This window comes from Variovorax sp. 278MFTsu5.1 (genome assembly GCF_048305045.1).
GTDB classification, from domain to species: Bacteria; Pseudomonadota; Gammaproteobacteria; order Burkholderiales; family Burkholderiaceae_C; genus Variovorax; species Variovorax guangxiensis.
In genome coordinates this window covers 902,745-959,611 of record NZ_CP157622.1, presented here as the reverse complement: position 1 = coordinate 959,611, position 56,867 = coordinate 902,745, and the positions used below count along the sequence as shown (strand labels likewise).

Below are 56,867 nucleotides of genomic sequence, written 5' to 3'. Positions count from 1 at the left end.
GGCCGGAAAGAGATCTTTGGCGAAGTCACATGGCGCAGGAAAGTCGCGCCAAGCCAGAAGCGCCTTCTTTTCAATAATGTAGAAGGCGGCATTGACGAGGTTGCGCAACTCGGCGCCCTCCGGATGCGGGTAACCATGAAACGCCTGCACCCGGCCGGATGCGTCGATCTCCACGAGGTCCGAATCCGCCGGATGATCATTCGGATGCAGCAGGAGGGTGGCATCCGCACCTGATGCTTCGTGTGCGGCCAGCATGTGCCCGATATCGATGTCGAACAGCGTGTCGCCATAGACGACGATGAATTGATCGTCCAGCTCGTCCAGGCATGCTAAAAGGGCGCCCGCCGTTCCGCGCGGCTCGCCATCATCGAAAAGACGCACCCGACTGGGAAACTGTCGCTGCTCGAAGAAGGCCTGAATCTGGTCTGCCGCGTGGTTGACCAGAACAGCGACGTCATCGATCCCGTGATACGCAAGCGTGCGGACCTGAAGCTCCAGCAATGGTGTGCCATTGACATCCACGAGAGGCTTGGGCCGCCCATTCAGGCGCTCTGCCAGCCGGGTGCCCTTGCCGCCCGCAAGAATGACCGCTTGTGTCACTCCGCCAGCTCCTCGCGCGCGATCTCGTCGACCGCGCGCACCATGGCTTGCGTGGAGTCAAGCCGAGGGCTCCAGCCACTGGCGGCCAGACGCTGTGTCGAATAGCGGAAGCGCGGCACATCGCCCACCCAACCGCGGTTGCCCTCGCCAAAGATGATGTCGGCTCTCGGAGAGACTCTGTCGCGCACCGTCTTCGCAATCATGCGCACCGTGACCCCATCGTCCTTTGGCCCGATGTTGAACACGTTGTAGCGCCCCTCGATCCGGCTTATGTGCAGCATTGCGTCGATCAGGTCGTCGACGTGCAGATAAGCCTTCTGCTGGGTACCGTCCCCGAGAACCTGCAGTTGGCCAGGGGTAGCCTTCAGCTTGCGGATGAAATCGAAGATCACACCATGAGTCGCCGGCACACCGATGACGTTCGGAAATCGGAAGATGTCTGCGCGCGGGAGGAAAGCTTCAACCGCTGCCCGGATCTGCGCTTCAGATGCCAGCTTCATGGCTCCGTAATTGGAGATCGGCTGCAACGGGCCGATGTCCTCATGAATTTCACGCTCGCCGAGATCGCCGTAGATGGCCGAACTCGATGCGAAGTGCATTTCCGGAATTTCATGCCGGCGCATCGCTTCGAGCACGGCAAAAGTGGTCTGAAACGTGCGATCGCGGTCAATGCGTGGATCGGCCACCCCTGCCGGGATATCCGAATTGGCGGCCAGATGCCAGACATGAGCAACAGGCGCACCGGCCTCTTCGATCGCCGCGGACAAGGCATCCAGATCGGAACAGTCCACTTGCCGAAAGCTGAAACAAGTATGGTTGTCGAATTCCGCCACTAACTCACGCCGTCCACGTGACAGATCATCCAGAGCCAAAACAGCGCCACCTTCTCCAAGCAGACGGCGTGTCAGGTTGACAGCGACAAAACCAGCGCCACCGGTGATCAGGTGCAATTTCATTGGAATCTCAAAATAGAAAGGCCTTTGAAGACAGCAGACCTTGAGCTAGAAGTTGCCTGCCCAGGTCGGCATGTCAGATGCTAGAACTTGAGCGTTCCCAGCAGGGAGGGATCTGTCAGATGGCTCTGGCGAAGGTATTGCGCAAGGATGTGCATCAGCGACTGATGCACATCCTCAATGACACCGTAATTCTCCGCATCAACGTGAAGACTGACATCGGCGAGACGAGCAGAATCGCCACCAGAAAATCCTGTCATGGCAATCGTTGCCATCTTCATCTCGCGCGCTGTGTTGAGAGCCTTGACGATGTTGGGCGAAGCCCCGGATGAACTGATTGCGATGAGGACGTCTCCCTCGGAGGCCATCGACGTCAGCTGGAACGAGAACATCTCATCGGGGCCAATATCGTTGACGATCGCGGTAATCAGTTCGACAGCGGACGAGAGGCTATTCACCTTTGGCTTCAACCAGCTATTGCTGCGAACACCTTTCATGCAGTCGCAGACTAGGTGATTGGAGATGGCTGCCGACCCTCCATTCCCGCATGAAAAGATCATCCGTCCCTGGGCAGCGCGTTCTGCAAGAAGACGCCCGGCGGCCGCAAGCGCGCCACGATCCACGGTCTTGGCTGCAGCCGCGATTCTTTCGAAATACGCGTCTGCGTACAGTCCAGCATCTTTTATCTGGTGTTCTGGAAAGAATGAAGGCATAAAAATCCGGGTACAAGTTATGAAAATATTGAGTAGCAGGCAGATCCGAAGGCCTTGACTACCCCTTTGGCCGCAGCGGAAAAACCAATCCGCGACGCGCGTCTTCTATTCGAAAAATTCCGCCTGCTTCATCGGCAACCCGGCGCTATCCTTGGCCGAAAGAGCAGGGACCTGTCCAATATTCGGCCACTCGATATCAAGAGAGGTGTCGCTCCACAAGATGCATCGCTCATGCGCAGGCGCGTAGTAGTCGGTAGTCTTATACAGAAAGTCAGCCGTGTCGCTCACGACCATGAATCCGTGCGCGAACCCTGCGGGCACCCACAATTGCCGGTGATTGCTTTCCGTCAATTCGACACCGACCCATTGCCCGAAGGTGGGAGAGGATCGACGGATATCCACGGCCACATCGAACACCGCACCACGAACCACTCGCACCAGCTTGCCCTGGGGCTGTTGGATCTGATAGTGCAACCCCCGCAAGACGCCCTTGCCGGAGCGCGAATGATTGTCCTGCACGAAATCGACGTGATAACCCACGGCCTCATCGAAGGCTCGCTGGTTGAAGCTCTCCATGAAAAATCCCCGCTCATCACCGAACACCTTCGGCTCGAGGATCAGAACGTTGGGAATGGCCGTTGGCGTAACCTTCATCGCACCGCCCCTTCCTTGAGCATTCGTTGCAGATACTGGCCATAGCCGTTCTTGCGCAGCGGTTCCGCCAGCTTTTCGACCTGGGCAGCATCGATCCAGCCGGCTCGCCACGCGATCTCTTCCGGGCACGCGATCTTCAAACCCTGCCGATGCTCCAGCGTGGCGATGAACTGCCCCGCTTCGAGCAGACTCTCGTGCGTGCCGGTGTCGAGCCAGGCGTAGCCACGCTGCATGATCTGCACGCTGAGCGCGTTCCTGTGAAGGTACGTTTCATTCACAGCCGTAATCTCCAGCTCTCCGCGCGCGCTTGGCTTCACGGCTTTGGCGATATCGACGACCTGGTTGTCGTAGAAGTACAAGCCGGTGACGGCGTAGCTGCTCTTGGGCTCCGCCGGTTTCTCCTCAATGCTGCTGGCCTTGCCTTGCGCATCGAAAGCGACAACCCCATAGCGCTCCGGGTCATGCACATGGTAGGCAAAGACCGTGGCACCTTCGGCCTTGTTGTCCGCGTTATGCAGCAGTGTGGCCAGATCGTGACCATAGAAGATGTTGTCACCCAACACGAGCGCACTAGGCGAGTCACCCAGGAAAGTTTCGCCGATGATGAACGCCTGCGCCAAACCGTCGGGACTCGGCTGCACCGCATACTGCAGATTGATGCCCCACTGGCTGCCATCCCCCAGCAGTTGCTGGAAGCGCGGCGTGTCCTGCGGGGTGCTGATGATCAGGATGTCTCGCATGCCACCCAGCATGAGCGTGCTGAGCGGGTAATAGATCATCGGCTTGTCGTACACGGGCAAGAGTTGCTTGCTCATCGCCAGCGTGGCCGGATGCAGGCGCGTGCCCGAACCGCCGGCCAGGATGATGCCCTTGCGTTGCGTCGTCTTGGTCATGCTCTTTCTTCTCGTGGGATTCTTCAAAGGATCTCGCGCAGCATGCGCGCGACGCCTTCCTGCCATGGGGGCAGGCGCAGGCCGAACGTGGTCTGCAGCTTGCTGGTGTCGAGGCGCGAGTTGTGCGGGCGCTTCGCGGGCGTCGGGAATGCGCTGGTCGGCACGGCCTCGACGGCGTCGGGCCCGGCCTTGAGTTCGACGCCGGCCTGCTGCGCCATTTCGAGCACGAAACGCGCGTAGCCGTACCACGTCGTTTCGCCGCCGGCGATCGCGTGATAGAGGCCGACCTTGGAGGGATCCTGCAGCGTCGCGCGGATGGCGTGCGCCGTGACGTCGGCCAATAGCTCCGCGCCGGTGGGCGCACCGAACTGGTCGTCGATGACAGTCAGCTTCTCGCGCTCCTTCGCCAAGCGCAGCATGGTCTTGGCGAAGTTGCCGCCGCGCGCGGCGTACACCCAGCTGGTGCGGAAGATCAGGTGCCTGGCGCAGTGCCGGGCCACCAGTTGTTCGCCTTCGAGCTTGGTGCTGCCGTAGACGCTGAGCGGGCCGGTCGCATCGCCTTCCTTCCACGGCGTGGTGCCGCTGCCGTCGAAGACGTAGTCGGTCGAGTAGTGCACCATCAGCGCGCCGATATTCTGGGCCGCCTCGGCCACGACGCCGGGCGACGTGGCGTTGAGCCTGCGCACTAACTCAGGTTCGCTCTCGGCCTTGTCGACGGCGGTGTGTGCCGCTGCATTGACGATCACGTCGGGGCGCACCTTGAGCACCGTGTCGGCGAGTTCCTCGGGCCGGCTGAAGTCGGCGTGGAAATCGGTGCTGTCGAAGTCGAGCGCGACCAGTTCACCGAGCGGCGCCAGGCTGCGCTGCAATTCCCAGCCGACCTGTCCGCCCTTGCCCAGCAGCAGCAGCTTCATGCCGCGGCCTTCGCGTTGTTGTCGTACTGCTTCTCGACCCATTCGCGGTACGCGCCGCTTTGCACGTTGCGCACCCATTCGCTGTTCGCGAGATACCACTCGACGGTCTTGCGGATGCCGGTGTCGAAGGTTTCGGCGGGCTTCCAGCCGAGTTCGCGCTCGAGCTTGCGCGCGTCGATGGCGTAGCGGCGGTCGTGACCGGGACGGTCGGTGACGTAGGTGATCTGTTCCTTGTACGGCTTGCCGTCGGCGCGGGGGCGCAGTTCGTCGAGCAGGGCGCACACGGTGTTGACGATCTCGATGTTCGGCTTCTCGTTCCAGCCGCCCACGTTGTAGGTCTCGCCGAGCTTGCCGGCTTCGAGCACGCGGCGGATGGCGCTGCAGTGGTCCTTCACGTAGAGCCAGTCGCGCACCTGCATGCCGTCGCCGTACACGGGCAGGTTCTTGCCGGCCAGCGCGTTGACGATCATCAGCGGGATCAGCTTCTCGGGGAAATGGAACGGGCCGTAGTTGTTCGAGCAGTTGGTGGTGAGCACCGGCAGGCCGTACGTGTGGTGCCAGGCGCGCACGAGGTGGTCGCTGGCGGCCTTGCTGGCCGAATAGGGGCTGTTGGGCTCGTACTTGTTTTCTTCGGTGAAGGCTGGGTCGGTCTTGGAGAGCGAGCCGTAGACCTCGTCGGTTGAGACGTGCAGGAAGCGGAAGGCCGACTTCTGCTCGGCCGGCAGCGCGCCCCAGAAACCGCGCACCGATTCGAGCAGCCGGAAGGTGCCGAGCACGTTGGTCTGCACGAAGTCCTCGGGGCCGTGGATCGAGCGGTCCACGTGCGACTCGGCGGCGAAGTTGACCACGGCGCGGGGCTTGTGCTCGGCGAGCAGGCGGTCGATCAGGGCGCTGTCGCCGATGTCGCCCTGCACGAAGATGTGCTTGGGGTTGCCTTTGAGAGACGCGAGGGTCTCGAGGTTGCCGGCGTAGGTCAGCTTGTCGAGATTAACGACGGGCTCGTCGCTGTTCGCGATCCAGTCGAGTACGAAGTTGGCGCCAATGAAGCCGGCACCGCCGGTAACCAAGATCATGGGGTCCCCTGAGTGTTGAAGGTGATCGCCTGACGCGATCGACGTTAACTAGGGATTATCCCATCGGGTCAAAACGCTGAAACAAAGGGCATGGTCACGCTTTCGTGCATCGTGTTTACAATTGCACCCGATTGCAGGAGAGTGGGTCACTCGTCAGGGTGCCCTTACCGAAGGCGCAAACTCCCATAAACGCTCAGGTCAGCCCAGCGGAATCCTGAAGATTTCTGCAAGGGCTCAGTACTGCATCACATCGAAACGCCGTCTGGAGAGTCGTCACCATGCGTGGCGCACCGAAGGAGCAAATTCGTTGCAAGGGCGCAACGGATGAATCTCTCAGGTACCGAGGACAGGGGGAGCGGCAACTTGGACGGCGGGCGTCCAGTTGCTTACTATTTAATGAAATAGTACACACCCCCGCCATTCAAGCGCTGCGACCTCAAGGTACTTGAAATGCGCGTGATCGTCCTCGGCGCCGGCCTGCTCGGCGTGACTTCGGCTTACTACCTTCAGCAACTCGGCCACGAAGTGACCGTGATCGACCGGCAGGCCACCCCGGCCGCCGAAACCAGCTTCGCCAACGGCGGGCAGATCTCCGTCAGCCACGCCGAGCCCTGGGCCAATCCCAGCGCGCCGCTGAAGGTGCTGCAATGGCTGGGCAAGGAAGACGCCCCGCTGCTCTTCCGCATGCGCGCCGACATGCGCCAGTGGCTCTGGGGCCTGCAGTTCCTGCGCGAATGCACGCCGGCGCGCACCCGCCACAACATCGAACAGATCGTTCGTCTGGGCACATACAGCCGTTCGATGTTGCAACAGTTGCGCCGCGACACCGGCCTCAACTACGACCAGCGCACCCAGGGCATCCTGCACTTCTATACGACGCAGAAGGAGTTCGACGGTGCTCTCGAGCCCGCCGAGCAGATGCGCACCCTGGGCTGCGAGCGCCGCGTCATTTCCGCCGACGAGGCCGTGAAGATCGAGCCTGCCCTCGCCCACATCCGCCCCAAGCTTGCCGGCGCCACCTACACGGCCGAGGACGAGTCCGGCGACGCCAACCGCTTCGCGCGCGAACTCGTGGGGCTGGCCGCCGCCGCGGGCGTGAAGTTCCTGATGAGCCACACCGTCACCGCGCTGCGCGAGGCCGGCGGCAGCATCGACCACGTCGAGGCCACCGACAGCGAAGGCCGCTTCCAGCGCATCCGCGGCGACGCCTTCGTGCTGGCGATGGGTTCGCTGAGCCCGCTGTACGCAGCGCCGCTGGGCATCCGGCTGCCGATCTACCCTGCGAAGGGCTACTCGGTGACGCTGCCCGTCAAGGACGCCTCCAAGGCCCACCAGGTCTCGCTGACCGACGACGAATTCAAGCTCGTGTTCTCGCGCTACACCTCGGCCTCGGGCGACCGCCTGCGCATCGCCGGCACCGCCGAGCTCAACGGCTACGACCGCGACCTGAACCGCGTGCGCTGCGAAGCCATTGTGCGCCGCGTCGAGGAGCTCTTCCCTGGCGCCGGCGACACCACCCAGGCCCAGTTCTGGACCGGCCTGCGCCCAGCCACGCCGAGCAACGTGCCGCTGATCGGCAAGACGAAGCTGCCGAACCTGTTCCTCAACACCGGCCACGGCACCCTGGGCTGGACGCACGCCTGCGGCTCGGGCAAGTCGATCGCGCGGATCGTGAGCGGGCTGGAGCCGGAGGTGGATTTCGCGTTCACGGGGATGCCTGCGCCCAAGCTGCGCGTTCCGCAGCCCGCCCTGGGCTGACGAGCCGGCAGGCCCCGGATCACGCCTTGAAGGTGATCCAGGGCCTGAGCCGCACCGCGCATCGAATCAGCCCGGCGCGCTCCTGTGCGTCGATCACCTCGCCGATCGGCTTGTAGGCCTGCGGAGCCTCCTCGATCCGGCGCTCCTCGCGCAAGGTCACGCATTGCCAGCTGGCCTGGGGGTCGGCGGGCGCTGGCCGCATCGCGCGCACCTGTTGCCGGCGCATCCGTCGGCCGGCACCGTGGCTGCACGACCAGAGCCAGTCCTCGTGCCCGAGCCCGGAAGCCAGATAAGAGTAGTCGCCCATCGAGCCCGGAATGAGCGCCAAGTCGCCCGCGTTCGCCGGCGTCGCTCCCTTGCGGTGGATGTTCATGCCGTGTTCCCGCAGCACGGCGTTGTGCGGCACGTCCACCACCAGCTTCGACGACGCGGCGCCGAGCAGTTCGGCGAAATCCTTCCGCACCAGCTCGGCCAGCACGACCCGGTTGGCCCACGCGTAGCGCGCCGCCACGCCCATGGCCTCCAGGTATTCGTCGGCCAGCGGCCCCGCCAGGCCATAGAGACCGCTCTTCGGATGGCGCAGGCCCTTGGGCCATTCGTCGCGGGCACGGTCCATCCAGCGGCCACCCACATGGAACCCGATGTCGCGCGAGCCGCTGTGGATCATCACGACCACATCTCCCGTCTTCAGGCCCGCACGGTAGGCCTCGTGGCGGTCCAGGACATGGTCGACCACCTGCAGCTCCACGAAATGGTTGCCGCTGCCCGGTGTGCCGAGGCAGGGGTCGCGGAACACCTCGTGGCGGCCGCCGGTGTAGGCCTCGGGTGCGTGCCGCGCACTGCCGCCGAAGCTTGCGAGGCCGATGCAGGCATCGAGCTCGGCCTGCATCCGGTCGCGGTCGCACGACGACCACAGCCCGCCGCTGCGCACCGCCTCCAGGAAGGCCGAGGGGCCCACGTCGAACAGCGCCCTGAACGCCGCCGTGTGCACCGGCACGTCGCGGCCGTTGTCGAGCAGGCTGCGCGTGAGCCGCTCGACCAGCCGCGTCTTGTGCGGAGCCACCTGGTCGAGCGTGAGCCCGGTGGTCAGCAGCCGCATGCCGCAGTTGATGTCTGTGCCCACCGCCGCCGGAATGACGAAGTCGGAATCGGTCGCGACGACGCTGCCGACGGGCGCGACGGAGCCCGGGTGGAAGTCGGGCGTCGCGCAGGCCTTGCACACTCCCTTCCCACCGTTGGGCGAGCGCACGCTGGCGAATGCCAGCAACTGGTTCACCGCCTTCTCTTCCAGCGGGAGGCTGGGCGGCAGGAGCACCGTGGCCTGCGAGGCCTCATGGTGCAGGTGATAGACGCCGTCGCGGTAGTCGACGGCAATGCCGGCGCGCGAGAAGGCACGCTGGAGTCTCGAGAAACGAGGATCGCTCATGGCTGCTGTTCCATTCGGGAAACCATGTCGGTTTCCTGCCTCGTCGCACTTTGCGTGGCGAGGCGAAAAAGATCGGCCGCGCTCGCGGGAGACGCGATGCGCAGCTGGCTCTTTCTTGCAGCAGCAGAGATTCAAGAAAGCGGGCGGATTCTAGCGACGCATCCTCCCGCCGAAAACTCGCCCGTCGCTTTTTCGCGTCGGGCGCCGGGTCAGTCGGGCGCAGTGAACACCGTCAACACCCCCGTATACCCATACAGATGGTGCCGCGCGATCTCGCCCGCGGCGAAGAAGCCCACCAGCGGCACATCGCCCAGCGCGTGGCGCACGATCTGCAGCTCCGCCCCCGGCGCGCCGAAGTGCGGGCCGCCGCGGCCGGAGCAGCTCACGTAGACGGCCCCCGCGATGCGCCGCGCCGGATGCGGCGCGGCTTCGGCCTCGCCCGCCGCCACGGCGCGCGCGGTGGCGAGCGTCTGCTCTTCAGGTTCCAGTTCCTCGCGGATTTCCGCGCAGATGCGCATCAGGTCGGCGCGCGCGGCCTGGGCGTTGCGTCGGCAGAAGGTCAGGCGCATACCGGCCTCCGCGGTATCGGCGATGGCGATGCCGCGCCGCGTGGGGTCGAGTCCGATGATGTGGCGCACCAGAACGTCGGCGCCCAGGTCGCCGGTGCGTCGGATGCCGTCGCTTCCGGCGTCGGCCAGGCCGACCAGCGTGTTGCGCACCGCGTCGATGGCCTCCTGCGGGCGTTCGAGCGACACCTGCAGGTCAGCCAGCAGCACGTCCAGCGCCGGCTCGCCGTCGAGCTTCAGAAGCAGGTTGCCGTCGGCCTCGGTGATCTCTCGTTCGCGTACCGCGCCCGAGCGCAGCGGCTGGCAGCCCTGGGTGACGCGCGACACCAGCCGCACGCCTTCGCCGAACACCACGCCCGAGAGCCCGCCCGAGAACACGCCGCCCGCGGCCCCATGCCCACGGATGTTGCCGTTGCCGCCAATGGCGAACTGCAGCGCGCCGCCGCGCCCCGAAGAAAGGCCACCGAACAGGTAGCCCGTGTCGGTGCGCCCGGCCATTTCCCCGATCAGCTCGGCCAGGTCGGGCGTGGCGGGGTCGGCGTGCACCAGCGCCGTGTGCGCCTCGAAGCCGCTCATTTCCGAGTTGCCCAGCGGCGCGACGCCGGAGAACACGCGGTACTGGTCGCTCGGCAGGGCGCAGAGCATCAGGGTCATGCCGGGTTCGTCGAAGTACTCGGCGTTGTTGGCCGACACGCCGATGCCGACCGTGCCGGACCAGTCGGTCACCTCGGGCAGTTCGGCGCTCAGGTGATCGAGGATGTCCTGCGCGTCGTTCGCGTAGTGGTCGGTGATGTAGAGCAGCCCGAGCGTGGGCGCGGAGGCGTAGTCGGGCAGCGCCATCTGCGCCCGCAGCTGGGCGAGCACGAGGCCCGCCGCCATTCGCCATTGCGGATGGGTGGCATGGCCGGAAGGAAACAATTTCATGATGCGTGCCAACCCGTTCTGAAATAGATGGATGTGTGCAGGACGTCAGCGTCGCGCGGAGGTTCGCTTGCGCGCGGCGGTCGATGCCTTCTTCTTCGCGGCCGGAGCCACAGCCTTCTTTGCTGCAGGGGCGGGCTTGCGGGCCGCCGCCGGCTTGCCGCCGATGACCGAGCCGACCGCATCGGCCAGCGGCTGGGCCATGGCCGGCACCTTCAGCTGGGCCGCATCCTGCAGCGCCGTGCTGGCGATCTGCTGGAACTGCTCGGTGAGCGAGCCCCACCACTGCATCGGGTCGACCACGCCCGCGCCGTCGGCCGCCGCAGCTTTCGCCTTGGAGGCGGCCGGCTTGCGGCTCGGCTTCTTCGGCGCCGGGGCTTCTTCGACTTCCTCCTCGGGCGCCTCTTCGTCCTCGATTTCCTCCGGCTCGGGCTCCGGCGCGGCCTTGCCGGGAGCGGGCGTTACGGCAGCCGCGGCGGCGGTCGCCTGCCGGGTGAAGGCGCTGGCGATGTCTTCCATGCGCACATTCATGCCGCGCAAGGTCGACAGCGTCATCTTCTGCACTTCCAGCGCCTGGATGGTGGCCTTCAGCGCGTGGCCGTTCTGCTCCAGCCAGTACTGCACCGTCTTGAGCTCCTGAATGCGCTTGTCGACCTCCTCCACGCTCAGCGTGGGCGCCACCCAGCTCGCCAGGCTCGGGATGCCCGGCACCGAACCGCTGCCCGAGGCCGCGCCGCCGGCGAGGTTTTTCAGGAAATCGAATCCGGGAACGAACTGGCTGAAGTCGAAGGGCTTGCTGGCGTTGCTCATGCGGGAGGTCTCCTGGGGTGCCGGGTATGGGTTTTCTTGTGCTGCCAGCTTACTCCAAGCCTCCGGGCTTTTAGCGTCCGTCAGAGCTCGCTTCTCACCTTGCTGAAGACTTTCCAGAAGGCCGCGTCCTGCGAGGTCGCGAAGTTGATCCGCATCATGGTGCTGGGCGGCCGGCGCGCATGGAAGAGCGAGCCCGGCGCCAGCAGGTAGCCCTGGTCGAGCATGCGCTGCGTGAGCGCGTCGGTGTCCACGCCGGTGTCGACCCAGCCGAAGAGCCCTGCGGGCTCCGAGGCGAAGGTGCAGCCGTGCGCCATCGCCAGCTTCACCGCCCTCCCCCGCGCCCCGTCGAGCCGGATGCGCACGCGCTCGGAGTGCCGGCGCAGCTGCCCCTGGTCGATGCACCACGACAAGGCCCGCTCGAAGAGCGTCGGCGAGGTCAGCGTGGCCAGCAGCTTGGTCTCGAGCAGCCGCTCCTTCAGCTCGGGCGGCGCGGCCAGGAAGCCGATGCGCCAGTTGGGCGCCAGGATCTTCGCGAAGCCGCTGACGTAGATGGTGCGCTGCAGCCCGTCGAGCGCGCTCAGACGGGTGGCGTGCTCGGGCGCGAGGTGGCTGTAGGTGTCGTCCTCGACGATGTGGAAGCCGTGCTCGTTGGCCAGCTTGAGCACGCGGTGCGCGCTGCCCGGCGTGAGGCTGTAGCCGGTGGGGTTGTGCAGCACGCTCACGCTGACGAAGAGCTTGGGGCTGTGCAGCTTGCAGTACTGCGCCATCACTTCCAGGTCGGGCCCGTCGGCGCGGCGCGGCACCGGCAGGATGCGCATGCCCAGCGCCTCCAGCCGCGCGAACTCCAGCGCCCAGCCGGGCTCCTCGACCATCACCGGGTCGCCCGGGCGCAGCAGGGTGCGGCTCACGATGTCCAGCGCGTGGGTGGCGCCGACGGTGGTCACGATCTGGTCGGGCGAGGCCGGCACGTTGATGCCCACCAGCTTCTGCGAGAGGCTGCGCCGCAGGCTCATGTCGCCGGCGGGCTCGCCGTACTGGAGCGACAGCTCCTGCAGCGCGGCTGTATTGGTCATGCGCCGCACGGCCGTGGGCATGAAGGTGGAGGCCATCCAGTCGGGCGGAAACACGCCCATGCCCGGCTGCGGCTTGTCGCTCGGGCGGTGGAACATGCTGCGGATCAGCGAGCTGGCGTCGGCCGGCACGCGCGAGGCCATCATCTGCACTGCGATTGCAGCGGGCACGCCCATCGCGCCGTTGGCGTCCGCGCCGTTCGCCGATCGGGCGTCCTGCGCGGGAGCGGAATCGCGCACGTAGAAGCCGCGCTGTCGCCTGGCCTCTACCAACCCCTGCGCCAGCAGCTGGTCGTAGGCCGCGACCACGGTGTAGGGGCTCACGCCCTGCTGCCGCGCGCACTCGCGCACCGAGGGCAGCCGCGCGCCCGGCGGCAGCAGCCGCGTGCGGATGCGCTCGGCCAGGCGGTCGGCGAGCTGCCCCGTCAGCGACTGTGTGGAGGTGCGTGTGAGCATGCGTCGTCCGGGCTGTGCCGGTTTCCCTGGCTTCTGTGTCGAAGGGATGACCAATACAGATTGCCTGATTGTTCGATCATCTGTACTGGAACTGTAATGGTCGCAAGTTTAGAGTGTGTGTCATGAACTGGCAAGAATTCACCGCGCTGCTGGTGCTGGCCACGGCGATGAGCTTCTCGCCCGGCCCCAACACCACGCTTTCCACCGCCCTGGCGGCCAACGGCGGCCTGCCGCGCGCCATGCGCTTCGTGGTCGCGGTGCCGGTCGGCTGGACCCTGCTGCTGGCGCTGTGCGCCGCCGGCATCGGTGCGCTGGTGGTGGCAATGCCCTCGCTGCGGCTGGCCATCAAGGCGCTGGGCATCGGCTACCTGCTGTGGCTGGCTTGGAAGCTCAGCGGCAGCGCCACGCTCGGCAAGGCCGATGGCAAGAGCCTCTCGGTGGGCTTCGGCCAGGGTGTGATGCTGCAGTTCGTGAACATCAAGGCCTGGCTGCTGGCGCTCACGCTGGTTGCGGGCTGGATCGCCGGGCAGCCCGACGCGCTGCACCGCTTCGCGATCGTGGCGCCAGTGATGCTGGCCTATGCCTTCGTCAGCAACTTCGCGTATGCGCTGGTCGGCGCCATGCTGCGCGACTGGCTGGCCAAGGGCTCGCGCCTGCTGTGGTTCAACCGTGCAATGGGCCTGGTACTGGTGCTCACCGCCTGGTGGATGGTGGGCGTATGAGGAGCATCAAGGACGAGACGCTCGGCATGTGGCTGGGCGTGCTGGGCGTTGCGATGTTCGCCGTCACGCTGCCGATGACGCGCCTGGCCACCGGCCCGCAGGAGGCGCCGCAGCTCTCGCCGTGGTTCGTCACCCTCGGGCGCGCGGCGCTGGCGGGCGTGCTGTCGGCCGTCTTCCTGCTGGTGACGCGCTCGCCGCGCCCGGCCCCGCATCAGTGGAAGCCTCTGGGCATGGCGGTGCTGGGTAACGCCATCGGGTTCCCGCTGCTTCTGGCTTATGCGCTGCGCGTGGTCACGGCCAGCCATGCGGCGGTGGTGACGGCGCTGCTGCCGCTGGTCACGGCCGCCGTCGCGGCCTGGGTACTGCATCAGCGCGCTCGGCTGGGCTTCTGGCTCTGCGCCATCGCGGGCAGCCTGCTGGTGGTGGTGTTCTCGGTGCTGCGCGCCAGCCAGGGCGGACACGGCTTCGGCTTCGAATGGGCCGACCTTCTGCTGGTGGGCGCGGTCATCGCGGCCTCGCTGGGCTACATCTACGGCGCGCAGGTCACACCCTCGCTGGGCGCCGAGCGCGTGATCTGCTGGGTGTGCGTGATGGCGCTGCCCGTCACCCTGCCGGCCACGCTGATGCTGTGGCCCACGCAGCCGGTCGCCACCGCCTCCTGGCTGGGCTTCGTCTACGTCGGCACTTTCTCGATGTGGATCGGCTTCTTCGCCTGGTACCGCGGCCTGGCCCTTGGCGGCGCGCTGCGCGTGAGCCAGACGCAGCTGCTGCAGCCTTTCCTGTCGATCCTCGCGTCGATCCCGATCCTGGGCGAGCCGCTGGACGTGGTCACGCTGGCCTTCGCGGTCGCCGTGGTTGCCACGGTGGTCATCGGCAAGCGGCTGTCGCAGCCGGCGGCGCCTGCCCCGGCGCCCACACGCGGCCTGGACGACAAGCGGGCCCATGTCGTGTACCGTGACTGATCCGCGCCGTTGCGCCCTCCCGAACATCCGAATCTCACCTCACCGCCTGAAAGAAGAAAGCCATGAACTGGAAACTCGCCGCCCGCGCCGCCAAGATGAATCCCTCGGTGCTGCGTGAAATCCTCAAGGTCACCGAGCGCCCCGGCATCATCAGCCTGGCCGGCGGCCTGCCCTCGCCCAAGACCTTCCCGATCCAGGCCTTTGCCGACGCCTGCGCCGAGGTGCTGCACAACGACGGCCAGGCCGCGCTGCAGTACGCCGCGAGCGAAGGCTACGCGCCGCTGCGCCAGGCGGTGGCCGACATGCTGCCGTGGGACGTCGATGCCTCGCAGGTGCTCATCACCACCGGCTCGCAGCAGGGCCTCGACCTCGTGGCCAAAGTGCTGATCGATCCGGGCAGCAAGGTGCTGGTGGAAACGCCCACCTACCTCGGCGCGCTGCAGGCCTTCGGCCCGATGGAGCCGCACCCCGTGGGCGTGGCCAGCGACGACGACGGCGTGATCGTCGACGACCTCGTGGCCAAGGCCAAGGACGCGCGCTTCATCTACCTGCTGCCCAACTTCCAGAACCCCACCGGCCGCACCATGACGGAAGAGCGCCGCGCCGCCGTCTCGGCCGCAGCTGCCGCCGCCGGCCTGCCCATCGTGGAAGACAACCCCTACGGCGAACTCTGGTTCGACGAAGCCCCGCCGCTGCCGCTGGCCGCGCGCAACCCCGAGGGCGTGATCTACCTGGGCTCGTTCTCGAAGGTGCTGGCACCCGGCCTGCGCCTGGGCTTCCTGGTGGCGCCCAAGTCCATCTACCCGAAGCTGCTGCAAGCCAAGCAGGCCGTCGACCTGCACACACCCATCTTCACGCAGCGCATGGTCTCGGCGGTGATGAAGGACAAGTTCCTCGACACCCACGTGCCCACCATCCGCGCGCTCTACAAGCGCCAGCGCGACGCGATGATGGCCGCGCTCACGCGCGAGATGGCCGGCCTGGACGTGAAGTTCAACGCGCCCAAGGGCGGCATGTTCCTGTGGGCGCGCCTGCCCGAGGGCGTGGACACCGTGAAGCTGCTGCCCAAGGCGGTGGAGCGCAACGTGGCCTTCGTGCCCGGCGCGCCCTTCTACGCCGGCGAAGGCGATCCGCGCACGCTGCGCCTGTCGTTCGTGACGGCCAGCGTGGAGGAGATCGACACCGCCATCGCCGCGCTCGCGCAGACGCTGCGCGAGGAACTGGTGCTGCTGGGCGACAGGAAGCTGGCCGCCACGCCGGCCTGAGGCCGGCCGCGCCAGCACCCGAGCCCGAAGGAGCACGCGTTGATCGGCCTCGCGACACTTTCGCTCTTCATGCTCGCGGTGCTGGCGCTGTTCCTGTCGCCGGGCCCGAACATGGCCTTCGTGCTTTCGCACGGCGTGGCCCACGGCCTGCGCGGCGGCTTCGCCGCGGCGCTGGGCATCTCGGCGGCCGACCTGGTGCACACGCTCTCGGCGGCCACCGGCGTCACCGCGCTGGTGGCGGCATGGCCGCCTTCGTTCGACCTGCTGCGCTACGCGGGCGCGCTCTACCTGGTGTGGCTCGCGGTGCAGGCGCTGAGCAACGGCGGCATCGGGCTTCGCATGGGCGCCCGGGCCAGGCCCGCCGGCTTCGGCCGCATCGTGCGCATGGCGCTGCTGAACAACCTCGTCAATCCGAAGGCGCTGCTGTTCTTCATGGTGTTCCTGCCGCAGTTCGTCGACCCGGCGCGCGGCAGCGTGACGCTGCAGCTGCTGCAGCTCGGCGTGCTGCTGTCGGCGGCCGCGCTGGCCTTCAACACGCTGCTGGGCGCGTGCAGCGGCCAGATCGGACGCTGGCTGCAAAAGCGCCCCGGCGCGGCGCGCATCCAGAACAGCCTGCTGGCGGCCGTGATGCTGGGGCTGGCGGTGCGGCTGCTTTTTCTCGATCGTCCTTCGCCGCGCTGACCGGCGGGCAAAGCAACGACAACCAGGAAAGAAAAGACATGCTCAACATCTGGGGCCGCATCAGCTCGATCAATGTCCGCAAGGTGGTGTGGTGCGCGCAGGAGCTCGGGCTCGACTTCCAGCGCACCGAGGCCGGCGGCAGGTTCGGCGTGGTGCAGACGCCCGAGTACCTCGCGCTCAATCCGAACGCGATGGTGCCCACCATCGACGACGGCGAGGGCGCCGAGCGCGTGACGCTGTGGGAATCGAACGTGATCGTGCGCTACCTCTGCGCGAAGCACTCGCACGGCAACCTCTATCCGGCCGAGCTGCCCGCGCGCTTCGACGCCGAGCGCTGGATGGACTGGCAGCAGACCACGCTCAACCGCGCGAGCCGCGACGCCTTCGTCCAGTGGGTGCGCACGCCGCCCTCGGAGCGCCAGCCGGCGCTCATCGAGGCCTCGGTGCGCGCGAGCGAAGCGCTCTTCGCGATGCTCGACGCGCACCTCGCTCGCCAGCCCTACATGGCCGGCCAGCGCTTCACCATGGCCGACATCCCGGTGGGCTGCGAGGCGCACCGCTGGTTCGGCCTGCCCGCCGCCGAATACCGCCGGCCGAGCTGGCCGAACGTGGAGCGCTGGTACTCCGAACTGCTTTCCCGCCCGGGCACGCGCGGCGTGCTCGATTTATCCCTCGAATGAACCCGATGAAATCCCGCCCCTTCAAGCAAGTCGACGTCTTCACCGCCACCGCCTACTACGGCAACCCGCTCGCGGTGGTGATCGACGGCCAGGACCTCGACGACACCGCCATGCAGCGCTTCGCGCAGTGGACGAACCTGTCCGAAACCACCTTCCTGCTGCCGCCCACCGACCCGGCGGCCGATTACCGCGTGCGCATCTTCACCCCCGGCGGCGAGCTGCCGTTCGCCGGCCATCCGACCATCGGCAGCTGCCATGCGTGGCTGGAGGCCGGTGGCAAGCCCAAGGCTGCGGGCATGGTGGTGCAACAGTGCGGCGCGGGCCTGGTGCCGCTGCGCCGCGACGGCAGCCGCCTGGCCTTCGCCGCCCCGCCGCTCAGGCGCAGCGCGCCCAGCCCCGCGCTGCTGGCCAAGGTGGCGGGCGCGCTGGGCCTGAAGGCGCAGCAGGTGGTGGCGGCGCAGGTGCTGGACAACGGCCCCGTCTGGTTCGGCCTGCTGGTCAACGACGCCGACGCGGTGCTGGCGCTGCAGCCAGACCACCGCGCGCTGAAGGAGCTGGGCGTGAAGGCCGGCGTGGCGGGCGTGCCCGCGGCGCACGACACCTCGCTGCTCATCGGCCGCTCCAACCGCGAGGCGCGTGCCTTCGGCAACCGGCCCGCGGTGCCGAACGCGGACGGCGCGAAGATCGACCTCGAGGTGCGCGCCTTCGCCGAGCCCATCGGCGTGCAGGAAGACCCGGTCACCGGCAGCCTCAACGCGAGCCTGGCCGAATGGCTGATCGCCGACGGCCACATGCCCGAGCGCTACCTTGCCGCCCAAGGCCAGTGCTTGGGGCGCGCGGGCCGCGTCCACATCGAGCGCGACGCCGAAGGCCGGATCTGGGTCGGCGGCGACGCCGTGACCTGCGTGGACGGCAGCGTCTCGCTCTGAACGGGCCGCCCGCCATGCACGCGCAACTCGACCACCTGGTGATCGCCGCAGCCTCGCTCGCCGAGGGCGTGGCGTGGTGCGAGGCCACGCTCGGCGTCACGCCGGCGCCCGGCGGCTCGCATCCGCTGATGGGCACGCACAACCGGCTGCTGAACGTCTCGGGCGATGCCTTTCCGGCGGCATATGCGGAGATCATCGCGATCGAGCCCGGCAAGCATCCCTCGCGGCCCAGGACGCGCCGCTGGTTCGACATGGACGATGCCACGCTGCAGGCGAGCATCGCGCGGCATGGCCCGCGGCTGATCCACTTCGTCGCGCGCGTGCCCGACGCGCATGCGGCGACACGCGCGCTGGCGCGCGAGGAGCACGCGCACATCGACCGCGGCCAGCTTCTCGAAGCCTCGCGCGATACGCCCGCCGGCCGGCTCGAATGGCAGATCACCGTGCGCGACGACGGCCAGCGGCTGTTCTACGGCGCGCTGCCCACGCTGATCCAGTGGGGCGCCGTGCATCCCACCGACGCCATGCCGGCGTCGGGCCTCGTGCTGCGCTCGCTGCGCGCCACGCATCCGCGCGCCCCCGCGCTGGCCGCGGCGCTCGCGGCCATCGGCATGACGGGCATCGACATCGATGCCGGCGCGCCCAACCTGGTTGCCGTGCTCGACACGCCGCGCGGCAGCGTCACCCTCGAATCACAAGGACTCTGACATGCTGAGCTTCGCCGAGATCGCCCTCTTCGCTTTCGCCTCGCTGCTGCTGGCGCTCACGCCGGGGCCGAACATGATCTATTGCGTCTCGCGCACGCTGGTGCAGGGCCGGCGCGCGGGGCTCATCTCGCTGGGCGGCGTGCTGCTGGCCTTCCTGGTGCACCTGTTCGCGGCGGCGCTCGGGCTCACCGCGCTGCTGCTGGCGGTGCCGCTCGCGTTCGACGCGATCCGCATCGCCGGCGCGGCCTACCTGCTGTGGCTCGCATGGCAGGCGGTGAAGCCGGGCGGCACCGCGCCCTTCGAGGCACGCGCGCTGCCGGCCGATCCGCCGGGCAAGCTGTTTCGCATGGGCTTTCTCACGAACCTGCTGAACCCGAAGGTGGCGATGTTCTATCTCTCGTTCTTCCCGCAGTTCATCCACCCCGAGCGCGGCTCGGTGCTGCTGCAGAGCATGCAGCTGGGCATCGCGCAGATGACGGCCAGCGCGCTGGTCAACACGGTGATGATCGTCGGCGCCGCCGGCATCACCGCCGTGCTGTCGCAGAGCGCCGGCTGGCTGCGCGCGCAGCGCTACGTGATGGGCAGTGTGCTCGCCGCCCTGGCCCTGCGGGTGGCGCTGACCGAGCGCAAGTAGAAAGACAAGAAGAGATATACCCCATGAGATTCACCCGCGAAGAGATCGAATCGGCGCAGCGCACCGTGCGCGCAGCCATGCCACCCACGCCGCAGTACGCCTGGCCGCTCCTGTCCCAACGCCTGGGCGCAACCGTGTGGGCGAAGCACGAGAACCACACGCCGGCCGGCGCCTTCAAGATCCGCGGCGGGCTGACCTACTTCGAGACCCTGGCGCGCGAGCACCCGGGCGTGCGCCACGCCATCAGCGCCACGCGCGGCAACCACGGCCAGTCGGTCGGCTTCGCGGCGCGGCGCCACGGGCTGGGCGCGACCATCGTCGTGCCGCACGGCAACTCGACCGAGAAGAATGCCGCGATGCGTGCGCTCGGCGTCACGCTGATCGAGCACGGCGACGACTTCCAGGCAGCCTCCGAGCATGCGGCCGCGCTGGCCGAGCGCGACGGCCTGCACCGCGTGCCCTCGTTCCACCGCGAGCTGGTGCGCGGCGTCTCGACGGCGTATGTCGAATTCTTCGAGGCGCTCTCGGCAGAGCCGCCCGACGTGCTGTTCGTGCCCATCGGCCTGGGCTCGGGCTTCGCGGCCGCTGCGGCGGCGCGTGCGCATTGCGGCGTGTCGACGAAGCTCATCGGCGTGGTGTCGGCGCATGCGACGGCCTACCGCGATTCCTTCCGCGCGGGCAAACCGGTCGAGTCGCCCGTGACCACGCGGCTGGCCGACGGCATGGCCTGCCGCACGCCGGTGCCCGAATCGGTGGAGGTGATGCTGCGCGAGGCCGACGACGTGGTGACGGTCACCGACGACGAGATCGCGCAGGCGATGCGCATCCTCTTCAGCGACACGCACAACGTGGCCGAAGGCGCCGGCGCGGCCGCGCTGGCCGCGGCGCTCCAGCAGCAGGAACGCTGGCGCGGCAAGACGGTGGGCGTGTGCGTGAGCGGCGGCAATGTCGACTCCGGCATGTTCGCCGGGGTACTGGCCGCCTGATCGTCAATCAGGGAAGAGGGCCGGTGTTGGCCGTTTCCAGCGGCAGCCGCGATACCTCTTCCAGCAGCAGCGCGAGCTGACGAGCTGCCTCGTCGACCACCGCCTGCCCATGCGCTGCCGTGGCGGCTGCCGCGTTGCCGGCGGCGCCGTACGGGTTGTAGTCCTCGATGGCCCAGCCGAGCTTGGCGCTCCTGCCGTTGCCAAGGATCGCGTAGTCGGCGGCGCGCTGGCGCGAGGTGGAATCGAAATCCCGCGCCTCGCCCATGCGCACCAACTGCGGTGAGAGCGCCAGCATCATCGAAGTCTCGATCTCGCCCGCGTGCACGCCGAAGCGGTGCTCCTGCGCGCTGAACTGCGTGCCCGCGTCGCCCAGCGGCAGGTTGAACCAGCTCACGCTGTAGACGATGAGCCCATGCTCGGCGCGCAACTCGCGCGCCACGATGTCCATCGCGCCCACGTGGCCGCCGTGCGCGTTGAAGAGCACCAGCTTCTTCACCCCGGCACGCGCCACGCACGCGCCGATTTCCTTCCACATGCGGATCAGCGTTTCGGCCGACAGCGTGAGCGTGCCCGCGAAGCGCGCGTGCTCCGGGCTCAGGCCGATCTGCTGGGTCGGCAGGAAAAGCACCGGCAGCGCGGCCGGCAGCAGCGGCAGCGAGGCGGCGACGATGCCGTCGGCCAGCACGGTGTCCACGCCCAGCGGCAGGTGCGGTCCGTGCTGCTCGGTCGCGCCCAGCGGCAGCACCGCGACGGTGGCCGCCGCGCCGAGCGCGGCGAAGTCGCGCGTGGTGAGCTGCGACCAGAAGCGAGGGAGCGGCGGCAGCGGAGTCGCCGGGGAGGCCTGAGGTGCGTTCATCACGCGATCTTAGGCCGGGACGGAGCCTGGCGCCCGTCGGTCGCTTGGGAGTCCGTCCGACAAAAGCGATAGCCGCGAACGCCCAAAACGCGAATCTGTTCACACATATAACCAATTCCTCGGTCTTTTGTTTGCCCCTGTTAACAATGATGTCTAAAGTGATTCCAGATCTGAATTCCTGATCGGGGCTGCCGGCCTGTCACATCGGCAACCCCGGTCCTTGCGGCGTCGTCATGGATGCCGGGGTTTCTTTTCCGGATTTCCAAGGGAGCAAGGTGTTCATCCAGAAAAAAACTGGAGGCACGGCCATGGTCATGCGCAGCCCCGCGCCGACCTGTTCGTTGCTTCGTCGATTCGCGCAGGCCGCGCAGAGATTTCCCCCTTTGCCTCTGGCGTGCACGCTGGCCTTCGCTGCACCGGTGGCGCTTGCACAGCCGCATCCGGCACCTGCCTTGCCGGTCGCAGTCGGCCAGAGCGCGTCGCCCTACGACGCGCGCCAGCACGACGCGCTGATCGTCGCGCGCCGCGAAGGCCGCGTCACCGGCGCCGAGGCGCTGCGCAGGCTGAAGGCATGGCTCGCCTCGCCGATCGACGACGGCGAGGCCCGCCGGCGCGTGGCCTCCGACGCCATCGCGATCGCATCCGCCGATGGCCAGGACGCCGAGGCGGTGGCGCTGGGCCGACAGTTCGCGCCCTCGACGCTGGACACCTATGCCCTGGGCCCGCTCGCGGTGGCCGCGAGGCGCGCCCATGACTCCGACCTGCGGGGCGAAGTCATCGGCGTCTGGCGCGCGCGGCAGCCCGCTGCGCGCGAGCCGCGCGTCCACGAAGCCTGGTGGCGCCTCGAAAGCGGCGACCTCGCCGCCGCACAGGCGCTGTACAGCGAACTGTCGCAGCCGGCCCCGACGCGGATCGAGGACCGCGTCGCGCTGCTCGAACTGCGCGGCGCCCTCGCGCGCGCCCGTAAAGACACGCTGCAGGCGCTCGGCGCCTACACCGAGGCCGGCGCGCTGCGGCCGGGGCGCATGGACCTGCGCCGCGAGGCCGACTTCCTGCTCGCGGCCACCGGCGCCGCATCGAGCGCCCTCGAGAGCGCGGAGGCCGCGCAGCGCGCCGATCCCGGCAGCTTCTCGCCGCTGGCGCTCTCCACCCTGCAGCAGGAGGCGCTGGCGCAGCGGCTGCGCTGGGCGATACGCGCACGCGACCAGCGCCTTGGCATGGAGCGCGTCGCCGCGCTCGATCGCGTGCTGGCCGACCAGGAAGCCGCGCTCGCCCGCGTCGACGCCGCCGCCCCGCAGGCCGAGCCCGTGGACGCCGACGCATGGCGCACCGTGCGGGCGAGGCTGCAGTCCGACCGCCTGCTGGCGCTGGTCGAACGCGGCCGCCCGGCCGAGGCCATCGCGCTCTACGACACGCTGCGCGCCACCGACACGAACATCCCCGCCTATGGGCTGGCAGCCGTGGGCCGCGCGCTCGCGCAGGAGCGCCGCTCCATCGAGGCCGTGCCGGTCTACGAAGCGGCCCTCGCCTGGCGCGGCGCCGACATGCCGATGCCCGACGAGACCTGGTTCGGGCTGGTCTACGCCTATCTGGACGTGGGTCGCTTCGCGGACGCCGATGCGCTGCTGCAGCGCATCGAGGCCGCCACGCCCGCGCATCTGCGGCTCGCGCCCGAGGCCGGCCGCCCGAACGGCGAGTACAGCGATGTCAGCGGGCTGCGCGGCCTGGTGCAGCTTTACTCCGACCGCCCGGCGCTCGCGCAACAGAGCTTCTCGGTGCTGACGCGGGAAGCGCCGCTCAACGCCGGCTATGTGCACGGCGCGGCCCTCACCGAGCGGCTGCGCGAGCACCCCGAGGCTTCGCTGGCGCGCTACGAGGCGCTGGCCGCCGATTCGCCCTACGACAGCGGCGCGCGCATCGGCCACGTCGAGGCGCTGCTCGATGCGTCCGAGTTCGCGCAGGCCCGCCGGCGCGCCGAATCGCTTTACGCCGACATGCCCGACTCGGTGCCGGTACGCGAGATGGAACGCAAGCGGCGCGCCCTGGTCGGCCCCAGGCTCGACGTGGACGCCGAAGCCTCCTCCGGCGGCGCGGCCATCGCCAACCATGAATGGCGCATCGACAGCCGCCTCAGCTCGGGCCTCATCGACGATCGCTGGCGCGTGTTCTACGAGCAGACGCTGGGACGCGGCAGCACCGACATCGGCAACGCGAACTGGGCACGCGGCGGCATCGGCATCGGCTGGGAGCAGGGCCGCTGGCTGGCCGAGGGCATCGTGCAGCACGCGAACACCGGCCCCTACCGCAACAGCGTGGCCGGCCGGCTCGACTACCGAGCGGGCGACGCGTGGCGGCTGTCGGCCACCTACGACGGCGACAGCCGGGAGCTGCCGTGGAAGGCACGCGCGGCCGGTATCGGCGCGCACGAGTTCGGCGCGAGCGTGGGCTACGTGGTCGACGAATCGCGCCGCTTCGACCTGAAGTGGCAGCGGCTGGACTTCAGCGACGGCAACCGGCGCGACGGGGTCGACATCGGCTGGCGCGAGCGCTGGATCAGCACGCCGGCCTTCCAGCTCGAGACCCGGCTCGGCGCCGACGCGAGCCGCGGCCGTGCCATCGACGCGCCCTACTTCAACCCGTCGAGCGACTCCAGCGTGCAGTTCAGCGTGCGCGCGCAGTGGCTCAACTGGAAGCGCGACGACCGGCAGTTCTTCCAGGTCGTCGAGCTCGGCGGAGGCAGCTACCGGCAGGCCGGCTTCGGCAGCGGCCCGACCTGGAGCCTGCGCTACGAGCACCGCTGGAACCTCGGGCCGAAGCTCACGCTGCGCTACGGGCTGCTGGTCGGCGGCCATCCCTACGACGGCGTGCGCGAGCGACAGCGCGGCGTCTTCCTGAACCTCTCGACTCCCCTGCCGTGATGAGAAGAACGACGACGAAGCCCCCTCCCCTCGCCTTCCTGCGCGCGGCGCTGCCCTGGCTGCTGGCGCTGCTGGCGGCCTGCGCGCTGCCGGCCGTCGCGCAGCCGCTGCCGCCCGCCGATCCCGACGACGGCCTGAGCTTCCGGGTGATCTCCTTCCACGACGTGCGCGCCAACGTGCGCGAGAGCTTCGAGGCATCGCCCGACGAGACCGCGGTGGACGAGCGCACCTTCGCCGGCACCCTCGCCTGGCTGCAGTACAACGGCTACCACCCGGTGAGCCTGCAGCAGATCGTCGACGCGCGCGCGGGTGGCAAGCCGCTGCCGCCCAAGCCGGTGCTGCTGACCTTCGACGACGGCTATCGCAGCGCCTACACCAAGGTCTTCCCGCTGCTCAGGCGCTACAACTATCCGGCGGTGATGGCGCTGGTCACGAGCTGGCTCGAAGTGCCCGAAGGACAGCAGGTGCACTGGGGCGACAGGCCCGCGCCGCGCGAGAACTTCCTGCTGTGGAGCGAAGCCTCCGAGATGGCGCGCTCGGGCCTGGTCGAGTTCGCGAGCCACAGCGACGCGATGCACACCGGCATCCTCGCCAACCCGCAGGGCAACCTGCTGCCGGCCGCGGCCACGCACCGCTACGACCCGAAGACCGGCCGCTACGAGGACGACGATGCCTACGTGCAGCGCGTCGAGGCCGACCTGCGCCGCAGCCGCGAGATCATCGAGCGGCGCACCGGCGCGAAGGTGCGCTCGATGGTGTGGCCCTACGGCGCCTACAACACAGCGGCCGTCGAGGCCTCGAAGCGCGCGGGCATGCCCATCACCCTCACGCTCGACGACGGCCCCAACGCGCCGGAGGTGCCGCTTTCGCGCATCCGCCGCGCGCTGGCCGCCTACGACAACGAGGCGCCCGCCTTCGACCGCATGCTGCGCAGCCCCGTGGGCGGCGAGGTGCGGCCGGTCAACCGCGTGATGCACGTGGACCTCGACTACGTGTACGACCCCGATCCCGCCCAGCAGGAGCGCAACCTCTCGATGCTGATCGACCGCGTGGCCGCCGTGCGTCCGCGCGCGGTGTTCCTGCAGGCGTACGCCGACCCCGACGGCGACGGCGTGGCCGACGCGCTGTACTTTCCCAACCGCCACCTGCCGGTGCGCGCCGACCTGTTCGGGCGCGCGGCCTGGCAGCTGCGCAGCCGCGCCGGCGTGAAGGTCTACGCCTGGATGCCGGTCATGGCCTTCAGGCTGCCTGCGTCGAACCCGCTCGCCACGCACACGGTGACGGCGCAGGACGGCGCAACGCACGCCGACCGCTACCACCGCCTCACGCCCTTCGACCCCGCGGTGCGCGCGCTGGTCGGCGACATCTACGAGGACCTGGGCCGCCACGCCTTCTTCGAGGGGCTGCTGTTCCACGACGACGCGATGCTCTCCGACGACGAGGACGCGAGCCCCGCCGCGCTGGCCACGTATGCCGGATGGGGCCTGCCTGCCGACGTGGCCGCGATCCGCGCGAGCCCGGAGCTGATGGCGCGCTGGACCACGGCCAGGACGCGCTACCTGATCGATTTCACGCAGGAGCTCGCCGCGCGCACCGGCGCCTGGCGGCCCATGCTGGAGACCGCGCGCAACCTCTACGCCCGGCCGGTGCTCGAGCCCCAGGCCGAGCAGTGGTTCGCGCAGAACTACGAGGCCTCGCTCGCCGCCTACGACTACGTCGCGCTCATGGCCATGCCGCGCATGGAGCGAGAGGCCGATGCGCAGGGTTGGCTCGCGCGCCTGGCCAAACGCGCCGCCGACACGCCTCGCGGGCTCGACGGCACGGTCTTCGAACTGCAGGCGCGCGACTGGCGCACTGGCAAGCCCGTGCCCGATGCCGAACTCTCGCGCCAGTGGACGCTGCTGCAGCGCGCCGGCGTGCGCCACCTGGGCTACTACCCCGACGACTTCCTCAACGACCAGCCGGGGCTGGACACCGTGCGCCGCGCGATCTCGGTGCGCACCCTGCTGCCGCGCGCGCTGCGCACGCCGGCCCAGCCCGAAAGCCCGCCGCCTGCGGTTCAGGGAGGGCGCGCGCCATGAGCCCGACGACGCAATTCCTCGCGCAGACGCTGCCCTCGCTGCTGTTCGGCTTCGTCTTCTACTACCCGTTCTTCATGGCCTACGTCTGGATGGCGGGCGGCCTCTCGCATGCGATGGTGTTCGAGCGCAAGCGCGACGTGGACGTCAATCCGCTCGAGCTGCTGCCCTCGCGCCCGCTGGTCACGGTGGTGGTGCCCTGCTTCAACGAGGCGCCGCACCTGCGCGAGGTGATCGAGCAGCTGATGCGCACGCGCTACCCGTACTGCGAAGTCATCGCGGTGAACGACGGCAGCACCGACGGCACCGGCGAGCTGCTCGACGAGATGACCAAGGAATACGGCCGCCTGCGCGTGATCCACAACGCCAGCAACCAGGGCAAGGCCGTGGGCCTGAACACCGCCTGCCAGCTCGCGCGCGGAGAGTACATCCTGGGCATCGACGGCGACGCGCTGATCGACGAGGACGCCATTGCGTGGATGCTGCTGCCGATGCTGGCCTCCGAGCGCATCGGTGCCGTCACCGGCAACCCGCGCATCCGCACCCGTACCACGCTGCTGGGGCGCATGCAGGTGGGCGAGTTCTCCTCGATCATCGGCCTCATCAAGCGCTCGCAGCAGCTGGTGGGAACGCTCTTCACGGTGTCGGGCGTGATCGCCATGTTCCGGCGCCGCGCGGTGATCGACGTGGGCTTCTGGAGCCCCGACGTTCTCACCGAGGACATCGACATGAGCTGGAAGCTGCAGATCGCCGGCTGGCAGCTGCGCTTCGAGCCGCGCGCGCTGTGCTGGATCCTGATGCCCGAGACCTTGCGCGGTCTCTGGAAGCAGCGCCTGCGCTGGGCCATGGGCGGCATCCAGACCATGCTGCGCTGCAGCTCGCACATCCTGCGGCCGCGCCACTGGCGCATGTGGCCCGTCTACATCGAGTACATGACGAGCATCTTCTGGGCCTACGCCATGGCCCTGGTGCTGATCGTGAGCCTGGTGCGGCCCTTCCTGCCGTCCGACTCCTCCTGGCACTCGGCGCTGCTGCCGCACTGGCAGGGCACGCTGCTGGCGATGACCTGCATCCTGCAGATGCTGCTGAGCCTGTGGATCGACCGCCGTTACGACCGCGACCTGATGCGCTACTTCGCCGGAACGATCTGGTACCCGATCGCCTTCTGGACCATCACGATGGCCACCACCGTGATCGCCTTTCCCAAAGCCCTGATACGCCGCCGGGGCAAACGCGCGGTGTGGACCAGTCCCGATAGAGGAGTCTCCGATGTCCCATGAGTCCGTGTTCCCCTCCAGCTACCCGCCCGACATGCACGACGACGCGGCGCCGCCGAGCCGCCGCCGCTCGTGGGGGCAGCCTGCGGTGGAGGAGCCCATCATCGACGCCGCGCGCATCCCGCTGCGCGCCTTCGGCAGCAGCCGCTCGCCGCAGCGCGCGCTGGCCATGTACCTGTGGCTGCGCCTGCTGCGTCCCGCCATCACCATCGCGATCTGGTTCTGCGCCATCTGGTACGCGTGGCCCTACGTGCTGGGCGCGCGCTCCCAGCCCGAGGTGATGCACCTGCTGAGCCTCTACGGGCTGGTGATCTGCGGCATCCTGGTGTCGATGCTGGTGATCGCGCCGTGGCGCCGCCGGCAGCACCGGCGCGAGCCGGCGCCGGTGAAGGAGCAATCCTCCCTCTCCGCCCTGGCCACCTACATCGAGGTGCCCCCCGCGCGCCTGTCGACCTGGCAGCGCACGCGCCAGTTGCTGGTGCACCACGACAACAACGGCCATCTGCGCGAAGCCATCGATACCACGCCGGCCGCCCTCGAACCCGAGCCACGTCCAGCAAGGAAGAAGCGCTGAGCGCGTGCAGGGGTTTCGCGGTGGTGATTGAATCGCCGCACCCATCCTGCAATCTCCCACCAAGGACCCGTTTCATGGACCTCCAGCTCCAGGACCAGCACGTACTCGTCACCGGCGGCAGCAAGGGCATCGGCCTGGCCTGCGCGCTCGGCTTCCTGCGCGAAGGCGCGCGCGTGAGCCTCGTCTCGCGCGACCTCGCCAACCTCGAACAGGGCCGCAGGACGCTGGCCGAGTCGTTCCCGCAGGCCGAAGGCCGCGTGTCCGTCCACGCAGCCGACCTCAAGGACCCGGCCGGCGCGCTCGCCGCGCTCGATGCCGCTGAACAGGCCTTCGGCCCCGTCGACGTCCTCGTCAACTCCGCCGGCGCCGCGCGCCGCACCCCGCCCGACGATCTCACGCCCGCGTCGTGGCACGACGCGATGGACGCCAAGTACTTCACCTACATCCACATGATCGACCCCGTCGTGAAGCGCATGGGCCAGCGCGGCCGCGGCGCCATCGTCAACGTCATCGGCCAGGGCGGCAAGGTCGCCAGCCCCGTGCACATGGCAGGCGGCGCCGCCAACGCCGCCCTCATGCTCGTGAGCGCCGGCATGGCCGCCGCCTACGCCGCCAAGGGCGTGCGCGTGAACGCCGTGAACCCCGGCCTCACCCTCACCGAGCGCCTGCAGGAGGGCATGAAGGCCGACGCGAAGCTGCAGGGCATCGGCACCGACGAAGCACTGGAGCGTGCCAAGGCCAGACTGCCGCTGGGCCGCATCGCGACGCCGGAGGAAGTGGCGAACACGGTGCTGTTCCTCGCGTCGCCGAAGGCGAGCTATGTGACGGGCGCGATCGTGGCGATGGATGGGGCGGTGACGCCGATGATCTGAGGGAACGAGAAAGCACGGCGACATCGAACGCCGCGGCCCTCACCCCAACCCTCTCCCGCAAGCGGGAGAGGGAGAAAAACGAGGCCGAGCGAAGCAATGGCCCGGGTCGCCCCCCTCTGGCTGCGCCGAGGAGCGCAGCGTTTCGCGGATCAGGGCTCGCCCTTGTCCGAGCGAAGCGAGTTTGGGCGAGACCCCGCGAAACGCGAGCACCGCAGGTTGCCCGCAGCGAAGCGGAGGGACGCAGACAGTGGGGTCGCCTTTCTTTTGCCTACTTTTCTTTGGCGAAGCAAAGAAAAGTAGGTCGCCCGCCGGGGCGAGTCCCGGCCCCGGGAAACAACCTCACTCCGAAGCCAGTAAAGACTCGAACTTCAACCCCAAGAAGTCGACAAAAGCCCGAACCCGAGCCGGCACAAACCTCCCACTAGGCAACAACGCATGCAACGGATAAGGCTCAGTCTCCCAATCCGCCAGCAACCGAACGAGCCGCCCCTCGCGAATGTCATCGCGCACATCCAGCGCAGACTTCAGAGAAATCCCATACCCCGCCACAGTCCACTCCCGCGCCAGCGAAGCATCGTCCACGCTGCGGTTCCCATTCACCCGCACCTCCGTCCACTGCCCGTTCTGCGCAAACCGCCAGACCCTGTGCCGACGTCCGGAGCGATTGAAGATCAGGCAGTTGTGATGCACCAGATCCTGCGGCACCCGAGGCGCCGGATGCCTCCGCAGGTAGTCGGGTGAAGCCGTGAGCAGCGGATTGGTGAGCGCGAACGGCCGCGCCACCAGCCGCGAATCCGCCAGCGCCCCGTACCGCAGCGCCACGTCGACCTCGTCGCGCATCACGTCCAGCGGCCGGTCGCCCACCGACAGCGACAGCTGCACGCCCGGATGCAGCGCCAGGAATTCGTCGAACCAAGGCAGCAGCGTGCTGCGCGTCAGGTCCGAAGGCGAAGCCACGCGCAGGGTGCCGACCAGCTCCCCGCGATCGGCCGTGACCAGCGATTCCCCCTCGTCGAGCAGCTCGAAGGCCCGCACAGCGTAATCGAGCAGCGTCTGCCCTTGAGGCGTGAGCCGCATCGCCCGCGTCGACCGCTCGAACAGCCGCGCCCCGAGCTGCGCCTCCAGCCGCTTGAGCGTCGCGCTGGCCGCAGCCGGCGTGATCCCCAGCGCATGCGCTGCAGCCGTGAGCGTGCCCGCCCGCGCCGTATGCACCAGCACCTGCAGATCGGAGATATTTTCAATCTTCATTTGAAACTGTTGCTGATTTCAGCCTACTTATCAAACCAGCCTTGCGATCCTACAGTTCAATCATCGTCACAGAAAGGCCCTCCCATGAAAGCCATCGGCTACTACCAGTCCCTCCCCATCGAGAACCCCGAATCGCTGCAGGACATCGAGCTGCCCGCACCCGTGCCCGGCGCGCGCGACCTGCTGGTGCGCGTGAAGGCGGTGTCGGTCAACCCCGTGGACACCAAGGTCCGCAAGAACGCCGCGCCCGAGGCCGGCCAGGCCAAGGTGCTGGGCTGGGATGCGGTCGGCACGGTCGAGGCCGTCGGCGCCGGCGTGAAGAACTTCAAGCCCGGCGACCGCGTGTACTACTCGGGCTCGATCATCCGCCCCGGCACCAATGCCGAACTGCACGCGGTGGACGAGCGCATCGCCGCCCTCGCCCCAAAGAGCCTCGACGACGCGCAGGCCGCCGCGCTGCCGCTGACCACCATCACCGCGTACGAACTGCTGTTCGACCGCCTGCGCGTACCCAAGGGCGGCGGCGAAGGCCAGACGCTGCTGGTCACCGGCGGCGCCGGCGGCGTGGGCTCCATCCTCATCCAGCTCGCGCGCCAGCTGACGAAGCTGCGCGTCGTCGCCACCGCCTCGCGCGCCGAGACGCGCGCCTGGTGCCTGGAGCTGGGCGCGCACGCGGTCATCGACCATTCGAAGCCGCTGGCCGCCGAGCTGAAGGCCGCCGGCATCGGCGAGGTCGACATGGTCGCCAGCCTCACGCAGACCGACCAGCACTACGCGCAGATCATCGAAAGCCTCAAGCCCCAGGGCCAGCTCGCGGTGATCGACGACATGAAGGTGCTCGACGCGATGCCGCTGAAGACCAAGTGCATCTCGCTGCACTGGGAGATGATGTTCGCGCGCTCGCGCTTCGAGACGCCCGACATCGCCGAGCAGGGCGCGCTGCTGGCCGAGGTGGCCGCGCTTGTGGACGCGGGCCGCATCCGCACCACGGCCAACGCGAGCTTCGGCACCATCAACGCCGCCAATTTGCGCCGCGCCCACGCGCTCATCGAGAGCGGCAAGGCGCAGGGCAAGGTGGTGCTGGCGGGATTCTGATGAACTAGGACTGCCAGGGCAGCCCGCGCATGCGCTCGCGCTTTTCCTCTTCGTCGAAGTGCGCGAGCGACGGCTTGATGAGGTCGCTGCGCGCCACGATGCCCACCAGCGCGAACGACTGCGCGTCCTTCACCACCGGCAGGCGCTCCAGCCTGTGGCGCGCGAGCCGCGTGGCGACGGCCCGGCAGTTCTCGCCGGGCAGCGCGAAATAGAGCGGCACGTCGGCGCAGGCGTCGCCCACCGTGGCGATGGGGTCGCGCGTGCCGCGCGCGGCGAGCATGGCGCGATCGGCCACGCCGATCACCGCGCCGTTGCGCAGCACCGGGAAGGCGCGGTGCGCCTGCCCCTCGCCGAAGTATTCGAACATCGCCTGCGCCAGCGGCATGGCTGCGTCGATGCTGCGCACCTCGCGCGTCATCACCTCTTCCACCGAATGCCGCTCCAGCGGATCGATGCCGTACTCGCGGTAGATGTGATAGCCGCGGCGCGCGATCTTCTCGGTGAGGATCGAGCGGCGCATCGTCAGCACGGTGAAGCCGTAGGCCACGGCCGAGGTGGCCAGCAGCGGCAGCAGCGCGTTGCTGTCGTGCGTGAGCCCGAAGGCGAAGATGGTGGCGGTGAGCGGCGCGCGCATCACGCCACCCAGCGTGGCCGCCATGCAGACCAGCGGCCACAGCATCGGGTCGTTGCCGGGCAGCACGTGCGACAGCACCACGCCGAGGCCCGCGCCCATCATCAGCAGCGGCGCGAGCACGCCGCCCGAGGTGCCCGAGCCCAGCGAGATGACCCAGATCACGGCCTTCACCGCCAGCAGCGCGACCACCACGCCCAGCGCCAGGTGGTTGTGCAGCAGGTCGCCAATCACGTCGTAGCCCACGCCCAGCGCGCGCGGCTGCAAGTAGCCGCCGATGCCCACCGCGAGGCCGCCGATGGCGGGCCACCACATCCAGTGCACCGGCAGCTTGCCGAACCAGTCTTCCACCTTGTAGAGCGAGATCGACAGCGATGCCGCGAGCGCGCCGCACAGCACGCCCGCGATCACGCACGACAGCATGGCGAGCGGGCCGGGCGCGGCCGTCTGCAGCGGAAAGAGCGGGCCCGGGTCCATCAGCAGCGGCCGCGCGAAGCCCGCCACCGCGCAGGCCACGGCCACCGGCAGCAGGCTGCGCGGGCGCAGCTCGAAGAGCAGCAGCTCCACGGCCAGCAGCACGGCCGCCACCGGCGTGCCGAACACCGCCGTCATGCCCGCGGTGGCGCCCGCCACCAGCAGTGCCTTGCGCTCGGCCGCGGTGAGGTGGAAGTGCTGCGCGATCAGCGAGCCGATGGCGCCGCCGGTCATGATGATCGGACCCTCCGCGCCGAAGGGCCCGCCGCTGCCGATGACAATGCCCGACGAGAGCGGCTTGAGCAGCGCCACCTTCGGCGACATGCGGCTCTTGCCGAACAGGATCGCCTCGATGGCCTCGGGAATGCCATGGCCGCGGATCTTGTCGGAGCCGTAGCGCGCCACCAGCCCGACGATGAGCCCGCCGATCACCGGCACCACGATGACCCAGGCGCCCAGCGTGTGCGTGGCCGGCGAGCGGTCGGCCAGCGAGAAGGTCTGGAAGAAGAACAGGTTGGTGAAGAAGCGGATCAGGTCGAGCAGCACGCGCGCGGCCACCGTGCTCACGGCGCCGATGACGGCGGCCATGACGGTGATGCGCATCAGACGCGTGTTGAGCGCGAAGTCGCCGCGCGGCGGATGGGAGGTGGCCTTGGAGCTCATGGATTTTCCGGAAGATCGATCTGCGGCACGTCGAACACGCCTTTCAGCGAGCGCAACTCCGCGCGGTGGAGTTCAGCCAGCCTCGACAGCAGCTTCTCGCCCTTGGCGAGGAGATGCACCTCCACCTGCCGGCGATCGGTTTCGCTGGGCCTGCGCTGCACCAGTTCGAGCGCCTCGCAGCGCGTGACCAGCGCGACCGCGCCATGGGGCTGCAGTTGCAGGCGCTCGGCGATTTCCCCCACCGAGGCCCAGTCGCGCCCCGGCACGCCCTTGATGTGCAGCAGCACCAGGTACTGCTGCGGCGTGAGGCCCTCGGCCTGCGCGGCGCGTTCGGAGAAGCGCTCGAAACGGCGCATCTGGTAGCGGAACTGGGAAAGCGCCTCGAAGTCCTTCTTGGCGAGCTTGCGGGGTGTGGGAGCCATGGCGGTGCGGTTGGCGGAACGGCCGCAAATATATCACGTCATGACATAAATGCCGTGCGACACAATCGGCCGCATGACCACGGACATCATCGAAACCGACACGCCCCGCCTGCGTCTGCGCCAATGGCGCGACAGCGACCTGGCCCCCTTCTTCGAACTCGCGGGCGACCCGCTGGTGATGGAGTTCCTGCTGCCGCTGCCCACGCGCGCCGACAGCGACGCGGCGGTCGCGCGCACGCGCTCGCGCATCGCGGAGAACGGCTGGGGCTTCTGGGCGGTGGCGCACAGGGAATCGGGCGAGTTCATGGGCTTCACCGGCCTCAACTCGCCGTCGGCCGAGCTGCCCTTCTCGCCCTGCGTGGAGATCGGCTGGCGCTTCGCGCGCAAGTGGTGGGGCCACGGCTATGCGAGCGAAGCGGCGCGCGCCGCGCTGCAGATAGGCTTCGAGCGGCTCGGCCTGGAGGAGATCGTCGCCTTCACCGCCTGGAACAACACCCGCTCGGCAGCGGTGATGCAGCGCGTCGGCATGACGGAGGACGCGGACGGCGCCTTCGACCATCCGCTGGTGCCCGAGGGGCACGCGCTGCGGCGGCACAGGCTCTACAGGCTGGGCCGCGCAGCCTGGCGGTCCGCGCACGGCGATTCAGAATGAATGCAGCAGCAGGGCCGCGCCCGACACGATCGCGAACACCTGCACGAAGACGCGCAGCACCCGCCCGTTGATGTGCCGGTGCACCACGCGGCTGAGCACGGCGCCCACCACCAGTGCGGGCAGCAGTTGCGCGGCCGCCTGCAGTTGGGAGCCGTCGATGCGTCCCGCTGCCATCAGTGTGACCAGCGACACCAGCTCGCCGACGAGAAAGCACAGCGCGATGGTCGAGCGCATGGAGGGCGCCGGCTGGTGCTGGTAGACCAGCGCTAGCGGCGGACCGCCGATGCCGGTCGCGGTTTCGGTGATGCCGGTGACGAGGCCGGCCGCCACGAAGGCGCCGCGCCCCGGCGAGAAGGCCGGCATCAGCAGCGTCACCAGCGCCGCCGCGATGGTCGATGCGCCGACGAACAGCGACAGGTGGCTCGCGCTCAACGCCGCCAGCACCCAGAGTCCGCCGGCGGTGCCAAGCAGGCGCCCCCCGCTGATCCAGCCGGCGCCGACACGGTCGATCGCGCCACGCTCACGCCACATCACGTAGAAATTCAGCGGAAGCATCAGCACCAGCACGCACACCGGCAGCAGGTCGGGGCGCACGATGCCGATCACCGGCGCGGCGATCAGCGCGAAGCCGACACCGGTCGCGCCCTGCACGAAGGCGGCGAACAGCACGGCTGCGGAGACGAGAAGAAGGTGCTGCGCGCTCACTGCGGACCCAACCCAAGCCCACCTTCGGCGCGCGCGCGGCAAAGGCGCCGATGCTCGGCCGCCGTCGGATGCAGGCGCAGGATGGGCGCGCGGTCCATCGCCGCATGCGCGATCTCCGCGAGCCGGCGCTGCAGCGCCCGGGCGTCCCAGTCGGGCGGCCATCCCTCCCACAGGCGCAGGCGTCCGGCCACGAACACGGCGCTGATCTGGTCGCGGTTGCCCAGGCGCACCAGGTCCCAGGTGAGATCGACGGAAGTGCACATTTCGGGCGTGTCGACGTCGACGATCAGGAAGTCGGCGTGCTTGCCCGCCGCGATCTCGCCGGTCAGGTGGTCCAGGCCCACGGCGCGCGCGCCTTCGTGCGTGGCGTGGTCGAACCAGGTCCAGCCGCCCCCGCTCGACGCATCGCCGATGGCCAGGCCGAAGGCCAGCTTCTGCGCGGCCTCGGCCGCGTCCATCAGGCGGAAGGCGTCGCTGCGCGTGGCATCGGTGCCGAGGCCGAAGCGGATGCTCATGGCCGCCATCAGGTTCGCGGGCGCCACGGCGTTGCCCTTCCACTGGCTGGCGACGGGGTTGTAGCTCACGGCGGTGTCGGTGTCGCGCAGCAGCACGAGTTCGGACGGCGTGACGAGCGTGCCGTGCGCGATCAGCACCTGCGGGCCCAGCGCGCCCAGCCGGGCCAGCAACTCGAGCGGCCGGCAGCCGCGCTGGACCACCGAGCGCTCGACCGACGCGAGGTGCTCGTTGACGTGCGTCTGGAAGATGGCGCGCGCTTCGGCGCACAGGGACGAGACGCCGGCGAGCATCTCGTCGGAGGCGGCCTCGGGCACCGAGACGGCGAGCGACGGATGGACCAGCCCCTCGCGCGGCCAGCGGCCCAGGAAGTGTCCGGCCCGCGCCAGGATCTCCCGGCGCTCGCCGGCGCTGCTGTCGTTGCCGCCGTCGTTGCAGATCAGGCCGAGCACGCAGCGCAGCCCCGCTTCCTGCACGGCGGCCGCGATCGCGCCGATGTCGCCCGGCGCACGCGTGCCCGCGTCGCAGACGGTGGTGAAGCCGCCGCGCAGCGATTCGAGCGCCGCGAGCTTGGAGGCCAGGTAGACGAACTCGTCGTCCAGGCTGGATTCGAGCGGCACCCACACGCGGCGGAAGATCTCGGACGGCTCGCCATAGGCCAGCGACTTGCCGAAGGACTGCGTCAGGTGATGGTGCGCGTCGATCATGCCGGGCATGAGCAGCTTGCCGGGAAGGGCCAGCGGCGTGAGATGAGGGTGGCGCGCGGCAAGGACGCCAGCGGGGCCGACATCGCGGAACAGTCCGCCGGCCACCAGCACGGCATGGCCGGTGGCCGGGCCGTCGCGCAGCATCAGGTGGTCGGGAACGAGCAGCAGCTCGTCGGCCGCGAGCATCGCGGCATCGAGTTCAGGAGACATGGTGAAGAGAGGAGAAAGAAAAAGAGGAAACGTGGCCCGGCTCATGCCTGCGAAGCCGGCGCCATCTCGGTGCGCTCCGCGTGGACGCGGTTGAAGACCATGTTGAGCACCACCGCCGTGAGCGAGCCCATCGCCAGGCCGTTGCCCAGCACCAGCTGCAGCGTGTCGGGAAAGCGGCTGTAGAGCCCCGGCACGACGATGGGCAGCAGGCCCATGGTCAACGCGCCGGCCAGCACGAACATGTTGCCGCGCTCGTGCAGGTCGACCTTGCGCAGCATGTCGATGCCCATCGTGCCGATGATCGCGAACACCACCATCGCGGTGCCGCCCACCACGGCCGAGGGAATGGCGCTGGCCAGCCGGCCCAGCGGCGCCGACAGCGCGATGAGGATCAGGATCGCACCCGCCGTGGCAGTGACGTAGCGCGAGCGCACATTGGTGGCGCGCACGATGCCGATGTTCTCGCCGCTGGTGATGATCATCGACGTGCCGAACAGCCCGCCCGCCAGCGACACCAGCGCATCGCCGCGGATGGTGCGCGGCACGGCTTCGCGCGGATCGATCCTGCGGCCGACCACCTCGGCCACCGCCACCGTCTGGCCCGTGGCCTCGACCATCGAGATCACGCTGAAGATCAGCAGCGGCACGGCCGCCACCACGTCGAAATGCGGCATGCCGAAGGGCAGCAGCGTCGGCGCGCTCCAGAGCGGGCCGGCCGCGATGGAGCCAAAATCCATCTGCCCGCAGGCCGCCGCCAGCAAGGTGCCCGCCAGCAGCCCCAGCAGCACCGCCAGTTGGCCGAGCATGCCCTTGAAAAGCCGCGCGAACAGCACCGTGAAGCCGATGGTCGCCAAGGCCAGCCCGATGTTCGCGGGATCGGCGAAAGTGGGCGAGCCGGCCTTGCCCGCGATGATGCCGCCGTACACCTTCACCAGGTTGATGGACACCAGCAGCAGCAAGGTGCCGATGACGATCTTCGGAAAGTAGCGCAGGCAGCGCGCGAACACCGGCAGCACGAGGAAATAGAACAGCGCGGTGAGGATCACCGCGCCGGAGGCGGTCTGCAGGTCGCGCTGCTGCGCGATGGTCACGAACATCACGATGGGTGCCCCGCCCGGCACCATGACGAAGGGCAGCCGCGCCCCGAACTTCCACGGTCCGAAGGATTGCAGCAGCGTGCCCACGCCGCACAGCAAAAAGGTGGCGCTGATCAGGTTGACCGTGAGGGCGGCGGGCAGGCCCAACGCCTTGGCCACAAGGAAAACGGAGGTGATGGGCACGGCAGCCATCACCAGCACATGCTGCAGGCCGAACAGGAGCAGTTGCGAAACGGGCAGCACGGCGTCGACGGCAGGGGCGTCGGATACACGGGACATGATCGAATCCTTTGACCGGATTGGCGCCCAAATCGATTTGGGCGTGCTCGCAAAAAAATCCGCCGAGGCGGGTGAAGTACATTCCGGGACAACGCGCCCAAAACGATTTGGGAATTGAAGCACCGGTTTTTGAAAAGGTCAACGGGATGAGTACCGAGCCATCGCCGCGAGCGAACATCAAGGACGTGGCGCGCGAAGCGGGCGTATCGCCCACCACCGTCTCGCATGCGCTCAACGCCCGCGGCCAGGTGGACGCCGAAACCCGCGCGCGCGTCGAGAAGGCCGCCCTGAAGCTCGGCTACCGGCCCAACCGCAACGCGCAGCGGCTGCGCACGGGCGAGGCGCACATGATCGTGCTGTTGTCGTCGATGCCGTTTGCTGTGGCGGGCGGCCCTTCGAGACTCGGCTTCCTCATGGAAGTGGCGGCCGTGGCCGCCTCGGCCGCGCTCGACCGGAACCTGGCCCTGGTGCTGGCGCCACCCATGGAAACGGGGCGCGTGCCGATGGAACTGCTCGACGTGGACGGAGCGCTGGTCATCGAGCCCTCCGCCGGAGACCCGAACATGGACTACCTGCTGCGGCGCGGCCTGCCGGTGGTCGCGATCGGCAAGCCCGCCGAGGCGGCCGGAGGCGCCGAAAGCGGGACGGCCCTGCCGCCCTACGTCGACATCCATTCGGGCGACACCACCCGGCTGCTGCTGGAGCATCTGCATGCGCAGGGCGCGCGCAGGATCGCGATGATCCTGGGCTCGGCGCAGCGCAACTCCTACGTGGAGGGCCAGGCCGCCTACCTCGCGTTCGCCGCCGCGCACCGGCAGGCGCCGCTGCTGTCGCTGGTCGACGAGGCGAAGGGCGAAAGCGGCGGCCGCGACGCCGCGCTGGCGCTGCTGGCGGCCCACCCCGACATCGACGCCCTCTGCGTGCCGGTGGATGCATTCGCAACGGGCGCGGTCGCGGCGGTTCTGGAGACCGGCCGGCGCATTCCCGAGGACGTGATGGTCGCCACCCGCTACGACGGCCTGCGCGCCCGCACCAGCGTGCCGCCGCTCACTGCCGTGGACCTGCACCTGGACGAGGTGGCGCAGCAGGCCATCGCGCTGCTCTTCGACCACCTGCGCGGAGACACGGCAACGCGCAAGGTCGACGGGCCGGCGGCGCAGCTCGTGCCGCGGCTGTCGTCGGCCCGCCGGGGGTGAACTTGAAGGCTACTTGGCCTTCGACACCCGCCACACGGTGTTGCCCACGTCGTCGGCCACGATCAGCGCGCCGGCCTTGTCGAGCGCCACCCCCACCGGCCGGCCGTGCGCCTTCTCGTCGGCGCTCAGGAAACCGGTCAGCACATCGATCGGCGGCCCGCTGGGCTTGCCGCCGATGAAGGGCACGAACACCACCTTGTAGCCCGACTTGGGCTTGCGGTTCCACGAGCCGTGCTCGCCGATGAAGGCGCCGCTGGCGAACTGCTCGGGCATGCCGCCTGGACGCGAGAAGGCCATGCCCAGCGGCGCGACGTGCGAGCCCAGCGCGTAGTCGGGTGCGATGGCCTTGGCGACCATCTGCGGGTTCTGCGGCTGCACGCGCGCGTCGACCACGCCGCCGTAGTAGCTCCAGGGCCAGCCGTAGAAGGCGCCGTCCTTCACCGAGGTGAGGTAGTCGGGCACGAGGTCGCTGCCGATCTCGTCGCGCTCGTTCACCACGGTCCACAGTACCTGGGTGTCGGGCTCCCAGCCCATGCCGTTGGGGTTGCGCAGGCCGCTGGCGAAGAGGCGCTTCTCGCCCGACTTCGTGTCGACCTCCCAGATGGCGGCGCGGCCCTCCTCGGCCGGCAGGCCGTTCTCGCCGATGTTGCTGTTGGAGCCGACGGTCACGTAGAGCTTGCTGCCGTCGGCGCTGGCGATGACGTTCTTGGTCCAGTGGTGGTTGATGCCGGCGGGCAGTTGGGTCACCAGCGTCGGGCTGGCGGTGATGGAGGTCTGGCCCTCGGTGTAGGGCACCTTCACCAGCGAATCGGCGTTGGCGACGAAGAGTTCGTTGCCCACCAGCACCATGCCGTAGGGGGAGCGGAGGTTGGCCATGAACACCTGCTTCACCTCGGCGACGCCGTCACCATCGGCGTCGCGCAGCAGGGTGATGCGGTTGGCGCTGGGCACGCCCGCGCCGGCGCGGCCCATGACCTTGCCCATGACCCAGTTGCGGATCTTCGCGACGGGGCCGCTGCCGCCGTCGTTGCTGTCGGCGGGCTTGGGCGGCTTGTTGCTCTCGGCCACGAGGATGTCGCCGTTGGGCAGCGTGTAGACCCAGCGCGGGTGGTCGAGGCCGCGCGCCAGCGCCGTCACCTTCAGGCCTTCGGCGGGAACGGGCGTCGCGGTGTCGGTCCAGCCGACTGCGGGGGCGACGTTGACGGTGGGAATCAGGGTCTTGTTCGGCTCGGCCAGCTGCGGGCGGGGACCGGTCGTCAGCTCGGGCGAGAGCTTGGCGGCCTCGCCGCAGCCGGCCACGAGCAACGCGGCCGCCAGGGCCAGGGCGCCGGCCTGCGGCCATGAAGACGGCATGCGGGTGGGTGCTTGCTGCTGTTTTTCCATGCGTGATCCTTCGCGCGACGGCATGCCGCACATCGCCATCTTCCCCAGCCCGGCGGGCCCGGGAGTGTCGGCCGTGGGCGCTTTCTGGCGTGGGCGCACCTCATTCGCGCATCGCCGCTACCATCGCCGGATGACCGACGACCTGTTCCGCGCCGACGCCTACCTGCGCAGCTGCGACGCCCGCATCGTGCGAATCGACGACACCGGCATCGTGCTGGACCGCACCGTGTTCTACCCGCTGGGCGGCGGACAGGCCGGAGACAGCGGCGTGCTGGCCCTGGCCGACGGGCGCGAAGTCGTCGTCGCCGACACCCGCAAGGCCAAGGACGCGGAAGGCCAGCCGACCGACGAGTTCATCCACGTGCCGGCCCCGGGGCAGGACGAACTGCTGGCCGCGCTGAAGCCCGGCGACGCGCTCACCGCCCGCATCGACTGGGAGCGCCGCCACCGCCTGATGCGCTTCCACACCGCCACCCACCTGCTGTGCCACCTGGTGCCGCAGCCGGTGAACGGCTGCTCCATCACGCCCGAGTACGCGCGGCTCGACTTCCACATGACCGATCCGCTCGACAAGGACTCGCTGACGGCCGGCCTGGCCCGGCTGGTCGAGGCGGCCCATCCGCTGACGGTGGGCGCCATCACCGACGAGGAGCTCGACGCCAACCCGGCGCTGGTCAAGAGCATGAGCGTGCAGCCGCCGCGCGGCACGGGCACGGTGCGCACCATCCGCATCGGCGGAACCGGCGACGGCGAGACGGCAATCGACTTCCAGCCCTGCGGCGGCACGCATGTTGCAAACACCGCCGAGATCGGGGCGGTGGTGGTCACCAAGATAGAGAAGAAGAGCGCCAACAGCCGACGCGTGGTGCTGGGCTGGGGCTCGCAAGCCGCCACGGCGGCCTGAACCAAGCCCCGGAACTTCGCCCCCACCGATTGCTCCGACTGACGGCATGATCTTCCCGCGCATCCAATTCGCTACGCTTCTGATAGCAACAGCCGCAGCCAGCATGCCGGCGCTGGCGCAATCGACACCCGAACTGGCGTCCAAACCGGGCGCGGTGGTCACCACTCCCCATGTGCGCGCTGAACTCGTCGCCCACGCCCCCGACGGCGTGACACCCGGCGCTCCGGTATGGGTCGGCCTGCAGATCGCGCACCAGCCCGAGTGGCACACCTACTGGAAGAACGCCGGCGATTCCGGCCTGCCCACCGAGATGACGTGGACGCTGCCGGCGGGCGTGTCCACCGGCGAGATCGCATGGCCGGCGCCGAAGAAGATCCCGGTCGGCAGCCTCGCCAACTACGGTTACGAGAACACCGTGCTGCTGCCAGTGCCGCTGGAGGTGTCCACGCTCTACAAGCCGCCGGTGGCGCTGGGCGGCACCCCGGCGATGGACATCCAGCTCAAGGCCTCCTGGCTGGTCTGCCGCAAGGAATGCATTCCCGAGGAGGGCGCCTTCACGCTGGCGCTGCCGCTGCAGGGCTCGACCGCGCTGCACAAGGCCGAATTCGACACCGCCCTCGCCGCCCGCCCGCAGCCGCTGGCCAGGCCGGGCGCCGTCGAGGTCGAAGGCCACAGCCTGAAGGTGCGGCTCGAGGGCCTGCCCGCCGCCGCGCAGGGCAAGACGCTGGAGTTCTTCCCCGAGACACCCGAGGTGATCCGCACCGCGGCCGTCTCCGGCAAGGACTGGACCCAATCCTGGCAAGGCGACACCTGGACCGCCACGATGCCGCTGGCCGATCAGCGCAGTGCCAGCCCCACCGTCATGCCGGTGGTGGTGACGCTGCCCGAGGCCGACCGGCAGGCCGGCCAGCCGGTGGCATGGCGCGCCGAGGCGCCGGTTTCGGGCGCCTGGCCTGCGGCCGCCGCGCCGCGGGCAGCCGAGGTTTCACCAGCGCTGCAGGCCGCGCTCGCGGCCAATGCCGCGAATGCCGGTGCGGCAAAGGCCGCCGAGCTGCCCGCCCCGTCTTCCACCACCTTCCTGGCCGCGCTGCTGGGCGCCCTGTTCGGCGGCCTGCTGCTGAACCTGATGCCCTGCGTGTTCCCGATCCTCGCGATCAAGGTGCTGGGCTTCGCGCGGCAGGCCGGCAACGCCAGCGCGCACCGCAAGGCCGGGCTGGCCTACACGGGCGGCGTGATGCTGTCATTCCTCGCGCTCGGCGGCGGCATGCTGGCGCTGCGCGCGGCCGGCGCCGGGCTGGGCTGGGGCTTCCAGCTGCAGTCGCCGGGCGTGGTGGCTGCTCTTGCCGCACTTTTCACGCTGATCGGGCTGAACCTCGCGGGCGTTTTCGAATTCGGCCGCGCCGCGCCCTCTTCGGTGTGCAGCGCGCAGGCTAGGCATCCGCTGGCCAACGACTTCCTTTCCGGCGTGCTCGCCGTGGTCATCGCATCGCCCTGCTCCGCGCCGTTCATGGGGGCCTCGCTCGGTTTCGCCATCGGCCTGCCGGCGGCGCAGGCGCTGCTGCTGTTCGTGGCGCTGGGCTTCGGGCTGGCGCTGCCGTACCTGGTGGCCGGTTTCGTGCCCGCCGTGGCCTACCTGCTGCCCAAGCCCGGCCCGTGGATGGGCACGCTGCGCCGCCTGCTGGCCTTCCCGATGTTCGCCACCGTGGCCTGGCTGGTGTGGGTGCTCGGCCAGCAAAGCGGCATCGATGGCGCGGGCACGCTGCTGGCGCTGCTGGTGTGCATGGCCGCCATCGTCTGGGCGCTCACGCTGCGCGGGCGCACGCGGCTGGTGATCGCGGGCGTGCTGATCGCCTTCACCGCCGTGCTCACCGCCGCCATCGGCCGCAACGTGCTGCAGGTGGTTGAGCCCGCGAAGCTGGCATCGGCCGCCACGAAGGACGGGGCCGGCCAGCGCTGGCAGCCCTGGTCCGCCGAGCGCGTGGCGCAGTTGTCGGATGCGGGCCGGCCGGTCTTCATCGACTTCACCGCCGCATGGTGCGTGACCTGCCAGTACAACAAGAAGAGCACCCTGTCCGACGAGCAGGTGCTGGCCGACTTCGACGCCAAGAAGGTCGCGATGCTGCGCGCCGACTGGACCCGCCGCGACCCCGCCATCACCGCCGCGCTCACCGCGCTGGGCCGCAGCGGCGTGCCGGTGTACGTGCTGCAGGCGCCGGGCAAGCCGCCCGTCGTGCTGACGGAGATACTGGGCAAGGACGAGGTCCGCGCCGCTATCGCCGCCCTTTGACGCCGCGCTTTGACCACCGGCCTGACATGGGTTGTCACAAGCACTTGAAGAAACCGTTCTAAGCTGCAGTTGTTGTTTGGAATTTTGTCTTGGAGTTCAAGCTGGCCATGTCTCTCTCGCCAACCGCCGACTCGCGTTCCTTCCGCGCCGCGCGCAACGCCCGCGCCGCCCTGAGCCGGGCCTCCCGCCGTGCCGTCGTCGCCGCCGCCGTGGCGCTGGGCGCCACCTTCCTGATGGGCGGCAATGCCGCCGCAGCGCCCGCAGTGGGCCAGCAGGCGCCCGATTTCGTGGCCGTCGACACCACCGGCGCCAAGCACAAGCTGTCCGATTTCGCGGGCAAGTTCGTGGTGCTCGAATGGACCAACCCCGGCTGCCCCTTCGTGCGCAAGCACTACGGCAGCGGCAACATGCCCGCCACGCAGAAGGCCGCCACCGACAAGGGCGTGGTGTGGCTGGCCATCAATTCCACCGAGCGCGCCGCCACCGACTACCTCAAGCCCGAGGCGCTCGACGCCTGGATGAAGTCGCAGAAGGCCGCGCCCACCGCCGTGCTGATGGACGAGGACGGCCTCATCGGTCAGGTCTACGGCGCGCGCACCACGCCGCACATCTTCATCATCGACCCCAAGGGCACGCTGGTGTACGCGGGCGGCATCGACAGCATCGCCTCGGCGCGGGTGGACGACATCAAGACCGCGACCAACTACGTGAACCAGGCCCTGGGCGAGGCCTTCGGCGGCAGGCCGATCTCGGCTGCCGCCACGCGGCCCTACGGCTGCTCGATCAAGTACAAGACCTGACGGCCGGGCAATTGGCCACACCCGCCGCGCGGCGGGTGACAGCTACCTGACCGCCGCAGTCAGGTAGCGGTCGGGGAGCCGCTACTACCCTTGGGCGAGCACATCGCCAGTACTGCCCAAGGGGACAACAAGATGAATCCTGCGCCCAGCGCCGCGCAAAAGGGCAACGCTGCCCGCGCCTCCACCGCTTCCTCCTCCAAGTTCGCCACCGTCCTGCGCGTGACGGGCGGCAACTTCATGGAGATGTTCGACTTCTTCCTGTTCGGCTTCTACGCCACGCAGATCTCGAAGGCCTTCTTCCCGGCCGGCAACGAGTTCGCCTCGCTGATGCTGACCTTCATGACCTTCGGCGCCGGCTTCCTGATGCGGCCGCTGGGCGCGATCTTCCTGGGCGCCTACGTCGACCGCGTGGGCCGCCGCCAGGGCCTGATCGTCACGCTCGCGCTGATGGCGCTGGGCACGCTGCTGATCGCCTGCGTGCCGGCCTACGCGACCATCGGCCTCGCGGCCCCGGTGCTCGTGCTCATCGGCCGGCTGCTGCAGGGCTTCTCGGCCGGCGTGGAGCTCGGCGGCGTGTCGGTGTACCTGTCGGAGATGGCGACGCCGGGCCACAAGGGCTTCTACGTGAGCTGGCAGTCGGCCAGCCAGCAGGTGGCCATCGTCGTGGCGGCCGCGCTGGGCTACTGGCTCAACGTGACCTTCACGCCGCAGGAGATCGGCGACTTCTACTGGCGCATTCCCTTCTTCGTGGGCTGCCTGATCGTGCCGGTGCTGTTCATCATCCGCCGCTCGCTGCAGGAGACCGAGGAGTTCATGGCGCGCAAGCACCGCCCCGACGCGCGCGAGATCTTCCGCTCGATGGTCGCCAACTGGGGCCTCGTCATCGCCGGGATGATGCTGGTGTCGATGACCACGGTGTCGTTCTACCTGATCACCGTCTACACGCCCACCTTCGGCAAGGCCGTGCTGCACCTGAGCACCACCGACGCGCTGATCGTCACGCTGTGCGTGGCCATCTCCAACTTCTTCTGGCTGCCGGTCATGGGCGCGCTGTCCGACCGCGTGGGCCGCAAGCCGCTGCTGATCGTGTTCACGGTGCTGACCATCCTCACGGCCTACCCGGCACTCAAGTGGCTGGTGGGCGCGCCGAGCTTCGCGCGCATGCTCGAAGTGGAGCTGTGGCTGTCGTTCCTGTACGCAAGCTACAACGGCGCGATGGTGGTCGCGCTCACCGAGGTGATGCCGGTCAACGTGCGCACCGCCGGCTTCTCGCTGGCCTACAGCCTGGCCACCGCGATCTTCGGCGGCTTCACGCCGGCCATCGCCACGGGGCTTATCGAGATGACCGGCGACAAGGGTGCGCCGGGCCTGTGGATGACGGGCGCCGCAGTGTGCGGCCTGATCGCCACGCTGGTGCTGTACCGCCGCAACGTGAATCCGGCCGACGCCGGGCGCGTACCGGTGGTCTGATCGACGGCTACTACCAGCTGCCCGAGGCGCCGCCTCCGCTGCTGGAGCCGCCTCCGCCGGACGAGGAACTGCCCGACGAACTGCTGCCACTGCTGCTCGAAGAACTGCTCGACGAGCCGCTGCTCCAGCCGCTGTCGGAGTTGTCGCCATCGCTGCTGCCCGAGCCGAAGATCGGGAACACGAACATGAACAGCAGCGCCAGCACGGTCGCGACGGCCACCGGGATCCACGTCTCGCCTGGGAACGGTCCGGGCTCGGTGATCGCCACCGCTGCAACGGCCACGCCCGCCACCACGATCCAGCGGATCACGAAGCCCCACGCGCTGCCGTCGCGCCAGGTGTTGCGGACGCCGAAGACGATGACCGTGGCCAGCAGGCCCGCGCCGCCGATGCCCAGCGCCCACAGGAAGCCGGGCCAGAAGGCCTCGCCGCCGACCATGAAGGCGATGCACGCCAGCGCCGCGATCACCGCCGCGATGCCGCCGAGCACATAGGCCACCTCCTTCACGCGGCCGCAGAGGTAGCCGAGGCCGTAGAGGAAGAGCGCGGGAATCGCCAGGGCCATTGCCATGAACGGGTTCAGCAGCATGGCCGCCCCGCCCAGCGGACCCGCGCCGACCAGGCCGAGCACGAGCCGCCAGTCGCGCGGCCTGGCGGGCGCTTCGGGTTCGATCTCCCGCAGCGCCTGCGCCCAGGGCTCGGGCCGCTGCACGCGGCGACCGCGCTTGCCCGAACGCTTGCCGCGCGAAGGCGGCCGCGCGGCGCGGCGGCGCGTGCCGACCAGCGGCCCCGCGCCCAGCCCATGCCACGCCCCCACGCCGATGCTCCACAGCATGACGCCGAGGAAGGCCTTGCCTTCGGGCGTGAGCCCCCCGCCGGATGCCGCCGGCACAGGGTCTTCGTCCACCGGCAGCGGCGTGGGCGAGCTGTCCGATGCGAGCGTGTCCGGCAATGCCGCCGGCGCGCCGATCAACCGCGACAGCGCGCGCACCGCGTCCTTCAGGCCGGCCGCGTAGTCGCCCTCGCGAAAGCGCGGCACCATCTGCCGGTCGATGACGGAGGACGCCTGGATGTCGGTGATCGTGCCTTCGAGGCCCTTGCCGACCTCGATGCGCATCCGGCGGTCCTTCAGCGCGACGAGCACCAGCACGCCGTCGTCCTCGTCCTTGCGGCCCAGCTTCCAGCGCGCGAACACGCGCGTGGCGTATTGCTCGATCGCCTCCTGGCCCGTCGTCGGCACGATCAGCACCGCGAGCTGCGCCTGCGTGCTGCTCTCGAGCTCCGAGATGTCGTTGCGCAGCGCGTCGGCATCGCCCGCGCTCAGCGTGTTCGTGAGATCGACCACGCGCGTCTTCATCGGCGGCACGGGCACGAGGGCCGTCTTCGTCTGCGCGAACGCCGGGCATGAGCCGAGCGCGATGCACAGCAAGATCGGGACGCAGAAGAGCCACGCCCAGGCCCTCGATTGCCTCCTGCCGGCGTTCAACGCGACGGAAGCGGATTTTGTAGAAAGCATGAGGCAGGATAGCGCCTGCCCCACCCCTCCTTGCCGCCCCCGCGCGGCTTCAGCCCGGCTGCGCGACAGCCACCGTCTTCGGTTCCAGGAAGGCCTCCATGCCGAAGAGCCCGAACTCCCTGCCGATGCCCGACTGCTTCACGCCTCCGAAGGGCGCGCTCAGCTCGGGCGTGACCCGGTTGACCAGCACCGTGCCGGCGCGCAGCCGCGAAGCCACATCCAGCGCGCGCTGCTGCTGCGAGGAGAAGACATAAGCCTGCAGGCCGTACGGCGAGTCGTTGGCGATCTCCACCGCCTCGTCCTCGCCGTCGTAGCCGATCACCGAGAGCACCGGCCCGAAGATCTCCTCGCGCGCGATGTCCATGTCGTTGCGCACGTTCGCGAACACGGTGGGCCGCACGAACCAGCCCTTGTCGAAGCCATCCGGGCGGCCCTCGCCGCCGGCCACGAGCGTCGCGCCCTGCTCGAGCCCGCGGCGGATGTAGCGCTGCACCCGCTCGAACTGCGCCTTGCTCGCCAGCGGCCCGACCGCGGTGGCGGGGTCGCGCGGATCGCCCACGCGCATGGCCGCAGCCGCCGCGCGCAAGAGCTCGATGGCCTGCGCCATCTGCGGGTTGGGAATCAGCAGGCGCGTGCCCGCCACGCAGGCCTGGCCGTTGTTCATGAAGGCCGCGCCCAGCGCCATGGGCAGCACCGCCGGCAGGTCGGCATCGTCCAGCACCACGGTGGCCGACTTGCCCGAGAGCGCGAGGCTCACGCGCTTGAGCGTGTCCAGGCCCGCGCGTGCGATGAGCTTGCCGGTGGCCGTGGAGCCGGTGAACGAAATCTTGGCGATAGCCGGATGGGTGGCGATCTCGTCGCCCACGTCGCCGCCGCGCCCGAGCAGCACGTTGACCGCGCCCGCCGGCAGGCCGGCCTCGTGCAGCGCCTCGGTCACGACCTGTGCCTGCAGCGGACTGAACTCGCTGGGCTTGATCACCGATGCGCAGCCCGCGGCGATGGCCGAGGCCAGCTTGCTGCAGATGCTCCCGGCGGTGCTGTTCCAGGGCGCGATGAGGCCGGCGACGCCGACCGGCTCCATGCGCACGATGGCGTCGCCCATGCGGCGCTCGAACTCGTAGCCTTCCAGCATGCGCGCCGTGTCGGCAAAGCATTGCGAGGCGTAGTTGCTGACCCATCGCGAGCGGGCCAGCGGACCGCCGTACTCCTCGATGGTGGCTTCGCAGATCTGCTCGGTGCGCGCGAGCACGGCGGCTTCGAGGCGCCTGAGCATGTCGATGCGCTGCGCCTTGGTACTGGCCGCCAACACTGGCTGCGCGCGGCTCGCGGCCTCGATCGCGCGCTTCGCGTCGTCGCGGTTCGCCAGCGTCACGGTGCCGATAGGCTGGCCGGTGGCCGGGCTGACGATCTCCAGCCGCTCGCTGCCCTGCACGGGCACGAAGGCGCCGTCGATGTAGGCCTGATGGATGTTCCACATGGCGATTGCTCCTGAGCTCCAGGCTTCATCAGCCTCGCGCGGCGTCGATCACGGCCTTCGTGAAGGCCTCGGGCGCTTCCTGCGGCAGGTTGTGGCCGATGCCGCCGCTGACCAGCCGATGCTCGTAGCGCCCCGAGAACTTCTTCGCATAGGCGCTGGGCTCCGGATGCGGCGCGCCGTTGGCGTCGCCTTCGAGCGTGATGGTGGGCACGCCGATCACCGGCGCCTTGGCGAGCCGGTCCTCCAGCGCCTGGTACTTCGCCTCGCCTTCGACGAGGCCGAGTCGCCAGCGGTAGTTGTGGACCGTGATCGCCACGTGGTCGGGGTTGTCCAGCGCCACGGCGCTGCGGTCGAAGGTGGCCGCGTCGAAGTTCCACTTGGGCGACGCCGTCTGCCAGATCAGCTTGGCGAAGTCGTGGCGGTTCTTCTCGTAGCCCGCGCGGCCGCGCTCGGTCGCGAAGTAGTACTGGTACCACCACTGCAGCTCGGCCTGCGGCGGCAGCGGCACCTTGCCGGCCTCCTGGCTGCCGATGAGGTAGCCGCTCACCGACACCAGCGCCTTCACGCGCTGCGGCCACAGCGCGGCCATGATGCAGGCCGTGCGCGCGCCCCAGTCGCAGCCGGCGACGGTGGCGACCTGGATCTTCAGAGCGTCCATCAGCGCGATGATGTCCACCGCGACCACCGACTGCTGCCCGTTGCGCGGCGTGTCCGCCGACAGGAAGCGCGTGGTGCCGTAGCCGCGCAGGTACGGCACGATGACCCGGAAGCCCGCCGCCGCGAGTGCCGGAGCCACGTCGACGAACATGTGGATGTCGTAGGGCCAGCCATGCAGCAGGATCACCGGCGCGCCGTCGGCCGGACCCGCCTCGTAGTAGCCGATGCTGAGCGTGCCGGCATCGATGCTCTTGAGCGGCTCGAGGCGCCTGGAAGACGAGCCTGTGGCGGCCTGCGCGAAGGCTGGCGTGAGCGCTGCGAGCTGCGCGGCCGCGGCACCGAGGGCCGTTGCGGCGAGAAAGTTTCTGCGGGGCAGTTGGAACGACGTTGACATTGGATTTCCTGAGTGACTGAGGGTGGAGGGGTTGGCGGACCCGAATGTCGCCCCTCCGGCCGCCGTTCTCCCGGCCCTGCGTATCGCTGTGTATCTGGCGCTGTCTTTTCAACAAAACATTTCGTTCTTCGGGCCCGTGTGCCGATGAACCGAAGCGCTCACGAGCGCGTCATGCAGGGGCGTGCACCCGCCCCAGAAAGGCCCGCATCAACGCCTCCACCTCGTCGAGATGAGTTTCCAGCAGCCAATGGCCGCCGTCGAGCAGATGGAACTCGGCCTCGGGCAGGTCGCGGAGGTACGCGCGCCCTGATTGCTCCGGCATGTAGTGATCCTGCGGGCCCCACACGATCAGCGTGGGTGGGCGGTGCGTGGCGAGGTACTTTCGGTGCCGCGGGAACCAGGCGCGGTTCTCCTTCAGCCCCGCGATCAGGTCGACCGCTACCTCCTTGCGCTCCGGCGTCATCAGCGACCAGTGCAGCTTCCACAGGTCGGGCGGAATGCGTTGCGCGAGCTCGGGGCGCACCGCGTTCAGAAACTCCTCCTTGAAGATCTCTTCGGTGATCGCCTTGGACAGCTGCTCGCGCATCTGCCGCGCGGGCAGCGTCCAAGTCTGTTCGATCTCGGCGTACTTGGGCCCCAGCGCGTCCTCGTAAGGGATGTCGCCGTTCTGGATGACGAGGGCCGCCACGCGCTCGGGCGCCATGATCGCCAGGCGCGCGCCGATCGGCGAGCCGAAGTCGTGCAGGTAGAGCGCGAAGCGCTGGATATCCAGCGCCTTCACGAAACGGTCGAGAAAGGCCGCGTAGCCGTCGAAGCTGTAGTCGAAGTCTTCCGGCGTGGCGCTGTAGCCGAAGCCCGGATAGTCGGGCGCGACCAGCCGCCAGCGGTCGGCCAGCCTCGGCATGAGCTCGCGGAACTCGTAGGACGAGCATGGGTAGCCGTGCGGCAGCAGCACGGCGGGCGCATCGGCCGGACCGGCTTCGCGATAGAAGGTGTCGACCTCGCCCAGCTGAATGCGGCGATGCCGCACGCGGGTATCCGTCTGGCGTGTGTTCATGCGTGATCTCCTGTGCCGGGTTGATTCATCCGCCGCAGGCTAGGAGCGCCTTCACGCATCGCGGGTCGGCTCGGTCGCACCCGTGCCGTAGGCCAATGCCGAGGCCCGGGCAAAGGCCGGCGGGCATCACACCAGCCGCAGCCCCCCATCGCACTCGACGACCGTCCCCGTGGTGTAGCCGTTCTCGAGTCGCCGGCCTGCGAGGCGTCGCTGCCGTGGGAGGCCGCGCACGACGGCGATCCGGGGTTGCAGTGGCCAAATCGGTCGCCTGGGAGGCCAGGACACACCCCTGCGACAATCGCCCGATGCCCTTCGCCCCCCTGCAAAACGACACTTTCCTGCGAGCCTGCTGGCGCCAGGCCACCGACCACACGCCCGTCTGGCTGATGCGCCAGGCCGGCCGCTACCTGCCGGAGTACGTGGCCACCCGCGCCAAGGCGGGCAGCTTCATGGGGCTGGCCACCAACACCGGCTACGCGACCGAGGTCACGCTGCAGCCTCTGGAGCGCTATCCGCTGGACGCTGCCATTCTTTTCTCCGACATCCTGACGGTGCCCGACGCGATGGGCCTCGGCCTGTCGTTCGAGGCCGGCGAGGGCCCGCGCTTCGCGCGCCCGGTGCGCGACGAGGCGGCGGTGGGGGCGCTAGAGGTGCCCGACATGGAAAAGCTGCGCTATGTGTTCGACGCCGTGGCCTCGATCCGCAAGGCTCTGAACGGCCGGGTGCCGCTGATCGGATTCACGGGCAGCCCGTGGACGCTGGCCTGCTACATGGTGGAAGGCGCGGGCTCCAGCGACTACCGGCTGGTCAAAAGCATGCTCTACGGCCGCCCCGACCTGATGCACCGCATCCTCGCGGTCAACGCCGACTCGGTGGCCGCGTATCTCAACGCCCAGATCGACGCCGGCGCGCAGGCCGTGATGGTGTTCGACAGCTGGGGCGGCGTGCTGGCCGACGGCGCGTTCCAGGAATTCAGCCTCGCCTACACGGCCCGCGTGCTGGCCGGCCTGAAACGCACCGGCGCCGACGGCCAGCCGGTGCCGCGCATCGTCTTCACCAAGGGGGGCGGCCTGTGGCTGGACGACATGCGCGCGCTCGACTGCGAGGTGCTGGGCGTGGACTGGACCGTCAACCTGGGCGCCGCGCGCCGCAGGGTCGCAGAGGGCACGGACGGCACGGCCAAGGCGCTGCAGGGCAACATCGACCCGAACGTGCTGTTCGCGCCGCCCGCGCAGATCGAGGCCGAAGTGGCCAAGGTGCTGGAAGCCTTCGGCAAGCCGCATGCCGACCGCACGACCCAGGGTCCGACGCACATCTTCAACCTGGGCCACGGCATCAGCCAGTTCACGCCGCCGGAGCACGTGGCGGCGCTGGTGGCCGCGGTGCACGCGAAGTCGCGGGCGATGCGTGGCTGAAATTGTTATCGGCCTGAACCGGTCGGCGCAGGCGCAGCAGCCTTGAGAAGTCGGCCCGCGGCCGTTTGTCAAGCGCAAAAACGGTATATGCATCCGCACTTATGCACAAAACACGTGTTGCAGTGCGCAAGATTTCCGGGTTACCCATCTTCCTTGCTTCCAAAGAGATAGCAAAGCTAAGTCGTTGATTTATATAGAGTTTGAACTTTGCTTTTTTTCCGGGCAATCCAGCCGGAGCCTTGATTTTCAAGGCTTGGCAGCGAGTCCAGCCCGCTTGTCAACAAAGTTATCCACAGGAACTCTGGATGAGGCCCAAAGCGCTGAAAAATCAATGACTTAAGCGCCCTTGCTCGAAGACTTTTTAACAAACCGCCCCAAGAAGGACTTCCCATCTCCACCGCCGGACTGCCTCTCGACGAGCCCCTCCAGCCGACGAACGGCGCCCCGCCGGCGCTGCCGTGGCGGCTCGACATCGCCGTGCAGACGCCCGCGCACGCCGCGCTCGGCGACCTGCTGAGCTACGCCGGCGCCGAGCCCCTGCCGCCCGGCACGCTGGTGCGCGTTCCGCTGGGCAAGCGCGAGGTGCTGGGCGTGGTCTGGAACGAGCCGGTATCGCTCGTGGGCGCTGAGCCCGACATGACGCTCAAGCCGGTGGGCGCGGCGCTCGACGCGCTCGCGCCGCTGGGAGAGGGCTGGCGCGACCTCGTGGCTTTCGCCGCGCGCTACTACCAGCGCTCCATCGGCGAGATCGCGCTGGCCGCCCTGCCGCCGCAGCTGCGCGACCTGTCGACGGCGCAGCTCGCACGCCGGCTCAAGCGCAAGAGCGCGGCCGGGCCGGTCGCGCAGACGGCCGAGTCGTCGAACCCGGTGGCACTGAGCGCCGAGCAGACCGCCGTGCTGGCGCGCATCGAGGAGGGAACAGGCACCTTCCTGCTGGCCGGCAGCACCGGCAGCGGCAAGACGGAGGTGTACCTGCGCTGCGTGGCCGACCTGCTCGCGCGCGAGCCCGGGGCTCAGGCGCTGGTGATGGTGCCCGAGATCAACCTCACGCCGCAGCTCGAAGCCCGCTTCAAGGCGCGCTTCGGCGAGGAGGCGGTGGTGTCGCTGCACAGCGGCATGACCAACCCGCAGCGCCTGGCGAGCTGGCTCGCGGCGCACAGCGGCGCGGCGCGCATCGTGTTGGGCACGCGCATGGCGGTGTTCGCGTCGATACCGGCGTTGAAGCTCATCGTGGTCGACGAGGAACACGACCCCAGCTACAAGCAGCAGGAAGGCGCGCGCTATTCCGCGCGCGACCTCGCCGTGTGGCGCGGCCAGCGCGAGAAGGCACGGGTGATCCTGGGCTCGGCCACGCCCTCGCTCGAAAGCTGGCACCAGAGCCGCCCCGCCGAGGGCGAAGACCCCGGCGGGCGCTACGTGCGGCTGGCCATGCCCTCGCGCATCGGCGCGGGCGAGCTGCCGGCCGTGCGGCTGGTCGACATGAACCTGCAGCCGCCGAAGACGGTGATCTCGGGCGCGCTGCTCGACGCGATCGGCCAGCGCATCGCGCGCGGCGAGCAGAGCATGATCTTCCTCAACCGGCGCGGCTATGCGCCGGTGCTGGCGTGCGGCGACTGCGGCTGGAAGAGCGAATGCCCGCACTGCAGCGCGTACCGCGTGTTCCACAAGATCGACCGCACGCTGCGCTGCCACCACTGCGGCTTCACCGAGCGCGTGCCGCGCGCCTGCCCGGCCTGCGGCAACCCCGACATCGCGCCCGTGGGCCGCGGCACCGAGCGGCTCGAGGAGCATCTGGCGGAGCTGTTCTCGTCGGTGAAGCGGCCCGACGGCAGTGCGGTTCGCATCGCGCGCATCGACGCCGACAGCACCAAGAAGCAGGGCGCGCTCGAATCGCAGCTCGCGGCCGTGCACGCGGGCGAGGTCGACGTGCTGGTGGGCACGCAGATGATCGCCAAGGGCCACGACTTCCGCCGCATCACGCTGGTGGCCGCGGTGAACCCCGACGGCGCGCTGTTCTCCAGCGACTTCCGCGCGCCGGAGCGGCTCTTCAGCCTGCTGATGCAGTCGGCCGGCCGCGCGGGCCGCGACGCCGCGTACCTCGCAGCGCAGGGCGCAACGGCCGAGATGTGGATACAGACGCACCACGCGCAGCACCCGCTCTTCATGGCGCTGCGCAGGCACGACTACACCGCCTTCGCCGCGCAGCAGCTCGACGAGCGCCGCGCCGCCGGAATGCCGCCCTTCGCGTTCCAGGCGCTGCTGCGGGCCGACGCGCGCGAACAGTCGGTGGCGCAGGGTTTCCTGAACACGGCGGCCGACCAGGCCGAGTCGCTGCCGGGCGCGGACGTGGTCACACGCTATCCGGCGGTGCCGCTGGCGATACAGCGCGTGGCGAACGTGGAGCGCGCGCAGATGCTGATCGAAAGCCCCTCGCGCGCCGCGCTGCAGAAGCTGCTTGCGGCGTGGCAGCCGCTGCTGCACGAACTGAGGCGAACGCCGCAGGGCAAGGGCGTGATCCGCTGGCTGATCGACGTCGATCCGCACAGCATCTGAGCGTGCGGGCGCGGTCGGCCCTCAGACCGCGGTTTCAGTGGTAGCCGGTCGGCTCCTTGCCCATGTCCACGTAGCGAAGTTCGTTGTGCCTGCGCCGCGCGACGCTCACGGGCCATGCGAACACCACAAGGCTCAGCGCGGCGAGCGCGATCGCCGTGGCGGTGCCGAACTTGCCGGCATGCCAGAACCAGCCGACCGCCGAGAGCCAGGCCAGCCACAGAAGGATGCGAACCAGAATTGCCATCGCGCGCCCCATTCACATCTTTGACTTGGAAGCACTGTAGCAGCGCACCTGCAAACCCAAGCATTCATCTGAAGTGGTAGCGGATAGCTATGTCTTACGACATGCCCGGAACTACCGCAAATTTGTGAAAAAAGAGTTGACGACGCACCCCGGCGCTGCTCAAGCTGTAAAGACGCGAACCCGCCGCGGATTGCGAACTCCAAACTGCCTCGCTCACTGGTTGCAAAGGTAGGTCACCGTGAAACCGCCGTTCCTCCCTGGTTGGTCCCTCTCGCTGGCATCGGGCCTCGCCGGCCTCGTCCTTGCCTTCGCCGTGCCATCGGCCCCGGCCGCCGAGCTGGAACTGCAGGGCAGCCGCCTCGTGGTGTCGGGCATGCTCGACGGCACCATGATCAAGGAGTTCACCGAGCAGCTCGGCAGCGGAACAGTCCATACCGTGGTCTTCGAGGACTCTTTCGGCGGTACCGCCGAAGCAGCCGGCGCATTCGCCGACGCCATCCGCGCGAGCGGCGTGCAGACCGAGGTGCGCGGCCAGTGCATGGCGGCCTGCGCCTACGCCTTCCTGGCCGGCAGGACCCACCGCTTCGGCTACGGCCTGCAGGTCAACGGCATCCTGCTGCCCGTGGCGCAGCGCCCCACCCCCGCCGAGCTGGCAATACGCTGGCGCGGCGACGAGGCCCACAAGACGCTGGCCGAGTTCACGCCCACGTCGGCTTCCGCCAAGGCCATGGAGACCAGCGCGGCGCCAGCGGCGGCCAGGGACAACTGGCAGCCCGACCACGGCGTGCTCTTCACCGCGAGCCCCACGCTCTTCGGCCGCGTCTACAACACCTATTACTGCGACGGCACGCAAGGCCGCGATTTCTCGAAGTGCGAGCGGCTCGCCGATGCCGACCCCTTCAAGCTCGGCGTGCTAACCCCGTAGCGCGCTCACGGCGAGCGGGAAGCTCGGGAAGGCAATCACCGTCGTCCACAGGATGATGCGGGCGATGCGCCCGTTGTCCGCGCCGAAGCGCTCGGCCAGCATCGACACGTTGCTCGCGCTCGGCAGCGCCGCGACCAGCACGATGGTGACGAGCGCCGGCTGCGAAAGCGGCAGCCCCAGCGCGATGGCGCCCAGCCCCAGGGCCCACACCAGCAGCGGATGCGCGAGCAGCTTCACCGCCACCACCGGCAGCACGTCGCTCCAGGGGGCCTTGAGCGCCTTGGCTGCCCCCATGCGGCCGGTGGCGCCCATCGCTTCGGCCACCGCCGCGCTGGCGTCGTGCTCGCGCGCCAGCAGCGCCGAGCGGGCCAGCACCGCGCCGATGGTGAAGAGCGCCACCGGCGAGGCCGCGTCGGCCAGCATGGCGATGGTGCGCTCGACGGGCCCCGGCAGCGGCCAGCGCGCGGCCGACAGCAGCACGCCCAGCAGGATCGACCACGGCATCGGGTTCACGAGAATTCCGCGCAGCGCCTTGCGCGCGGCCAGCATGGCGCCGTGCCGCCCGGCGCCACCGGCCCCGTCGAGCCGCGACAGCGCGATGCACAGCGACGAAGTGACGACCAGGTCGAACGCGATCGTGATGATGATCGGCCCCGCCGCCTGCGCGCCGAGGATGGCCACCAGCAGCGGCACGCCCATGAAGCCGGTGTTCGGAAACGCCGCCACCAGCGCGCCGAACGCGGCGTCGTTCCAGCCCACGCGCGCGTTGCGTGTGAAGGCCACGACGCCCGCAACCACCGCCAGCGCGCAGATGCCCCAAACCAGTGCGACGCTGCCGTCCAGCAGCTGCCCGATGGGCGTGCCCGCGCCGAAGCGCAGCAGCATGCACGGCAGCGCGAAATACAGCACGAAGGTGTTGAGGCCGGGAATGGCGTCCAGCGGCAG

General features: G+C 69.1%; 50 protein-coding genes and 1 riboswitch (2 of these 51 cut by a window edge). Of the genes, 25 read left to right on the top strand and 25 right to left on the bottom strand.

The features are described 5' to 3' along the window. The 7 genes from ABL844_RS04115 to rfbB form a co-directional block, all read right to left on the bottom strand. Positions 1-600: the 5' end (the start) of an HAD-IIIA family hydrolase gene (locus ABL844_RS04115; protein ID WP_418130552.1), read on the bottom strand. The gene continues 1,317 nt to the left of window position 1, outside the view; only the first 600 of its 1,917 coding nucleotides appear in the window; its start codon is at positions 598-600; its stop codon lies beyond the left edge, outside the window. Continuing rightward, positions 597-1,556 carry an SDR family NAD(P)-dependent oxidoreductase gene (locus ABL844_RS04110; RefSeq protein ID WP_418130551.1) on the bottom strand — a complete coding sequence of 320 codons (960 nt, stop codon included), beginning with the start codon at positions 1,554-1,556 and terminating at the stop codon, positions 597-599. Before ABL844_RS04110 ends, ABL844_RS04115 begins: the two co-directional genes overlap by 4 nt. A gap of 80 nt (positions 1,557-1,636) precedes the next feature. Continuing rightward, entirely contained in the window at positions 1,637-2,266 is a 630-nt protein-coding gene (locus ABL844_RS04105; RefSeq protein WP_418130550.1) for a D-sedoheptulose-7-phosphate isomerase, read from the bottom strand. Positions 2,267-2,371: 105 nt separating this feature from the next. After that, positions 2,372-2,920: a dTDP-4-dehydrorhamnose 3,5-epimerase gene (rfbC, locus tag ABL844_RS04100; RefSeq protein ID WP_418130549.1), complete on the bottom strand. Its 549-nt coding sequence runs from the start codon at positions 2,918-2,920 to the stop codon at positions 2,372-2,374. Then, positions 2,917-3,813: a glucose-1-phosphate thymidylyltransferase RfbA gene (gene rfbA, locus ABL844_RS04095; RefSeq protein ID WP_418130548.1), complete on the bottom strand. Its 897-nt coding sequence runs from the start codon at positions 3,811-3,813 to the stop codon at positions 2,917-2,919. Before rfbA ends, rfbC begins: the two co-directional genes overlap by 4 nt. A gap of 23 nt (positions 3,814-3,836) precedes the next feature. Next, entirely contained in the window at positions 3,837-4,727 is an 891-nt protein-coding gene (rfbD, locus tag ABL844_RS04090; protein ID WP_418130547.1) for a dTDP-4-dehydrorhamnose reductase, read from the bottom strand. Beyond that, a complete protein-coding gene (rfbB, locus tag ABL844_RS04085; protein ID WP_184634446.1) occupies positions 4,724-5,800 on the bottom strand; it encodes a dTDP-glucose 4,6-dehydratase in 1,077 nt (358 codons plus the stop codon). Before rfbB ends, rfbD begins: the two co-directional genes overlap by 4 nt. A 252-nt stretch (positions 5,801-6,052) precedes the next feature. Further along, a riboswitch (glycine riboswitch) is annotated at positions 6,053-6,160 on the top strand. A 90-nt stretch (positions 6,161-6,250) separates the two neighbouring features. Between rfbB and ABL844_RS04080 the strand changes: the two genes are divergently transcribed. Continuing rightward, positions 6,251-7,558 (top strand): D-amino acid dehydrogenase, encoded by a 1,308-nt coding sequence (locus ABL844_RS04080; RefSeq protein WP_418130546.1) that lies wholly within the window; start codon positions 6,251-6,253, stop codon positions 7,556-7,558. A gap of 19 nt (positions 7,559-7,577) precedes the next feature. On the opposite strand, the gene ABL844_RS04075 is transcribed toward ABL844_RS04080, so the two are convergent. The 4 genes from ABL844_RS04075 to ABL844_RS04060 all read right to left on the bottom strand — a co-directional run bounded on the left by ABL844_RS04075 (position 7,578) and on the right by ABL844_RS04060 (position 12,807). Next, positions 7,578-8,984, bottom strand: coding sequence for an RtcB family protein (locus tag ABL844_RS04075; protein ID WP_418130545.1), 1,407 nt, complete (start codon positions 8,982-8,984; stop codon positions 7,578-7,580). A 209-nt stretch (positions 8,985-9,193) separates the two neighbouring features. Then, entirely contained in the window at positions 9,194-10,474 is a 1,281-nt protein-coding gene (locus tag ABL844_RS04070) for an FIST signal transduction protein (protein ID WP_126021577.1), read from the bottom strand. Between the two features lie 45 nt (positions 10,475-10,519). Then, positions 10,520-11,281 (bottom strand): PhaM family polyhydroxyalkanoate granule multifunctional regulatory protein, encoded by a 762-nt coding sequence (locus ABL844_RS04065; protein ID WP_418130544.1) that lies wholly within the window; start codon positions 11,279-11,281, stop codon positions 10,520-10,522. An 80-nt stretch (positions 11,282-11,361) separates the two neighbouring features. Further along, positions 11,362-12,807 carry a PLP-dependent aminotransferase family protein gene (locus ABL844_RS04060; RefSeq protein WP_126021579.1) on the bottom strand — a complete coding sequence of 482 codons (1,446 nt, stop codon included), beginning with the start codon at positions 12,805-12,807 and terminating at the stop codon, positions 11,362-11,364. Between the two features lie 122 nt (positions 12,808-12,929). Here ABL844_RS04060 and ABL844_RS04055 point away from each other — a divergent pair, with 122 nt between their 5' ends. The 9 genes from ABL844_RS04055 to ABL844_RS04015 all read left to right on the top strand — a co-directional run bounded on the left by ABL844_RS04055 (position 12,930) and on the right by ABL844_RS04015 (position 20,373). Further along, complete coding sequence (locus ABL844_RS04055) at positions 12,930-13,529, top strand: LysE family translocator (RefSeq protein ID WP_184634439.1); 600 nt, start codon at positions 12,930-12,932, stop codon at positions 13,527-13,529. Further along, a complete protein-coding gene (locus ABL844_RS04050) occupies positions 13,526-14,491 on the top strand; it encodes a DMT family transporter (protein ID WP_418130543.1) in 966 nt (321 codons plus the stop codon). The genes ABL844_RS04055 and ABL844_RS04050 overlap by 4 nt, the downstream gene beginning before the upstream one ends. Positions 14,492-14,553: 62 nt before the next feature. Continuing rightward, positions 14,554-15,756, top strand: a complete 1,203-nt coding sequence (locus tag ABL844_RS04045; RefSeq protein WP_369659726.1) for a PLP-dependent aminotransferase family protein — start codon at positions 14,554-14,556, stop codon at positions 15,754-15,756. Positions 15,757-15,795: 39 nt separating this feature from the next. Continuing rightward, positions 15,796-16,437 carry a LysE family translocator gene (locus ABL844_RS04040; protein ID WP_418130542.1) on the top strand — a complete coding sequence of 214 codons (642 nt, stop codon included), beginning with the start codon at positions 15,796-15,798 and terminating at the stop codon, positions 16,435-16,437. 38 nt (positions 16,438-16,475) lie between these two features. Further along, positions 16,476-17,117, top strand: a complete 642-nt coding sequence (locus tag ABL844_RS04035) for a glutathione S-transferase family protein (RefSeq protein ID WP_126021584.1) — start codon at positions 16,476-16,478, stop codon at positions 17,115-17,117. Positions 17,118-17,122: 5 nt separating this feature from the next. Next, entirely contained in the window at positions 17,123-18,046 is a 924-nt protein-coding gene (locus ABL844_RS04030; RefSeq protein WP_206169478.1) for a PhzF family phenazine biosynthesis protein, read from the top strand. A 14-nt stretch (positions 18,047-18,060) separates the two neighbouring features. Further along, positions 18,061-18,753, top strand: a complete 693-nt coding sequence (locus ABL844_RS04025) for a VOC family protein (protein WP_418119051.1) — start codon at positions 18,061-18,063, stop codon at positions 18,751-18,753. Position 18,754: 1 nt separating this feature from the next. Continuing rightward, positions 18,755-19,387 (top strand): LysE family translocator, encoded by a 633-nt coding sequence (locus ABL844_RS04020; protein ID WP_418130541.1) that lies wholly within the window; start codon positions 18,755-18,757, stop codon positions 19,385-19,387. A gap of 23 nt (positions 19,388-19,410) precedes the next feature. Then, on the top strand, positions 19,411-20,373 hold the full coding sequence (locus tag ABL844_RS04015; protein WP_418130540.1) for a threonine dehydratase: 963 nt from the start codon (positions 19,411-19,413) through the stop codon (positions 20,371-20,373). Between the two features lie 7 nt (positions 20,374-20,380). Here ABL844_RS04015 and ABL844_RS04010 read toward each other — a convergent pair whose 3' ends face one another. Further along, a complete protein-coding gene (locus ABL844_RS04010; protein WP_418130539.1) occupies positions 20,381-21,229 on the bottom strand; it encodes a creatininase family protein in 849 nt (282 codons plus the stop codon). 452 nt (positions 21,230-21,681) lie between these two features. Here ABL844_RS04010 and pgaA point away from each other — a divergent pair, with 452 nt between their 5' ends. The 5 genes from pgaA (at position 21,682) to ABL844_RS03985 (ending at position 28,948) form a co-directional block, all read left to right on the top strand. Next, positions 21,682-24,147 (top strand): poly-beta-1,6 N-acetyl-D-glucosamine export porin PgaA, encoded by a 2,466-nt coding sequence (pgaA, locus tag ABL844_RS04005; RefSeq protein WP_418130538.1) that lies wholly within the window; start codon positions 21,682-21,684, stop codon positions 24,145-24,147. After that, complete coding sequence (gene pgaB / locus ABL844_RS04000; RefSeq protein ID WP_418130537.1) at positions 24,147-26,228, top strand: poly-beta-1,6-N-acetyl-D-glucosamine N-deacetylase PgaB; 2,082 nt, start codon at positions 24,147-24,149, stop codon at positions 26,226-26,228. Before pgaA ends, pgaB begins: the two co-directional genes overlap by 1 nt. Continuing rightward, the gene (gene pgaC, locus ABL844_RS03995; RefSeq protein ID WP_418124236.1) at positions 26,225-27,505 is read left to right on the top strand and encodes a poly-beta-1,6-N-acetyl-D-glucosamine synthase; all 1,281 of its coding nucleotides are present in this window, start codon (positions 26,225-26,227) and stop codon (positions 27,503-27,505) included. The genes pgaB and pgaC overlap by 4 nt, the downstream gene beginning before the upstream one ends. Continuing rightward, positions 27,495-28,076, top strand: a complete 582-nt coding sequence (pgaD, locus tag ABL844_RS03990; RefSeq protein ID WP_418130536.1) for a poly-beta-1,6-N-acetyl-D-glucosamine biosynthesis protein PgaD — start codon at positions 27,495-27,497, stop codon at positions 28,074-28,076. Before pgaC ends, pgaD begins: the two co-directional genes overlap by 11 nt. Positions 28,077-28,150: 74 nt before the next feature. Next, on the top strand, positions 28,151-28,948 hold the full coding sequence (locus ABL844_RS03985; protein WP_418130535.1) for an SDR family oxidoreductase: 798 nt from the start codon (positions 28,151-28,153) through the stop codon (positions 28,946-28,948). Between the two features lie 339 nt (positions 28,949-29,287). Here ABL844_RS03985 and ABL844_RS03980 read toward each other — a convergent pair whose 3' ends face one another. Further along, positions 29,288-30,196, bottom strand: coding sequence for a LysR family transcriptional regulator (locus tag ABL844_RS03980; protein WP_418130534.1), 909 nt, complete (start codon positions 30,194-30,196; stop codon positions 29,288-29,290). A gap of 84 nt (positions 30,197-30,280) precedes the next feature. Here ABL844_RS03980 and ABL844_RS03975 point away from each other — a divergent pair, with 84 nt between their 5' ends. Then, entirely contained in the window at positions 30,281-31,291 is a 1,011-nt protein-coding gene (locus ABL844_RS03975; protein ID WP_126021595.1) for a zinc-binding alcohol dehydrogenase family protein, read from the top strand. A gap of 4 nt (positions 31,292-31,295) precedes the next feature. Here the strand turns inward: ABL844_RS03975 and ABL844_RS03970 are convergent, their stop codons facing one another. Together ABL844_RS03970 and ABL844_RS03965 are read right to left on the bottom strand one after the other, a co-directional pair. Then, a complete protein-coding gene (locus ABL844_RS03970; RefSeq protein ID WP_184634411.1) occupies positions 31,296-33,059 on the bottom strand; it encodes a chloride channel protein in 1,764 nt (587 codons plus the stop codon). Beyond that, on the bottom strand, positions 33,056-33,481 hold the full coding sequence (locus ABL844_RS03965) for a MarR family winged helix-turn-helix transcriptional regulator (protein ID WP_126021597.1): 426 nt from the start codon (positions 33,479-33,481) through the stop codon (positions 33,056-33,058). The genes ABL844_RS03970 and ABL844_RS03965 overlap by 4 nt, the downstream gene beginning before the upstream one ends. Before the next feature lie 73 nt (positions 33,482-33,554). Between ABL844_RS03965 and ABL844_RS03960 the strand changes: the two genes are divergently transcribed. Continuing rightward, entirely contained in the window at positions 33,555-34,133 is a 579-nt protein-coding gene (locus ABL844_RS03960) for a GNAT family N-acetyltransferase (RefSeq protein ID WP_418130533.1), read from the top strand. Here ABL844_RS03960 and ABL844_RS03955 read toward each other — a convergent pair. From ABL844_RS03955 to ABL844_RS03945, 3 genes are read right to left on the bottom strand one after another with little or no spacing between them, the layout of a single operon-like run. Continuing rightward, on the bottom strand, positions 34,125-34,838 hold the full coding sequence (locus ABL844_RS03955; protein WP_184634408.1) for a sulfite exporter TauE/SafE family protein: 714 nt from the start codon (positions 34,836-34,838) through the stop codon (positions 34,125-34,127). The genes ABL844_RS03960 and ABL844_RS03955 overlap by 9 nt on opposite strands. Next, positions 34,835-36,268, bottom strand: a complete 1,434-nt coding sequence (locus ABL844_RS03950; protein WP_418130532.1) for an amidohydrolase family protein — start codon at positions 36,266-36,268, stop codon at positions 34,835-34,837. The genes ABL844_RS03955 and ABL844_RS03950 overlap by 4 nt, the downstream gene beginning before the upstream one ends. Positions 36,269-36,309: 41 nt before the next feature. Continuing rightward, on the bottom strand, positions 36,310-37,644 hold the full coding sequence (locus tag ABL844_RS03945) for a uracil-xanthine permease family protein (protein ID WP_418130531.1): 1,335 nt from the start codon (positions 37,642-37,644) through the stop codon (positions 36,310-36,312). Positions 37,645-37,790: 146 nt separating this feature from the next. On the opposite strand from ABL844_RS03945, the gene ABL844_RS03940 reads away from it, so the two are divergent. Beyond that, positions 37,791-38,840: a LacI family DNA-binding transcriptional regulator gene (locus ABL844_RS03940; RefSeq protein WP_418130530.1), complete on the top strand. Its 1,050-nt coding sequence runs from the start codon at positions 37,791-37,793 to the stop codon at positions 38,838-38,840. A 9-nt stretch (positions 38,841-38,849) separates the two neighbouring features. Here ABL844_RS03940 and ABL844_RS03935 read toward each other — a convergent pair whose 3' ends face one another. Further along, a complete protein-coding gene (locus ABL844_RS03935) occupies positions 38,850-40,223 on the bottom strand; it encodes a PQQ-dependent sugar dehydrogenase (RefSeq protein ID WP_418130529.1) in 1,374 nt (457 codons plus the stop codon). Between the two features lie 130 nt (positions 40,224-40,353). Here ABL844_RS03935 and ABL844_RS03930 point away from each other — a divergent pair, with 130 nt between their 5' ends. The 4 genes from ABL844_RS03930 (at position 40,354) to ABL844_RS03915 (ending at position 45,684) form a co-directional block, all read left to right on the top strand. Then, complete coding sequence (locus tag ABL844_RS03930) at positions 40,354-41,127, top strand: alanyl-tRNA editing protein (RefSeq protein WP_126021719.1); 774 nt, start codon at positions 40,354-40,356, stop codon at positions 41,125-41,127. Between the two features lie 46 nt (positions 41,128-41,173). Continuing rightward, on the top strand, positions 41,174-43,414 hold the full coding sequence (locus ABL844_RS03925) for a protein-disulfide reductase DsbD family protein (protein ID WP_418130528.1): 2,241 nt from the start codon (positions 41,174-41,176) through the stop codon (positions 43,412-43,414). A 107-nt stretch (positions 43,415-43,521) separates the two neighbouring features. Next, a complete protein-coding gene (locus ABL844_RS03920) occupies positions 43,522-44,214 on the top strand; it encodes a thioredoxin family protein (RefSeq protein ID WP_184634398.1) in 693 nt (230 codons plus the stop codon). Positions 44,215-44,346: 132 nt separating this feature from the next. Next, on the top strand, positions 44,347-45,684 hold the full coding sequence (locus tag ABL844_RS03915; RefSeq protein WP_184634397.1) for an MFS transporter: 1,338 nt from the start codon (positions 44,347-44,349) through the stop codon (positions 45,682-45,684). Positions 45,685-45,694: 10 nt separating this feature from the next. Here the strand turns inward: ABL844_RS03915 and ABL844_RS03910 are convergent, their stop codons facing one another. The 4 genes from ABL844_RS03910 to ABL844_RS03895 all read right to left on the bottom strand — a co-directional run bounded on the left by ABL844_RS03910 (position 45,695) and on the right by ABL844_RS03895 (position 50,785). Then, the gene (locus ABL844_RS03910; protein WP_418130527.1) at positions 45,695-47,113 is read right to left on the bottom strand and encodes a TPM domain-containing protein; all 1,419 of its coding nucleotides are present in this window, start codon (positions 47,111-47,113) and stop codon (positions 45,695-45,697) included. 136 nt (positions 47,114-47,249) lie between these two features. Next, positions 47,250-48,677 (bottom strand): aldehyde dehydrogenase family protein, encoded by a 1,428-nt coding sequence (locus tag ABL844_RS03905; RefSeq protein ID WP_418130526.1) that lies wholly within the window; start codon positions 48,675-48,677, stop codon positions 47,250-47,252. Between the two features lie 28 nt (positions 48,678-48,705). Next, the gene (locus tag ABL844_RS03900) at positions 48,706-49,728 is read right to left on the bottom strand and encodes an alpha/beta fold hydrolase (RefSeq protein WP_369659746.1); all 1,023 of its coding nucleotides are present in this window, start codon (positions 49,726-49,728) and stop codon (positions 48,706-48,708) included. Positions 49,729-49,897: 169 nt separating this feature from the next. Next, a complete protein-coding gene (locus tag ABL844_RS03895) occupies positions 49,898-50,785 on the bottom strand; it encodes an alpha/beta fold hydrolase (RefSeq protein WP_418124208.1) in 888 nt (295 codons plus the stop codon). A 305-nt stretch (positions 50,786-51,090) separates the two neighbouring features. Between ABL844_RS03895 and hemE the strand changes: the two genes are divergently transcribed. Continuing rightward, positions 51,091-52,200: a uroporphyrinogen decarboxylase gene (gene hemE, locus ABL844_RS03890; protein ID WP_126021608.1), complete on the top strand. Its 1,110-nt coding sequence runs from the start codon at positions 51,091-51,093 to the stop codon at positions 52,198-52,200. 477 nt (positions 52,201-52,677) lie between these two features. Continuing rightward, a complete protein-coding gene (locus ABL844_RS03885; protein WP_311736973.1) occupies positions 52,678-54,753 on the top strand; it encodes a primosomal protein N' in 2,076 nt (691 codons plus the stop codon). Between the two features lie 34 nt (positions 54,754-54,787). Here ABL844_RS03885 and ABL844_RS03880 read toward each other — a convergent pair whose 3' ends face one another. Further along, positions 54,788-54,997, bottom strand: a complete 210-nt coding sequence (locus ABL844_RS03880; protein WP_126021610.1) for a hypothetical protein — start codon at positions 54,995-54,997, stop codon at positions 54,788-54,790. Positions 54,998-55,235: 238 nt separating this feature from the next. Between ABL844_RS03880 and ABL844_RS03875 the strand changes: the two genes are divergently transcribed. Continuing rightward, on the top strand, positions 55,236-55,922 hold the full coding sequence (locus ABL844_RS03875; protein ID WP_240650585.1) for a hypothetical protein: 687 nt from the start codon (positions 55,236-55,238) through the stop codon (positions 55,920-55,922). Here the strand turns inward: ABL844_RS03875 and ABL844_RS03870 are convergent. Next, a protein-coding gene (locus ABL844_RS03870) for an AEC family transporter (RefSeq protein WP_369659749.1) crosses the window boundary here: on the bottom strand, positions 55,911-56,867 show its 3' portion. Its footprint extends 78 nt past the window's final position; the window shows 957 of its 1,035 coding nt (coding positions 79-1,035); its start codon lies off the right edge, out of view; it ends in the stop codon at positions 55,911-55,913. The genes ABL844_RS03875 and ABL844_RS03870 overlap by 12 nt on opposite strands.

Coding starts and splice junctions, on each gene's coding strand:
- ABL844_RS04110 (WP_418130551.1), bottom strand. CDS start 1,556: ATGAAATTGCACCTGATCACCGGTGGCGCTGGTTTTGTCGCTGTCAAC.
- ABL844_RS04105 (WP_418130550.1), bottom strand. CDS start 2,266: ATGCCTTCATTCTTTCCAGAACACCAGATAAAAGATGCTGGACTGTAC.
- rfbC (WP_418130549.1), bottom strand. CDS start 2,920: ATGAAGGTTACGCCAACGGCCATTCCCAACGTTCTGATCCTCGAGCCG.
- rfbA (WP_418130548.1), bottom strand. CDS start 3,813: ATGACCAAGACGACGCAACGCAAGGGCATCATCCTGGCCGGCGGTTCG.
- rfbD (WP_418130547.1), bottom strand. CDS start 4,727: ATGAAGCTGCTGCTGCTGGGCAAGGGCGGACAGGTCGGCTGGGAATTG.
- rfbB (WP_184634446.1), bottom strand. CDS start 5,800: ATGATCTTGGTTACCGGCGGTGCCGGCTTCATTGGCGCCAACTTCGTA.
- ABL844_RS04080 (WP_418130546.1), top strand. CDS start 6,251: ATGCGCGTGATCGTCCTCGGCGCCGGCCTGCTCGGCGTGACTTCGGCT.
- ABL844_RS04075 (WP_418130545.1), bottom strand. CDS start 8,984: ATGAGCGATCCTCGTTTCTCGAGACTCCAGCGTGCCTTCTCGCGCGCC.
- ABL844_RS04070 (WP_126021577.1), bottom strand. CDS start 10,474: ATGAAATTGTTTCCTTCCGGCCATGCCACCCATCCGCAATGGCGAATG.
- ABL844_RS04065 (WP_418130544.1), bottom strand. CDS start 11,281: ATGAGCAACGCCAGCAAGCCCTTCGACTTCAGCCAGTTCGTTCCCGGA.
- ABL844_RS04060 (WP_126021579.1), bottom strand. CDS start 12,807: ATGCTCACACGCACCTCCACACAGTCGCTGACGGGGCAGCTCGCCGAC.
- ABL844_RS04055 (WP_184634439.1), top strand. CDS start 12,930: ATGAACTGGCAAGAATTCACCGCGCTGCTGGTGCTGGCCACGGCGATG.
- ABL844_RS04050 (WP_418130543.1), top strand. CDS start 13,526: ATGAGGAGCATCAAGGACGAGACGCTCGGCATGTGGCTGGGCGTGCTG.
- ABL844_RS04045 (WP_369659726.1), top strand. CDS start 14,554: ATGAACTGGAAACTCGCCGCCCGCGCCGCCAAGATGAATCCCTCGGTG.
- ABL844_RS04035 (WP_126021584.1), top strand. CDS start 16,476: ATGCTCAACATCTGGGGCCGCATCAGCTCGATCAATGTCCGCAAGGTG.
- ABL844_RS04030 (WP_206169478.1), top strand. CDS start 17,123: ATGAAATCCCGCCCCTTCAAGCAAGTCGACGTCTTCACCGCCACCGCC.
- ABL844_RS04025 (WP_418119051.1), top strand. CDS start 18,061: ATGCACGCGCAACTCGACCACCTGGTGATCGCCGCAGCCTCGCTCGCC.
- ABL844_RS04020 (WP_418130541.1), top strand. CDS start 18,755: ATGCTGAGCTTCGCCGAGATCGCCCTCTTCGCTTTCGCCTCGCTGCTG.
- ABL844_RS04015 (WP_418130540.1), top strand. CDS start 19,411: ATGAGATTCACCCGCGAAGAGATCGAATCGGCGCAGCGCACCGTGCGC.
- ABL844_RS04010 (WP_418130539.1), bottom strand. CDS start 21,229: ATGAACGCACCTCAGGCCTCCCCGGCGACTCCGCTGCCGCCGCTCCCT.
- pgaB (WP_418130537.1), top strand. CDS start 24,147: ATGAGAAGAACGACGACGAAGCCCCCTCCCCTCGCCTTCCTGCGCGCG.
- pgaC (WP_418124236.1), top strand. CDS start 26,225: ATGAGCCCGACGACGCAATTCCTCGCGCAGACGCTGCCCTCGCTGCTG.
- pgaD (WP_418130536.1), top strand. CDS start 27,495: ATGTCCCATGAGTCCGTGTTCCCCTCCAGCTACCCGCCCGACATGCAC.
- ABL844_RS03985 (WP_418130535.1), top strand. CDS start 28,151: ATGGACCTCCAGCTCCAGGACCAGCACGTACTCGTCACCGGCGGCAGC.
- ABL844_RS03980 (WP_418130534.1), bottom strand. CDS start 30,196: ATGAAGATTGAAAATATCTCCGATCTGCAGGTGCTGGTGCATACGGCG.
- ABL844_RS03975 (WP_126021595.1), top strand. CDS start 30,281: ATGAAAGCCATCGGCTACTACCAGTCCCTCCCCATCGAGAACCCCGAA.
- ABL844_RS03970 (WP_184634411.1), bottom strand. CDS start 33,059: ATGAGCTCCAAGGCCACCTCCCATCCGCCGCGCGGCGACTTCGCGCTC.
- ABL844_RS03965 (WP_126021597.1), bottom strand. CDS start 33,481: ATGGCTCCCACACCCCGCAAGCTCGCCAAGAAGGACTTCGAGGCGCTT.
- ABL844_RS03960 (WP_418130533.1), top strand. CDS start 33,555: ATGACCACGGACATCATCGAAACCGACACGCCCCGCCTGCGTCTGCGC.
- ABL844_RS03950 (WP_418130532.1), bottom strand. CDS start 36,268: ATGTCTCCTGAACTCGATGCCGCGATGCTCGCGGCCGACGAGCTGCTG.
- ABL844_RS03945 (WP_418130531.1), bottom strand. CDS start 37,644: ATGTCCCGTGTATCCGACGCCCCTGCCGTCGACGCCGTGCTGCCCGTT.
- ABL844_RS03940 (WP_418130530.1), top strand. CDS start 37,791: ATGAGTACCGAGCCATCGCCGCGAGCGAACATCAAGGACGTGGCGCGC.
- ABL844_RS03935 (WP_418130529.1), bottom strand. CDS start 40,223: ATGGAAAAACAGCAGCAAGCACCCACCCGCATGCCGTCTTCATGGCCG.
- ABL844_RS03930 (WP_126021719.1), top strand. CDS start 40,354: ATGACCGACGACCTGTTCCGCGCCGACGCCTACCTGCGCAGCTGCGAC.
- ABL844_RS03925 (WP_418130528.1), top strand. CDS start 41,174: ATGATCTTCCCGCGCATCCAATTCGCTACGCTTCTGATAGCAACAGCC.
- ABL844_RS03920 (WP_184634398.1), top strand. CDS start 43,522: ATGTCTCTCTCGCCAACCGCCGACTCGCGTTCCTTCCGCGCCGCGCGC.
- ABL844_RS03915 (WP_184634397.1), top strand. CDS start 44,347: ATGAATCCTGCGCCCAGCGCCGCGCAAAAGGGCAACGCTGCCCGCGCC.
- ABL844_RS03905 (WP_418130526.1), bottom strand. CDS start 48,677: ATGTGGAACATCCATCAGGCCTACATCGACGGCGCCTTCGTGCCCGTG.
- ABL844_RS03900 (WP_369659746.1), bottom strand. CDS start 49,728: ATGTCAACGTCGTTCCAACTGCCCCGCAGAAACTTTCTCGCCGCAACG.
- ABL844_RS03895 (WP_418124208.1), bottom strand. CDS start 50,785: ATGAACACACGCCAGACGGATACCCGCGTGCGGCATCGCCGCATTCAG.
- hemE (WP_126021608.1), top strand. CDS start 51,091: ATGCCCTTCGCCCCCCTGCAAAACGACACTTTCCTGCGAGCCTGCTGG.
- ABL844_RS03880 (WP_126021610.1), bottom strand. CDS start 54,997: ATGGCAATTCTGGTTCGCATCCTTCTGTGGCTGGCCTGGCTCTCGGCG.